This window comes from Brevundimonas sp., from assembly GCF_016463295.1.
Classification (GTDB): Bacteria; Pseudomonadota; Alphaproteobacteria; order Caulobacterales; family Caulobacteraceae; genus Brevundimonas.
On the sequence record NZ_JAEMRO010000001.1, the window covers coordinates 56,281 to 112,677 of the forward strand.

Annotated in this window: 57 protein-coding genes (2 of these 57 cut by a window edge); 22 read left to right on the forward strand and 35 right to left on the reverse strand. The window is 65.7% G+C overall.

The window, feature by feature from the left end:
- The 9 genes from rnc to JHC81_RS00325 form a co-directional block, all read left to right on the forward strand.
- Positions 1-576, forward strand: the 3' portion of a protein-coding gene (rnc, locus tag JHC81_RS00285) for a ribonuclease III (RefSeq protein WP_292169328.1). The gene continues 141 nt to the left of window position 1, outside the view; the window shows 576 of its 717 coding nt (coding positions 142-717); its start codon lies beyond the left edge, outside the window; its stop codon occupies positions 574-576.
- A complete protein-coding gene (gene era, locus JHC81_RS00290; RefSeq protein WP_292169330.1) occupies positions 573-1,532 on the forward strand; it encodes a GTPase Era in 960 nt (319 codons plus the stop codon). The genes rnc and era overlap by 4 nt, the downstream gene beginning before the upstream one ends.
- 4 nt (positions 1,533-1,536) lie before the next feature.
- Complete coding sequence (locus tag JHC81_RS00295; RefSeq protein WP_292169332.1) at positions 1,537-2,769, forward strand: serine hydrolase domain-containing protein; 1,233 nt, start codon at positions 1,537-1,539, stop codon at positions 2,767-2,769.
- A gap of 57 nt (positions 2,770-2,826) precedes the next feature.
- Positions 2,827-3,438 carry a flavodoxin family protein gene (locus JHC81_RS00300; RefSeq protein ID WP_292169334.1) on the forward strand — a complete coding sequence of 204 codons (612 nt, stop codon included), beginning with the start codon at positions 2,827-2,829 and terminating at the stop codon, positions 3,436-3,438.
- A 35-nt stretch (positions 3,439-3,473) separates the two neighbouring features.
- Positions 3,474-3,959, forward strand: a complete 486-nt coding sequence (locus JHC81_RS00305; RefSeq protein ID WP_292169335.1) for a nuclear transport factor 2 family protein — start codon at positions 3,474-3,476, stop codon at positions 3,957-3,959.
- Entirely contained in the window at positions 3,959-4,690 is a 732-nt protein-coding gene (gene recO, locus JHC81_RS00310) for a DNA repair protein RecO (RefSeq protein WP_292169337.1), read from the forward strand. Before JHC81_RS00305 ends, recO begins: the two co-directional genes overlap by 1 nt.
- Before the next feature lie 39 nt (positions 4,691-4,729).
- The gene (gene parC, locus JHC81_RS00315) at positions 4,730-6,934 is read left to right on the forward strand and encodes a DNA topoisomerase IV subunit A (RefSeq protein ID WP_292169339.1); all 2,205 of its coding nucleotides are present in this window, start codon (positions 4,730-4,732) and stop codon (positions 6,932-6,934) included.
- An 89-nt stretch (positions 6,935-7,023) separates the two neighbouring features.
- Positions 7,024-7,596: a LemA family protein gene (locus JHC81_RS00320; protein WP_292169341.1), complete on the forward strand. Its 573-nt coding sequence runs from the start codon at positions 7,024-7,026 to the stop codon at positions 7,594-7,596.
- A gap of 9 nt (positions 7,597-7,605) precedes the next feature.
- Positions 7,606-8,640 carry a M48 family metallopeptidase gene (locus JHC81_RS00325; protein ID WP_292169343.1) on the forward strand — a complete coding sequence of 345 codons (1,035 nt, stop codon included), beginning with the start codon at positions 7,606-7,608 and terminating at the stop codon, positions 8,638-8,640.
- Here the strand turns inward: JHC81_RS00325 and JHC81_RS00330 are convergent.
- Together JHC81_RS00330 and JHC81_RS00335 are read right to left on the reverse strand one after the other, a co-directional pair.
- Positions 8,610-9,371 carry an arginyltransferase gene (locus JHC81_RS00330; RefSeq protein ID WP_292169345.1) on the reverse strand — a complete coding sequence of 254 codons (762 nt, stop codon included), beginning with the start codon at positions 9,369-9,371 and terminating at the stop codon, positions 8,610-8,612. The genes JHC81_RS00325 and JHC81_RS00330 overlap by 31 nt on opposite strands.
- A gap of 100 nt (positions 9,372-9,471) precedes the next feature.
- On the reverse strand, positions 9,472-10,374 hold the full coding sequence (locus JHC81_RS00335) for a flagellar motor protein MotB (RefSeq protein WP_292169347.1): 903 nt from the start codon (positions 10,372-10,374) through the stop codon (positions 9,472-9,474).
- Positions 10,375-10,515: 141 nt separating this feature from the next.
- Between JHC81_RS00335 and JHC81_RS00340 the strand changes: the two genes are divergently transcribed.
- On the forward strand, positions 10,516-11,013 hold the full coding sequence (locus tag JHC81_RS00340) for a flavin reductase family protein (protein ID WP_292169349.1): 498 nt from the start codon (positions 10,516-10,518) through the stop codon (positions 11,011-11,013).
- Entirely contained in the window at positions 11,010-11,876 is an 867-nt protein-coding gene (locus tag JHC81_RS00345) for an NAD(P)-dependent oxidoreductase (protein WP_292169350.1), read from the forward strand. Before JHC81_RS00340 ends, JHC81_RS00345 begins: the two co-directional genes overlap by 4 nt.
- A gap of 125 nt (positions 11,877-12,001) precedes the next feature.
- On the opposite strand, the gene lpdA is transcribed toward JHC81_RS00345, so the two are convergent.
- The 16 genes from lpdA to lipA all read right to left on the reverse strand — a co-directional run bounded on the left by lpdA (position 12,002) and on the right by lipA (position 24,797).
- Entirely contained in the window at positions 12,002-13,408 is a 1,407-nt protein-coding gene (gene lpdA / locus JHC81_RS00350; protein WP_292169352.1) for a dihydrolipoyl dehydrogenase, read from the reverse strand.
- 2 nt (positions 13,409-13,410) lie between these two features.
- On the reverse strand, positions 13,411-13,890 hold the full coding sequence (locus JHC81_RS00355) for a glutathione peroxidase (RefSeq protein WP_292169354.1): 480 nt from the start codon (positions 13,888-13,890) through the stop codon (positions 13,411-13,413).
- Between the two features lie 11 nt (positions 13,891-13,901).
- A complete protein-coding gene (locus tag JHC81_RS00360) occupies positions 13,902-15,224 on the reverse strand; it encodes a pyruvate dehydrogenase complex dihydrolipoamide acetyltransferase (RefSeq protein WP_292169355.1) in 1,323 nt (440 codons plus the stop codon).
- Positions 15,221-15,535 carry a DUF5076 domain-containing protein gene (locus JHC81_RS00365; protein ID WP_292169357.1) on the reverse strand — a complete coding sequence of 105 codons (315 nt, stop codon included), beginning with the start codon at positions 15,533-15,535 and terminating at the stop codon, positions 15,221-15,223. Before JHC81_RS00365 ends, JHC81_RS00360 begins: the two co-directional genes overlap by 4 nt.
- Entirely contained in the window at positions 15,532-16,920 is a 1,389-nt protein-coding gene (locus JHC81_RS00370) for a pyruvate dehydrogenase complex E1 component subunit beta (RefSeq protein WP_292169359.1), read from the reverse strand. Before JHC81_RS00370 ends, JHC81_RS00365 begins: the two co-directional genes overlap by 4 nt.
- On the reverse strand, positions 16,917-17,942 hold the full coding sequence (gene pdhA / locus JHC81_RS00375; protein ID WP_292169360.1) for a pyruvate dehydrogenase (acetyl-transferring) E1 component subunit alpha: 1,026 nt from the start codon (positions 17,940-17,942) through the stop codon (positions 16,917-16,919). The genes JHC81_RS00370 and pdhA overlap by 4 nt, the downstream gene beginning before the upstream one ends.
- Before the next feature lie 124 nt (positions 17,943-18,066).
- On the reverse strand, positions 18,067-18,408 hold the full coding sequence (locus JHC81_RS00380) for a septum formation initiator family protein (RefSeq protein ID WP_292169362.1): 342 nt from the start codon (positions 18,406-18,408) through the stop codon (positions 18,067-18,069).
- Between the two features lie 88 nt (positions 18,409-18,496).
- Entirely contained in the window at positions 18,497-19,777 is a 1,281-nt protein-coding gene (gene eno, locus JHC81_RS00385) for a phosphopyruvate hydratase (RefSeq protein ID WP_292169364.1), read from the reverse strand.
- Between the two features lie 79 nt (positions 19,778-19,856).
- On the reverse strand, positions 19,857-20,471 hold the full coding sequence (locus JHC81_RS00390) for a hypothetical protein (RefSeq protein WP_292169366.1): 615 nt from the start codon (positions 20,469-20,471) through the stop codon (positions 19,857-19,859).
- A 122-nt stretch (positions 20,472-20,593) separates the two neighbouring features.
- Positions 20,594-20,776 carry a 50S ribosomal protein L32 gene (rpmF, locus tag JHC81_RS00395; protein ID WP_029416334.1) on the reverse strand — a complete coding sequence of 61 codons (183 nt, stop codon included), beginning with the start codon at positions 20,774-20,776 and terminating at the stop codon, positions 20,594-20,596.
- Positions 20,777-20,884: 108 nt separating this feature from the next.
- Positions 20,885-21,400, reverse strand: a complete 516-nt coding sequence (locus tag JHC81_RS00400) for a GNAT family N-acetyltransferase (RefSeq protein WP_292169368.1) — start codon at positions 21,398-21,400, stop codon at positions 20,885-20,887.
- A 31-nt stretch (positions 21,401-21,431) separates the two neighbouring features.
- Positions 21,432-21,971, reverse strand: a complete 540-nt coding sequence (locus tag JHC81_RS00405) for a GNAT family N-acetyltransferase (protein ID WP_292169369.1) — start codon at positions 21,969-21,971, stop codon at positions 21,432-21,434.
- Entirely contained in the window at positions 21,964-23,073 is a 1,110-nt protein-coding gene (locus tag JHC81_RS00410) for an NAD(P)/FAD-dependent oxidoreductase (RefSeq protein ID WP_292169372.1), read from the reverse strand. The genes JHC81_RS00405 and JHC81_RS00410 overlap by 8 nt, the downstream gene beginning before the upstream one ends.
- Complete coding sequence (locus tag JHC81_RS00415; protein ID WP_292169373.1) at positions 23,070-23,525, reverse strand: type II toxin-antitoxin system RatA family toxin; 456 nt, start codon at positions 23,523-23,525, stop codon at positions 23,070-23,072. Before JHC81_RS00415 ends, JHC81_RS00410 begins: the two co-directional genes overlap by 4 nt.
- Position 23,526: 1 nt before the next feature.
- Positions 23,527-23,838 carry a hypothetical protein gene (locus JHC81_RS00420; protein WP_292169375.1) on the reverse strand — a complete coding sequence of 104 codons (312 nt, stop codon included), beginning with the start codon at positions 23,836-23,838 and terminating at the stop codon, positions 23,527-23,529.
- Positions 23,835-24,797, reverse strand: a complete 963-nt coding sequence (gene lipA / locus JHC81_RS00425; protein WP_292169377.1) for a lipoyl synthase — start codon at positions 24,795-24,797, stop codon at positions 23,835-23,837. Before lipA ends, JHC81_RS00420 begins: the two co-directional genes overlap by 4 nt.
- Positions 24,798-24,975: 178 nt before the next feature.
- Between lipA and JHC81_RS00430 the strand changes: the two genes are divergently transcribed.
- Both JHC81_RS00430 and JHC81_RS00435 read left to right on the forward strand, forming a co-directional pair.
- Positions 24,976-26,529: an AMP-binding protein gene (locus JHC81_RS00430; RefSeq protein WP_292169379.1), complete on the forward strand. Its 1,554-nt coding sequence runs from the start codon at positions 24,976-24,978 to the stop codon at positions 26,527-26,529.
- Positions 26,530-26,591: 62 nt separating this feature from the next.
- Positions 26,592-26,996: a DoxX family protein gene (locus tag JHC81_RS00435; RefSeq protein WP_292169381.1), complete on the forward strand. Its 405-nt coding sequence runs from the start codon at positions 26,592-26,594 to the stop codon at positions 26,994-26,996.
- A 45-nt stretch (positions 26,997-27,041) separates the two neighbouring features.
- On the opposite strand, the gene wrbA is transcribed toward JHC81_RS00435, so the two are convergent.
- From wrbA to JHC81_RS00450, 3 genes are all read right to left on the reverse strand, one after another.
- Positions 27,042-27,644, reverse strand: coding sequence for an NAD(P)H:quinone oxidoreductase (gene wrbA, locus JHC81_RS00440; protein WP_292169383.1), 603 nt, complete (start codon positions 27,642-27,644; stop codon positions 27,042-27,044).
- Between the two features lie 73 nt (positions 27,645-27,717).
- Positions 27,718-28,149: a hypothetical protein gene (locus JHC81_RS00445; RefSeq protein ID WP_292169385.1), complete on the reverse strand. Its 432-nt coding sequence runs from the start codon at positions 28,147-28,149 to the stop codon at positions 27,718-27,720.
- Positions 28,150-28,178: 29 nt separating this feature from the next.
- Positions 28,179-29,069, reverse strand: coding sequence for a D-alanyl-D-alanine carboxypeptidase family protein (locus JHC81_RS00450; RefSeq protein ID WP_292169387.1), 891 nt, complete (start codon positions 29,067-29,069; stop codon positions 28,179-28,181).
- 149 nt (positions 29,070-29,218) lie between these two features.
- Here JHC81_RS00450 and JHC81_RS00455 point away from each other — a divergent pair, with 149 nt between their 5' ends.
- The 3 genes from JHC81_RS00455 to JHC81_RS00465 are packed head-to-tail and all read left to right on the forward strand — an operon-like array spanning position 29,219 to position 32,265.
- A complete protein-coding gene (locus JHC81_RS00455; protein ID WP_292169388.1) occupies positions 29,219-30,649 on the forward strand; it encodes an MFS transporter in 1,431 nt (476 codons plus the stop codon).
- On the forward strand, positions 30,646-31,437 hold the full coding sequence (mazG, locus tag JHC81_RS00460; RefSeq protein WP_292169390.1) for a nucleoside triphosphate pyrophosphohydrolase: 792 nt from the start codon (positions 30,646-30,648) through the stop codon (positions 31,435-31,437). Before JHC81_RS00455 ends, mazG begins: the two co-directional genes overlap by 4 nt.
- Before the next feature lie 45 nt (positions 31,438-31,482).
- On the forward strand, positions 31,483-32,265 hold the full coding sequence (locus JHC81_RS00465) for a thioredoxin family protein (RefSeq protein WP_292169392.1): 783 nt from the start codon (positions 31,483-31,485) through the stop codon (positions 32,263-32,265).
- 34 nt (positions 32,266-32,299) lie between these two features.
- On the opposite strand, the gene JHC81_RS00470 is transcribed toward JHC81_RS00465, so the two are convergent.
- Complete coding sequence (locus tag JHC81_RS00470) at positions 32,300-32,836, reverse strand: hypothetical protein (RefSeq protein WP_292169393.1); 537 nt, start codon at positions 32,834-32,836, stop codon at positions 32,300-32,302.
- A gap of 270 nt (positions 32,837-33,106) precedes the next feature.
- Here JHC81_RS00470 and JHC81_RS00475 point away from each other — a divergent pair, with 270 nt between their 5' ends.
- Positions 33,107-33,736, forward strand: a complete 630-nt coding sequence (locus JHC81_RS00475) for a hypothetical protein (RefSeq protein ID WP_292169395.1) — start codon at positions 33,107-33,109, stop codon at positions 33,734-33,736.
- A 169-nt stretch (positions 33,737-33,905) separates the two neighbouring features.
- Here the strand turns inward: JHC81_RS00475 and hflX are convergent, their stop codons facing one another.
- From hflX to dusB, 6 genes are all read right to left on the reverse strand, one after another.
- Positions 33,906-35,222 (reverse strand): GTPase HflX, encoded by a 1,317-nt coding sequence (hflX, locus tag JHC81_RS00480; protein ID WP_292169397.1) that lies wholly within the window; start codon positions 35,220-35,222, stop codon positions 33,906-33,908.
- Positions 35,223-35,468: an RNA chaperone Hfq gene (gene hfq, locus JHC81_RS00485; protein WP_168048505.1), complete on the reverse strand. Its 246-nt coding sequence runs from the start codon at positions 35,466-35,468 to the stop codon at positions 35,223-35,225.
- A 120-nt stretch (positions 35,469-35,588) separates the two neighbouring features.
- Complete coding sequence (locus JHC81_RS00490) at positions 35,589-36,452, reverse strand: D-amino-acid transaminase (RefSeq protein ID WP_292169399.1); 864 nt, start codon at positions 36,450-36,452, stop codon at positions 35,589-35,591.
- The gene (locus JHC81_RS00495) at positions 36,449-37,864 is read right to left on the reverse strand and encodes a sigma-54 dependent transcriptional regulator (RefSeq protein WP_292169401.1); all 1,416 of its coding nucleotides are present in this window, start codon (positions 37,862-37,864) and stop codon (positions 36,449-36,451) included. The genes JHC81_RS00490 and JHC81_RS00495 overlap by 4 nt, the downstream gene beginning before the upstream one ends.
- Before the next feature lie 9 nt (positions 37,865-37,873).
- On the reverse strand, positions 37,874-40,171 hold the full coding sequence (locus JHC81_RS00500) for a PAS domain-containing sensor histidine kinase (RefSeq protein ID WP_292169403.1): 2,298 nt from the start codon (positions 40,169-40,171) through the stop codon (positions 37,874-37,876).
- Entirely contained in the window at positions 40,168-41,220 is a 1,053-nt protein-coding gene (gene dusB / locus JHC81_RS00505; protein ID WP_292169404.1) for a tRNA dihydrouridine synthase DusB, read from the reverse strand. The genes JHC81_RS00500 and dusB overlap by 4 nt, the downstream gene beginning before the upstream one ends.
- A gap of 64 nt (positions 41,221-41,284) precedes the next feature.
- Between dusB and JHC81_RS00510 the strand changes: the two genes are divergently transcribed.
- Positions 41,285-42,442 (forward strand): bifunctional 2-C-methyl-D-erythritol 4-phosphate cytidylyltransferase/2-C-methyl-D-erythritol 2,4-cyclodiphosphate synthase, encoded by a 1,158-nt coding sequence (locus tag JHC81_RS00510; protein WP_292169406.1) that lies wholly within the window; start codon positions 41,285-41,287, stop codon positions 42,440-42,442.
- Here the strand turns inward: JHC81_RS00510 and JHC81_RS00515 are convergent.
- Entirely contained in the window at positions 42,439-44,748 is a 2,310-nt protein-coding gene (locus tag JHC81_RS00515; protein WP_292169408.1) for a fused MFS/spermidine synthase, read from the reverse strand. The two genes, JHC81_RS00510 and JHC81_RS00515, sit on opposite strands and share 4 nt — an antisense overlap.
- Positions 44,749-44,829: 81 nt before the next feature.
- Between JHC81_RS00515 and JHC81_RS00520 the strand changes: the two genes are divergently transcribed.
- Positions 44,830-45,321 carry a CinA family protein gene (locus tag JHC81_RS00520; RefSeq protein ID WP_292169411.1) on the forward strand — a complete coding sequence of 164 codons (492 nt, stop codon included), beginning with the start codon at positions 44,830-44,832 and terminating at the stop codon, positions 45,319-45,321.
- Positions 45,318-45,551: a sulfurtransferase TusA family protein gene (locus JHC81_RS00525; protein WP_292169412.1), complete on the forward strand. Its 234-nt coding sequence runs from the start codon at positions 45,318-45,320 to the stop codon at positions 45,549-45,551. The genes JHC81_RS00520 and JHC81_RS00525 overlap by 4 nt, the downstream gene beginning before the upstream one ends.
- On the opposite strand, the gene JHC81_RS00530 is transcribed toward JHC81_RS00525, so the two are convergent.
- Entirely contained in the window at positions 45,517-46,458 is a 942-nt protein-coding gene (locus JHC81_RS00530) for a YihY/virulence factor BrkB family protein (protein WP_292169414.1), read from the reverse strand. The genes JHC81_RS00525 and JHC81_RS00530 overlap by 35 nt on opposite strands.
- A gap of 156 nt (positions 46,459-46,614) precedes the next feature.
- On the opposite strand from JHC81_RS00530, the gene JHC81_RS00535 reads away from it, so the two are divergent.
- Entirely contained in the window at positions 46,615-47,928 is a 1,314-nt protein-coding gene (locus JHC81_RS00535; RefSeq protein WP_292169416.1) for a diguanylate cyclase, read from the forward strand.
- On the opposite strand, the gene mfd is transcribed toward JHC81_RS00535, so the two are convergent.
- Both mfd and JHC81_RS00545 read right to left on the reverse strand, forming a co-directional pair.
- Entirely contained in the window at positions 47,925-51,374 is a 3,450-nt protein-coding gene (gene mfd, locus JHC81_RS00540; RefSeq protein WP_292169418.1) for a transcription-repair coupling factor, read from the reverse strand. The two genes, JHC81_RS00535 and mfd, sit on opposite strands and share 4 nt — an antisense overlap.
- Positions 51,374-51,691, reverse strand: coding sequence for a succinate dehydrogenase assembly factor 2 (locus JHC81_RS00545; RefSeq protein ID WP_292169420.1), 318 nt, complete (start codon positions 51,689-51,691; stop codon positions 51,374-51,376). Before JHC81_RS00545 ends, mfd begins: the two co-directional genes overlap by 1 nt.
- 115 nt (positions 51,692-51,806) lie before the next feature.
- Here JHC81_RS00545 and recG point away from each other — a divergent pair, with 115 nt between their 5' ends.
- Positions 51,807-53,894 carry an ATP-dependent DNA helicase RecG gene (gene recG, locus JHC81_RS00550; RefSeq protein WP_292169422.1) on the forward strand — a complete coding sequence of 696 codons (2,088 nt, stop codon included), beginning with the start codon at positions 51,807-51,809 and terminating at the stop codon, positions 53,892-53,894.
- 22 nt (positions 53,895-53,916) lie between these two features.
- Here the strand turns inward: recG and JHC81_RS00555 are convergent, their stop codons facing one another.
- The 3 genes in view from JHC81_RS00555 to rfaE2 are tightly spaced (each overlapping or abutting the next) and all read right to left on the reverse strand, a layout consistent with a single transcriptional unit that may run on beyond the window.
- On the reverse strand, positions 53,917-55,023 hold the full coding sequence (locus JHC81_RS00555) for a DUF3089 domain-containing protein (RefSeq protein ID WP_292169424.1): 1,107 nt from the start codon (positions 55,021-55,023) through the stop codon (positions 53,917-53,919).
- Complete coding sequence (rfaD, locus tag JHC81_RS00560) at positions 55,020-56,021, reverse strand: ADP-glyceromanno-heptose 6-epimerase (RefSeq protein ID WP_292169426.1); 1,002 nt, start codon at positions 56,019-56,021, stop codon at positions 55,020-55,022. Before rfaD ends, JHC81_RS00555 begins: the two co-directional genes overlap by 4 nt.
- A protein-coding gene (gene rfaE2, locus JHC81_RS00565) for a D-glycero-beta-D-manno-heptose 1-phosphate adenylyltransferase (RefSeq protein WP_292169428.1) crosses the window boundary here: on the reverse strand, positions 56,018-56,397 show its 3' portion. It continues 1,075 nt past the right edge of the window; only the last 380 of its 1,455 coding nucleotides appear in the window; the start codon falls outside the window, past its right edge — the gene reads right to left on this strand; the stop codon is at positions 56,018-56,020. The genes rfaD and rfaE2 overlap by 4 nt, the downstream gene beginning before the upstream one ends.

Below are 56,397 nucleotides of genomic sequence, written 5' to 3' on the forward strand. Positions count from 1 at the left end.
TTCGCCGACAATCAGCGGCTGGAGTTTCTGGGAGACCGGGTCCTGGGCCTGCTGGTCGCCGACCGGCTGATGCGCGACTTCCCCAACGCAAACGAAGGCGACATGTCCTCGCGTCTGCATGCGCTTGTCGACAAGGCCGCCTGCGCCCGCGCCGCAGAGTCGCTCGGGGTCGGGCCCGCCATGCGATTGTCGCCCGGCGAGGCCAAACAGGGCGGGCGGCGTCGCGAAGGCGTTTTGGGCGATGCGATGGAGGCCCTTCTGGCGGCCGCCTGGCTGGACGGCGGCATGGAGGCCGCGCAGACCGTGTTCGATCGCGCCTGGGCTGCCGAACTGGCCGCGCCGCCCGTGCGCTCGGTCAGCAATCCCAAATCGGCGCTGCAAGAGTGGGCCCTGGGTCAGGCCAAGGCCCTGCCCACCTACCGCATTCTCGAACGGACGGGCTCCGACCACGCTCCGACCTTCACGGTCGAGGTGAACGTCGATGGCTATGCGCCCTTGACCGCACAGGGGCGTTCGCGTCAGGACGCAGAGAAGACGGCCGCCATCGGCCTGTTGCAACGTGAAGGCGTCATTTGACCGAGCCCCAGGACAGCAGCCTGACCACCCGTGCGGGCTTTGCCGCCATCATCGGCGCGCCCAATGCCGGCAAGTCCACGCTGGTCAATCGGCTGACGGGCACCAAGGTTTCGATCGTCACCCAGAAGGTCCAAACGACGCGCTTTCCCGTGCGCGGCATCGCCATCGAGGGCGACGCCCAGATCGTGCTGGTGGACACGCCGGGCATTTTCACACCCCGCCGCCGGCTGGACCGGGCCATGGTCGCCTCGGCCTGGGGCGGAGCGGACGATGCCGATGTGGTGATCCACCTGATCGACGCGGCCTCGCACATCGCCTCCGAGGGCAAGGAGGGTCAGGCGGCGGATCGGCGCTCGGCTGAAGACACCGAAACGATCATCGCCAATCTGAAGGCGGCCGGCAAACAGGTCATCCTGGCGCTGAACAAGATCGACGGCATGCGCCGCGACACCCTGCTGGCCCTGTCGCATCAGCTGTTCGAGACAGGTGTCTACTCCGAAGTTTATATGATTTCGGCCCTGAGCGGCGATGGCGTGGACGACCTGAAGCAGCGGCTGGCCCGCGCCATGCCTGTGGGGCCGTGGCTCTATCCGGAAGACCAATCCGCCGATGTGCCGATGCGCGTTCTGGCCGCCGAGATCACGCGCGAGAAGGTCTATCTGCGCGTTCACGAAGAACTGCCCTATTCGGCGGCGGTCGAGACGACGTCCTTCGAGGACAAGGCCGACGGTTCGGCCCGCATAGAGCAGACCATCTATGTCGAGCGCGAGAGCCAGCGGCCCATCGTCCTGGGCAAGGGCGGCCAGACCCTGAAATGGATAGGGCAGAAGTCGCGCGAGGAACTGACGGAGTTGCTGGATCGGCCCGTTCACCTGTTCCTGACCGTCAAGGTCGATCCGAAGTGGCAGGACAGCCGCGCCCTGTACGCCCAGTTCGGGCTGGATTTCGACGTCTGATCTCTTGTTCCACGTCCCCCGACATTCCGGTGGCCACCCGCGCCTGACCATTGCGGTCATCAGCGCCGTGCTGATCGCCTCGGCCGGCCTGATCGGCTGGTTCAGCGTGCGTCCCAACGCCGAGGCCTCGGCTGTGACGGGAACCTCCGCACCGTCACGCCCGCCTCTGGTCGTGGTCGAGAGCCTGCCGAACCTGAAGGCGCATCTGGACCGCTGGGGTGCCAACGATCAGTTCACGGGCGCGGTGCTGGTGGCGAAGGGCGACCAGATCCTGTTTCGCCAGACCTATGGCATGGCGGATCGCGCGACGGGTGAGCCGTTGAGGCTGGATTCCCGCTTCCGCCTGGCCTCGGTCAGCAAGCAGTTCACGGCCGCCGCCATCCTGCGCCTGCAGGACGAGGGCAAGCTGTCGGTGGACGATCCCCTCTGCCGATGGATCGAGGACTGCCCGCCCGCCTGGGCTCCGATCCGTCTGCATCATCTGTTGTCGCACACGTCCGGCATCCCGGACCTGATGGCGCGACCCGGCTGGGGCAATCGGCGGGTCACGCCAGCGACGCCGCAGGAATTGACAGAAGACTCAAAGCGTTTTGGGCTCAGCTTCACGCCAGGTACCAAGGTCGGTTACAACAATGCGGCCTATAATCTGCTCGGCATCGTGGTCGAGAAGGCCAGTGGTCAGCCTCTGCACGACTACCTCCGCACCGCCTTCTTCGAACCGCTGGGCATGAAGGATACGGGCTATGACGACGACCGGTCCGGTGTCGTCATGGGCTATGCCAATCTGGCAGGCGGGGTGACCCCGCAGCCGAATGCCAACCTGTCCATCATCTTCGCGGCAGGCGCGCTGTATTCCACGCTGGACGACCTTCTCATCTGGGAGCGGGCCCTGCATCAAGGCGATCTTCTGACCCCCGCCAGCTATGCCCAGATGATCGCCGACCATTCGCCAGCCGATACGCCGGACGAACGAGGGCGACCGCACCGGGCCTGGGGCTATGGGGTCTTCGCCAACAGTCTGGGTCGTCGTGTCAGCCCCGGCTTTAACGAGCGCCAGATCTACCACACCGGCAGCTGGTCCGGGTTCCGCAACATGATGACCCACCAGCCGGATCAGGATGTGACGGTGATCGTCCTGTCCAACAACTACCACCAGCGTGATGCGGTCTTCCTGATTTCCCAGCAGGCCATGGCCGAGGCGCTGGGGCATTCTTTTCCGACGACCATGTCGCGTTGAGCCTGGAACGCGCTGTCGTCGCAGGGGTTGGGTCTGGTGAAAACCGGAGCCCCCCCCATGAAAGCCGTCGTCCTCAACTGTACCCTCAAGCCGTCGCCCCAGACCTCCAGCACGGAGGCCCTGGCGAAGGTGGTGATCGCCGAGCTCGAGAAGGGTGGGGCCGAGGTCGAGATGATCCGTCTGGTCGATCTGGACATCAAACCCGGGGTCAGTGCCGACGAGGGCAAGGGTGACGAATGGCCGTCGGTGGACAAGAAGCTGAAGGCGGCGGACATCATCGTCTTCGCCACCCCGACCTGGCTGGGGCAGATGTCCAGCGTCTGTCTGCGCGCCCTCGAGCGAATGGATGCATGGTTCGGCGAAACCGACGACAGCGGCCGCCCAGTCGCCTTCGGCAAGGTGGGCGGGGTCGTCATTACGGGCAATGAGGATGGGGCGCACAACATCGTCGCCACCGTCTGTCAGGGCCTGATCGACATGGGTTTCACCATCCCGGGACAGAGCTGGACCTATTGGCACCTGGGGCCAGGGCCCGGGCCGGACTATGTTGAAACCGATCAAGGTCACGACTATTCCGACCGCGTCGGTCGCAACGCCGCCCGCAACCTGCTGGCCTTGGCCAAGGTTCTGAAGCCGACCACCTATCCGGTTCCGGAAAGCGGAGAGTAAGGCTAGGCTGACCGCTCGTTTTTGGAGCCATGCTAATGCTGAGCCTCTTCGCTGCTTTTGCCCTGCTCTCCGTATCGCCGGAGGCCGATGCTGAAGCGGTAATCGACCGCATGCATCAGGCGGCGTCTCGTGCTGACGGCCAAGAGTATTTCGCCCAGTTCACGCCCGACGCCCGCTTCATCGGCACCGACGCTAGCGAGCACTGGTCGCTGGCGGCCTTTCGCGCCTATGCCGAGCCCTATTTCGCGAGGAGCCAAGGCTGGACCTACACGCCCCGCGAACGAAGCCTGACCATTGCTCCCATCGATTGCCGCTGCATCGCCTGGTTCGACGAGACGCTGGACAACGCCAGCTATGGCCAGGTGCGTGGTTCAGGCGTGCTGCGATTGACGGACGAAGGCTGGAAGATCGAACAGTATGTACTCAGCTTCGCCATTCCTAACGACCTGGCTGGAGCCGTGGCCCATACGATCAAGGGCTACGAGACGGACCGGGCCATGACCGGGGCTGCGAGCGAGTAGTGGATTTCACCGACGACGCCTTCGTGCTGTCCGCGCGTGCGCATGGCGATACGGGTGTGGTGGTCGAGCTGCTGACCCTGGATCACGGCCGGCGCGCGGCCTATGTGGCTGGCGGGGCGTCGCGCAAGATGAAGCCGTTTCTGCAGGCGGGCGCGCGCGTGACCGCCGACTATCGCGCCCGCACCTCCGATCATCTGGGCTCGGCCCGGCTGGAGCCGCTGGGGGAGGGGCCCAGCGCCCTGTTCGACGACCCGATGGCTCTCACAGGGCTCGCCGCCGCTGCGGCGGTGGCGCAGGGCGCTATGCCGGAGCGGGAGCCTCATCCCGGAGCCTTCCTGGCGTTCGAGGCCCTGATGGGAGCCTTCGTCCTGCCCGACGTCTGGCCCGCCATCTTCGTGCGGTTCGAGGCCGGGCTGCTGGAGGACCTGGGTTTCGGTCTGGACCTGTCCCGCTGCGCCGTCACGGGAAATATGGACGAACTGATCTGGGTCAGCCCGCGGACGGGTCGCGCGGTCAGCCGCAATGCCGGCGCGCCCTATGCCGACAAGCTGCTCACCCTGCCGCCCTTCATGCTGGGGGCGCAGGCGGGGCTGGGCGAAGGTGATGTTGGTGCGGGCCTGGCCCTGACGGGACATTTCCTTGAGCAGTTCGTCTTTCACCCCCAGAACCGGCCCATACCGCCCGCACGGGTGTGGATGATCGACAAGCTGGGCGAGGCAGGACGACTTTAGGCGCTAGACTGCGGCGCTGGGATTATCGATTCGGACGCCATGACCATTCATACCCCGCCGCCGGAAGGTGGACGCATCATCGACGAACCGATGAGCGAGGCGCTGAGCCGTCGCTATCTGGCCTATGCGCTGTCGACCATCACCAACCGGGCCTTGCCGGACGTGCGCGACGGCTTCAAGCCCGTGCATAGGCGCATCATGTACGCCATGCAGCAGATGCGGCTAAACCCGCAGGCCGCGGCCCGCAAATGCGCCAAGGTGGTCGGCGAGGTCATGGGTGGCTATCACCCGCATGGCGACGCCTCGATCTATGACGCGCTTGTGCGTCTGGCCCAGGATTTCTCGCAGCGCTATCCGCTGGTCGACGGACAGGGAAACTTCGGCAACATCGATGGCGATAACGCCGCGGCCATGCGCTATACCGAGTGCAAGCTGACGCCTGCCGCCGTCCTGCTGATGGACGGGATCGACCAGGATGCCGTCGACTTCAAACCGACCTATGACGATCAGGACGAAGAGCCGGTCGTCCTGCCTGCCGGCTTCCCCAACCTTCTGGCCAACGGCTCGTCCGGTATCGCGGTCGGCATGGCGACATCCATTCCCCCGCACAATGTCGGTGAGTTGATCGACGCCTGCCAGCTGCTGCTGGAGCGGCCGGACGCGACGACCGAAGACCTGGTTGCCATCGTGCCGGGGCCGGATTTCCCGACGGGTGGCGTCGCTGTCGAGGGGCATGCTTCGATCCTGGAGGCCTATGAGACCGGTCGGGGCGGCGTGCGTCTGCGCGCGCGCTGGGAGCGGGTGCCGCTGGATCGCGGCGGTTATCAGATCGTCGTCACCGAGATGCCGTATCAGGTCGGGAAGTCCAAGCTGGTCGCCGATCTGGCCGATCTGATCGAGCACAAGAAGGCCCCGCTGCTGGGTGACGTGCGCGACGAGTCCGCCGAGGACATCCGACTGGTGCTGGAGCCCAAATCGCGCACGGTCGAGGCCGACGTCCTGATGGAGAGCCTGTTCAAACTGTCCGATCTGGAGGTGCGCTTTCCGATCAACATGAACGTCCTGGACGGCACAGGCACGCCCGGCGTGCTGGGTTTGAAGGCGTGCCTGCAGGCGTTTCTGGAGCACAGGCGCGAGGTTCTGGTGCGCCGGGCCCACTGGCGCATCGAACGGGTCGAGAAGCGGCTGCATCTGCTGGAAGGCCTGCGGATCGTCTTCCTGAACCTCGACGAGGTCATCCGCATTGTCCGCGAGGAAGAGCAACCCAAGGCCGTGCTCATCGCCCGTTTCGGCCTGACGGAGCTTCAGGCCGACTTCATCCTCGACACCCGGCTGCGTCAGCTGGCGCGGATCGAAGAGATGACGATCGAGAACGAATTCAAGGCCCTGATGGAAGAACTTTCGGGCCTGAGGTCGCTGTCCACCACCCCCGCCAAACAATGGAAACAGGTCGGCAAGGACCTGGAGGCGGTGCGCAAGGCCATGGTTTCGCCACGCCGCACCACCATCGCCGAAGCCGTCGACAGTTCGGCCTTCGCCGCCGCCGTCGAAGCCTTCATTCCGCGCGAGGCCATCACCGTCATCCTGTCCGAACGCGGCTGGATCCGGGCGGCCAAGGGCAAGGTCGAGGATCCTTCGGAGCTGAAGTTCAAGGAGGGCGACAGCCTGGCCTGGCTGGTGCCGGCCTATACGACCGACAAGCTGCTGGTCGCGGCCTCGGACGGGCGCATCTTCACCATCGGAGCAGACAAGCTGGCGTCCGGGCGCGGGCATGGCGAGCCGCTACGTCTGATGATTGATCTCGACGAAAAGGCCGAGATCGTGGCCCTGCTGTCCCATCAGCCGGGTGGAAAGCTGCTGGTCGCGTCACGTGCCGGGTATGGGTTCATCGCCCCGGAAGACGAGCTGCTGGCTCAGAAACGTGGCGGCAAACAGGTGCTGAACGGCGAGCTGAAGGCCGTACTGCGTGTCGCCGGCGACCACGTCGCGACCATCGGCGACAACATCAAGGCGCTGATCTTCCCCGTCGCCGAACTTCCGGAAATGGGCCGGGGCAAGGGCGTCAAGCTGCAGAACTACAAGCAGGGCGGGCTGGTGGATGTGACCGTCTTCGACGGCGCACATGGCCCCGAATGGGTTGATGGCGGCGCTCGGCGCCGGAACTGGCCGGACTGGAAGGACTGGCTGGGCAAGCGCGCGGGCGCGGGACGTCAGGGACCAAGAGGGCTCAGAAAGTTCCGGTGAGGACAGGTGACGCCGATTTCACTATCCGACACCTTATGGCCGCGCGATAATCCCTGAGTGGTCCATTCCGGGCCGGGTTGGAGATGTTCATGCTCATCACCCTGATCGTCATCGCCGTCATCGTGGCCGTGGTGCTGTTCGTCGTCGTCGGCGCCTACAACAAGCTGGTTGCCCTGGATCAGCGTGCGGATCAGTCGTTCGCCGATATCGATGTGCAGCTGAAGCAGCGGCAAGACCTGATCCCCAATCTGGTCGAGACGGTGAAGGGCTATGCCTCGCATGAGGCCGGGACCCTGGCCGCCGTGACCCAGGCCCGCGCGGCGGCTGCGGGCGCGACCACGGTCAATGACAAGGTCCAGGCCGAAAACATGCTGACCGGGGCTTTGGGCCGTCTGTTCGCCGTGTCAGAGGCCTATCCGGACCTGAAGGCCAACGCCAACTTCCAGCAGCTGCAGGCCGAGCTGTCGGACATCGAGAACAAACTGGCGGCCGCGCGTCGGTTCTTCAACAATGCCGTGGCCGAGTTCAACGCCGTGCGCCGCCAGTTCCCGACCGTCCTGTTCGCGGGCATGGTCGGCTATGGAGCGGACAAGCCCTTTTTCGACGTGGGCGAGGGGGATCGCGCCGCCATGACTGCCGCACCGCCTTCGGTGAAGTTCTAGGCCTCAGTCATGGCCGCTGTCGGTCTCCAGACCCACATCTGGGCGAACAACACGCGCTCGGTGATCCTGCTAGCAGGCTTTCCCGTGCTGATGGTCGGCATCCTGTATGGGTTGCAGCTGGTGCTGATGGGGTTCGGCATCCTGCCAAATTCTGGCGGCGCGCTCGGCGCGGACATGGCCCGGGCGGCGCGCTGGCTGACGACCACCATTCCGCTGGCGATCGTTTTCTCCGCCATCTGGTTCGCCATCGCCTGGTTCGCCAACCAGTCGATGATCGATGCCATGACCGGGGCGCGCAAGGTTGATAGGCGGTCTGAGCCAGAGCTCTACAACCTGCTGGAAAACCTGGCGATCTCGCGCGGGCTTCGAACCCCGACGCTCCGCATCATCGAGAGTGACAGCCTGAACGCTTATGCCAGCGGGCTCCATGAAGGCCGCTACAGCGTCACGGTCACGCGCGGGCTTATGCAGGCGCTCGATCGCGACGAGGTGGAGGCGGTGCTGGCCCACGAACTGACGCATGTCATCAACAAGGACGTGCGGACCATGGTGATCGCCTCGATCTTCGCCGGCATCATCAGCGTGGTCGCGGAGCTGGTCCTGCGCGGCCTGTTCTATTCCCGCGGTGGCGGACGGCGCGACAACAAGAACGCCATGCCGCTGATCCTGATCGGTCTGGTCATCGCGGCCGTCGGCTATGGTCTGGCCATCGTCATTCGCATGAGCCTGTCGCGCACGCGAGAGTATGTCGCGGATGCCGGGGCGGTCGAGCTGACCAAGAACCCGGATGCCATGATCGGGGCCTTGCGCAAGATCGAAGGCCGATCATCCTTGCCCGGCCCGGACGAGGTGCAGCAGATGTTTCTGGACAACCAGCCGAACGGCAAGGGTCTGGAGGGCCTGTTCGCCACCCATCCCCCGATCGCCAAGCGGATCGAGGCGCTGGTGAAGTTCGGGGGAGGGCGCGATCCCGGCCCATGGCTGGAGACGACGCCGATGGTACCGATGCCGCGCTACGAAACCTCGGTGCCTTCGACCGGCTGAACGACCCGCTCCCAGCCAAGGCGCGTCAGCTGCTCCATCGGCTGGAAATCGGACTTGTAGTCCATCTTGCGCGACCCCCGGACCCAATAGCCCAGATAGACATGCGGCAGGCCGACCAGAGCCGCCTGGCGGACATGATCCAGAATGGCGAAACGTCCCAGGCTGCGGGCGCTGAGCGCCGGATCGTAGAAGCTATAGACCATCGACAGGCCGTCGGTCAGAACGTCCGTAAGGCAGACGCCGACGAGCGTGCCCGGGCCGCCGTCCAACGAAGGCAGCCTATATTCGATCAGATGCGTCCGGACCGCCGTGTCCTCGATCATGGCGATGTAGTCCAGCCAGCCCATGGAGGCCATGCCGCCCTCGGGATGGCGATGGCCCAGATAGCGTTTCAGCAGATCGAACTGCTCAACCGTCGCCTCGGCCTCGACCAGATCGCGGGTGAGATCGTCGTTGCGCCTCAGGATGCGACGCTGCGAGCGACTGAAGGCGAACTCCCGCACCAGAAGCCGCACGGATATGCAGGCGTCACAGCTCTCGCAGGCAGGGCGATAGGCGATGTTCTGGCTGCGTCGAAACCCGGCCTGGGTCAGTTCGTCGTTGACGTAGACGCCATCGCTGAATGGCAGGTTGGCGAAGACCTTCCGCTCCGTCTTGCCCGGCAGATAGGGGCAGGGCGCGACCGAGGTCATGTAGAACCGAAGCTGCCGCTGGGGGACGAACTGGGTCAACGGCTCAGGTCCGGGGCTTTCGCGACGGGAAAGGAGGGCGACCACGCATCATGGTTGATATCTGGCCCCGCGTCTCTGCTTCGCGCAAGAGCCATGGCGGCTACAGGCTGGTATCGGAGGGCAAAACCGGCGCCTCGCGCAACAGAACGATGGCGATGCGGCGATTGCCGGCCAAGGACGGATCGTCGGGGTACAGCGGATCCGACCCGGCCTTGCCGGACACCTGATAGACGCGGTCCGCATCCACACCGGCGTTCTGGAGGATCAGGCGCGAGGCATTGGCGCGCTCCGACGACAGGCTCCAGTCGCCCGGCGCGCTGGCCCGATTAGAGCCGGCCTGGGCGGACGTATGGCCGGTCACCGAAATGCGGTTCGGCAACTGGTTGATAACCCGCGAAACGGCCCGCAGCAGCAGCTGGGCCCGCGCATTGGGTCGTGCCGAGTTGTTGTCGAACATCGAGCGGCCTTCCTGATCGACCAGCTGGATACGCAGCCCCTCGGGCGTCTGGTCGATGATCAGCTGTTTCGACAGCTCCGCCAGTTCCGGCATGGACTGCATGGCCTGGCGCAGCGATTCGGCGGCCGAGGCGAACTGGGCGGCCTCGCGACGAGCGATCTCCTCGCGCAAGGCTTCTTCGCTGGCGGCGGCGAGGTTTGAGCTCTGGCCCGCGTCCTGCGGCGCGTCAGGTGGAGCCTCTGGGGCCAGTTCGGTCAGGACAGAGTTGCTGCCCGAGCTCTTGGCCCCGTCATCGCCCAGCGCTGTGCCACCCAGGATGCCGCCGGACCCGGATGTGGTCTGGGACACGCTGGCCGGTGCAAAATATTCGGCGATGCCCTTCTTCTGCTCCGGATCGGTCGTGTTGATCAGCCACATCAGAAGAAAGAAGGCCATCATCGCCGTCACGAAGTCGGCATAGGCGACTTTCCACGCGCCGCCGTGATGACCGCCGCCGACGACCTTCTTGACCTTCTTGATCATGATGGGGCGGTCGTTCAGAGCCATCGAGTCCCATGCCTTAACGCTGTTTGTTAGCCACACCATCGCGGGCGCGCGTTAAGAACCGGTTTGCAAATCGACCGACCAAGCGTCCGTGCGGCACCAAAGCCATTGCCGACGCATAGAGTGTCGCCTAGTCGTCGAGGCGTGACCGACCTGATCTCCGACAACTTCGACGCCGCTGCCTATCGAAAGGCCTTGGGCGGCTTTGCGACTGGCGTGTGTGTGGTGACGGCGCATACGGGGGAGGGGGCGTTCGGCATCACGGTCAACTCCTTCACCTCCGTGTCCCTGGACCCGCCGCTGATCCTGTGGTGCCTGGACCGCAAGTCGGAACGTCATGATGCGTTTGCGGCGGCTGAACGGTTCGCTGTTCACGTTCTGCCGGTCGAGGATCGGGAGATGTCTGACCGTTTCGCCTGGGGCGTCTGCCGTCTGTCGGCCGAAGAGTTCGACAGTTCCAGCGATGAACCGCCGCGGCTGCGCAACGCCCTGACCCGACTGGATTGCGACGTCCACGACCGGATCGTCATGGGCGATCACCTGACGATCGTCGGCGCTGTGCGACGGTTCGAGACACGACCGGGCGATGCACTGACCTATTACCGTGGCCGTTACGGCGAAGCGCGGGAGCCCTTGTCATGAAGATTGGGTTCGCAGGGCTGGGCGTCATGGGCGCCCCGATGGCTCGTCATCTGCTTCATGCAGGACATGAAGTAACGGGCTTCAACCGCTCGAACCACAAGGCGTCGCACTGGGCAGTGCTTACGGGTGGCCGATCTGTGGAGACGGTTCAGGTTGCGGCCGAGGGTGCCGAGGTCTTCATCCTGTGCGTCGGCAATGACGACGACGTGCGCCAAGTCGTGTCGCAGGCCTTGCCGCAGATGCAGCCCGATGGCGTCATCGTCGATCACACTACGACGTCCGCCGTGGTCGCGCGCGAGATGGCGGAGATGGCTTCGGCGTCCGGTCGCTTCTTCATCGACGCGCCGGTGTCCGGCGGTCAGGCCGGGGCCGAGAACGGTCAGCTCAGCGTCATGGCGGGTGGCGATGGCGACGCTCTGGCGCGGGTCGAACCGGTTCTGAAAGTCTATTCCAAGGCCATCAAGCACATGGGCCCGTCAGGCTCGGGCCAGTTGGCCAAGATGGTCAATCAGATCGCCATCGCGGGCGTCGTCCAGGGTCTGGCCGAGGCCGTCCATTTCGCCCAGTCCGCAGGGCTGGATCTCGACGCGGTCTACGATGCGATTTCCAAGGGCGCGGCCCAGTCCTGGCAGATGGACAATCGCTGGAAAACCATGGCGCGTGGAGAGTTCGACTTTGGCTTCGCGGTCGACTGGATGCGCAAGGATCTGGGCCTGGTTCTGGACGAAGCCCGGGCCAACGGTGCGCGGCTGGACATGACAGCCTTGGTTGATGGCTACTATGCCGAGGTTCAAGCCATGGGCGGAGCACGTTGGGACACGTCCAGTTTGGCAGCACGTCTTCAGACGACCAGCGACGCCTGAAACAGCCCAAGCCCAACCCCTCATTTCGCATAATATATCTTAGACGATAAATGTAAGCAGTGGCGAAGTGATGTTTCACACGCCTCGCTGAGCTCGTCGTGCTTCGCCAATCACCTGGCGCGGCCCTAGATGTGGATCACGCGTCCATAGGCATCCAGCGCAGCCTCGTGCATGGCTTCCGACATCGTCGGGTGCGGATAGACGATGCCGTGGATGTCCTCCTCGGTCGCCTCCATGGCGATGGCCGTGACATAGCCTTGGATCATCTCCGTGACCTCGGCCCCGATCATGTGGGCCCCGATCAGTGCGCCTGTCCTGGCGTCGAAGATCGTCTTGACGAAGCCGTCTGTGTCGCCTGACGCGATCGCCTTGCCGTTAACCTTGAACGGGAAGCGGCCAATCTTGACCTCGCGTTTGGCTTCCCGCGCGCCCTGCTCGGTCACGCCGACGGAGGCGACCTGAGGCTGGGCATAGGTGCAGCCGGCAATGGGCGAGTTGACGTTGGGAGATTTGAAGCCCGCGATGTGTTCGGCGGCGTGGATGCCTTCGTGCGACGCCTTGTGCGCGAGCCAGGGTGCCCCGGCGCAGTCACCGATGGCGTACAGCCCCTTCACATTGGTCTGGCAGTGGCCGTCGATGGTGATGTGGCCGCGGTCCATGTTGACGCCCAGCGCCTCCAGACCGATGCCATCGGTGTTGGCCGTGATGCCGACGGCCGAGATGCAGACCTCGGCCTCCAGCGTTTCGGCCTTTCCGCCCGCCTCAATGGCGACCTGCACGCCCTTGCCTGTCTTCGAGACCTTGGTGACCTTGCAGCCGGTGCGGAACGTCATGCCGCGTTTCTCGAAGGACTTCTGCGCGGCCTTGGAGACCTCTTCGTCCTCGACGGGCATGATGCGGTCAACTGCTTCCACTACCGTAACTTCCGCACCCAAGGCTCTGTAAAAGCTGCCGAATTCGATGCCGATGGCTCCAGATCCGATGACCACGATCGACTTGGGCATGGACTTGGGAGCCATCGCCTCGCGATATGCCCAGATGCGGTCGCCGTCGGCTTCCAGCCCGATCTGCGGGATGGCCTTGGCCCGGGCCCCGACGGCCAGCATGACCGCCTTGGCCTCGACCGTGCGAGAGCCGCCGGCCTTCAGATCGATCACGACCTTGGGGGCCGATGTCCCCTTCTCCAGCTTTGCGGAGCCTTCGATGACCTCGATCTTGTTCTTCTTCATCAGGAAGCTGACGCCGGCGTTCAGCTGTTTGGCCACGCCGCGCGAACGGGCGATGATGGCGTCGAAGTCGAAGCCGACCCTGTCGGCCGACAGGCCGTAATCCTTCAGATGGCTCAGGCTCTCGTACTTTTCGCCCGACTTGAGCAGCGCCTTGGTGGGAATACAGCCCCAGTTCAGACAGATGCCACCCAGGTTCTCGCGCTCGACGATGGCGACCTTCTGGCCCAGCTGGCTGGCGCGGATGGCGGCGACATATCCGCCGGGGCCGGAACCGATGACGATGAGGTCGAACTCTTGAGCCATGATCAGATCAGCTTTTCGATGTCGGCCGCGATGGCCGAGGGTTCAGTCTGCGGGGCATAGCGGGCGACCACCCTGCCCTCGCGGTCGGTCAGGAATTTCGTGAAGTTCCACTTGATGGCCTTCGAGCCCAGGAAGCCCTTCTTCTGCTCGGTCAGCCAGGCGTAAAGCGGGTGGCGGTTGGGGCCATTGACCTCGACCTTGTCGAACAAGGGAAACGAGACGTCGAAGTTTGTGGAACAGAAGGTGGCAATCTCGTCGGCCATGCCGGGCTCCTGCCGACCGAATTGGTTGCAGGGGAAGCCCAGAACCTCGAACGGCTGGTCCGCGAACTGACGGTGAAGGTCTTCCAGCCCCTTGTACTGGCCGGTGAAGCCGCACTTCGACGCCGTATTGACGATCAGCAGGGCGTGACCGCGAAACGCCTCCAGCGATCGCTCCGTCCCGTCGATGGCTTTCGCAGAGAAGTCGTAGACCGAGGTCATGACCGGCTCCCCTAGGCCAGCATGGTGACGGGGTCTTCGATCATCGGCTTGAAGGCCTGCAGGAAGCGCGCGCCCGTCGCGCCATCCACCACGCGGTGATCGCATGTCAGGGTGACCGTCATGACGGTGGCGACAGCAAGCTGGCCATTCCTGACGACCGGACGCTGCTCCCCTGCCCCCACGCTCATGATCGCGCCCTGAGGCTCATTGATGATCGAGCTGAACGATTTGATGCCGAACATGCCCAGGTTGGAGACGCTGAAGGTACCGCCCTGGAACTCCTCGGGCTTCAGCTTGCGGTCACGGGCGCGCTTGGCCAGGTCCTTGGACTCGGTCGCGATCTGAGACAGAGATTTGGTTTCGGCCTTGCGGATGATGGGGGTGATCAGGCCGCCGTCGATCGCCACCGCCATCGCCACATCGGCGTTGTGGTGCATGGCGATACCTTCGGGCGAATAGCTGGCATTAGCTTCTGGCACAGCCTTCAAGGCCATGGCGGCGGCCTTGATGACGAAGTCGTTGACCGAAACCTTGATGCCCTGCGGTTCCAGCATGGCATTGACCTTGGCCCGCGCGGCCAGCAGCGCATCGATCTCGACGTCGATGAACAGCGGGAAATGGGGCACCTGCTGGATGCTGTCGACCATGCGCCGGGCAATGGCCTTACGCATGCCGTCCAGCGGGATCAGGTCGTAGCTGCCGTCCGGAATACCCATCTGGGCCAGCGACTGGACCTTGCGCGGTTCAGCGGAGGAAGACGTGGCCGCGCCGGCGGTAGCAGGCTTGGCCGTGCCCTTGCCGGCCGCTTCCACATCACGACGAACTATGCGGCCGTGTGGACCCGAACCCGAGATCGACGCCAGATCGATGCCGTTCTGAGCCGCGATCCTGCGGGCCAGCGGCGAAGCGAACAGACGTCCGCCGTCTGCGGCCTTGGCAGGGGCTGGAGCCGTCGCAGACGCCGCAGGTAAGACGGCTTCAGCGGCCTTGACGCCATCAGAAGTCGCCACGGCCTGGCCACTCTCATGCCCGGCGGGGGCAGGCTCGGCCTTCTCCTTGGCGGGCGCAGCCTTAGGGGCCGGAGCGGCCTCACCGCCCTCGTCTTTCAGCCGCGCGATCGGCGTATTGACCTTCACGCCCTCGGAGCCTTCGGCCACCAGGATGTCGGTTATCTCGCCCTCGTCGACAGCTTCGACCTCCATGGTCGCCTTGTCGGTCTCGATCTCGGCGATAACGTCACCGGCCCTGACTACGTCGCCGACCTTGACGTGCCATTTGGCCAGAACGCCCTCTTCCATGGTGGGCGACAGGGCGGGCATCAGGATGTCGGTCATTGCACGGATCCCTTGGCGACGGGTTCGGCGACGGTCTGGACGTTGTCGGCCTTCACCACATCGGTGATGCCCTGAAGGATCCGGTTGTAGGCTTCACGCTCGTTGTGGCCGTGACGGACGGCATAGCCATGGGCCATGTGTCGCGCCGCAATCGCCAGCATCTCGCCGAACTTGAGCGGATCGCTGAAGGCGGGCTTCACCGACATGACCGGCTCGTTCTTCGACCACCACATGCGAATGATCTCGATGGCCTCGGGATCATTGGCAACGCTCTCAGGCGTCGTCAGCAAAAACTCGGATGCCTCGCTCATGCCATCACCGCCTTGACCGCTGCGATGATCTTGTCGGTACCCGGCAGAGACAGAGCCTCAAGGTTGGCGGCGTAGGGCAGCGGAACGTCCTCCTGATGCACCCGCAGCGGCGGCGCATCCAGATAGTCGAAGGCGTGTTCGATGACACGGGCGACGACCTCAGCCCCGACGCCCATGGGGCCCCAGCCTTCCTCGGCCGAGACAAGGCGGCTGGTCTTCTTGACGCTCTCAACGATGGTTTCGTGGTCCAGGGGTCGCAGGGTGCGCAGGTCGACGACCTCGGCCTCGATCCCCTCCTCCGCCAGCTTCTCGGCCGCCTGGAGGGCAAAGCCGACCATGCGGGCATGGGCGGTGATCGTGACGTCCTTGCCTTCGCGGCGGACCTTGGCCTTGCCGATCGGCACGACATAGTCCTCGACATCCGGCACATCGAACTCGAGCCCGTACATCATCTCGTGTTCCAGGAAGACGACGGGGTTGGGATCGCGGATCGCAGCTTTCAACAGGCCCTTGGCATCGGCGGCGTCGTAAGGAGCGACGACCTTCAGGCCGGGGACATTGGCGTACCAGCTGGAATAATCCTGGCTGTGCTGGGCCGCTACGCGGCTGGCGGCACCGTTCGGGCCGCGGAACACGATAGGAGCCTTGATCTGGCCGCCTGACATGTAAAGCGTCTTGGCCGCCGAGTTGATGATGTGGTCGATAGCCTGCATGGCGAAGTTGAACGTCATGAACTCGACGATCGGCTTCAGACCCGCCATCGCCGCGCCGACGCCCAGACCGGCGAAGCCGTGCTCGGTGATGGGGGTATCGACGACGCGCTGGTCGCCGAACTCCTGCAGCAGTTCGCGGCTGACCTTATAGGCCCCTTGGTACTGGGCGACCTCCTCGCCGATCAGGAAGACCTTGTCGTCGCGGCGCATTTCCTCGGCCATGGCGTCGCGCAGGGCATCGCGCACGGTCGTCTTGACCAGCTTGGCTTCCTCCGGAATTTCCGGATCGCGCAGCTCGACCTTGGGGGTCGCCGTCTGCGGCGGTGCCTTCTCCGGGTCGCCGGACTTCGCCTCATCCGCCTCCGGCTTGGCGACCGGCGCCTGAGCCGCTGCCGCATCCTCGGCGGTCTTGGAGGCCGGGGCGGCTGCGCCGTCCTCACCAGCCAGGCGTGCGATCGGCGTATTGACCTTCACGTTTTCGGAGCCTTCGGCGACGAGGATTTCCAGAACCTCGCCCTCGTCGACAGCCTCGACCTCCATGGTCGCCTTGTCGGTCTCGATTTCGGCGATGACGTCACCGGCCTTGACCGTATCGCCTGCCTTAATGTGCCACTTGGTCAGCGTGCCCTCTTCCATCGTGGGCGACAGCGCCGGCATGAGAATGTCGGTCACTGGGCAGCCTCCAAATAGACGTCGGTATACAGCTCGCTCGGATCCGGTTCCGGGCTTTCCTGGGCGAACTGGACGGCCTCGGCGACGATGGCCTTGATCTCGGCGTCGATGGCCTTGATCTCGTCCTCGGTCGCCTTGGCGTCGGCCAGCAGCTTCTTGACGTGGTCGATCGGGTCGCGGGTCGTCTTGACCTCGTCCACCTCTTCCTTGGTGCGGTACTTCGCCGGATCGCTCATGGAGTGGCCGCGATAGCGATAGGTCTTCACTTCCAGGATGAAGGGGCCGCCGCCGTCACGCGCGCGCTTGACCGCACGGGCCACCGCGTCACGCACGGCCAGCACATCCATGCCATCGACCTGTTCGCCCGGGATGCCGAAGCTGGCGCCGCGCTCGCTGAGCTGTGTCGTGGACGACGAGCGTTCGATGCTGGTCCCCATGGCGTACTGGTTATTCTCGATGATGTAGATGGCCGGCAGCTTCCACAGCTGCGCCATGTTGAAGCTCTCATAGACCTGGCCCTGGTTGGCCGCGCCGTCGCCGAAATAGATGAAGGCGACCGAGTCATCGCCGCGGTACTTGCCCGCAAAGGCCAGGCCGGTGCCCAGCGCGACCTGCGCGCCGACGATGCCATGTCCGCCATAGAAGCCGGTCGGCACGTCGAACATGTGCATCGAGCCGCCCTTGCCCTTGGACGAGCCGCCGATGCGGCCGGTCAGCTCGGCCATGACCTCTTTCGGGTCCATGCCGGCGGCCAGCATGTGGCCGTGGTCACGATAGCCGGTGATGATCTTGTCGTGGCCCTGTTTGACGCTCTCCTGAACGCCCACCGCCACGGCTTCCTGACCGATGTACAGGTGGCAGAAGCCGCCGATCAGGCCCATGCCGTACAGCTGCCCTGCCCGCTCCTCGAACCGACGGATCAGAACCATCTCGCGATAGAACCGAAGCAGGTCCTCCTTGGAGGCCGTCGGCGTATTGGGCAGCTTTTTCGGCGCAGTCTTGGCCGCGGGGGCTTTCGCCATCCGATATCTCCCGGCTGGACCCCGCCCCACGGTGGGTGTGGAGGTCTCTTGTCGTTACGTTAAGGGGCTTTAGCAGCCTTCGTTCCCGTAACGCAAAGACGCCCGGCGACGCTGTAACAATAGTTCAAGTGGGCGTGACGGCGGCCTTGGCGGCGGTGGCTTCGGGCTGTGGCGCGGAGACGCGGATCACATAGTCGCGCGGGTCCGCAAAGCCCAGAACGGCCCTCGCCCGCTCTTCCAGAAGGTCGCGGGACAGAGTGTCGGTGCGCAGATACTGGACCCGCACCTCCAGGTCACGGCGCTGTTCCATGACCTCGGCCAGTTGGGCCTGACGCTGGCGTAACAGAGCGTCCCGCTCCTGCCCACTCAGCAGGCCGCGCGACCCGGTCAGGGCCTGAACACCCAGATAGGCGATCAGAAACAACAGGACGGCGGACGGCAGGTACGGCTTCATACGCTCTGGCATTCGGGCCGCTCCTTCTGAGCGTGGGCACACGGTTGATCGTGTGTGACCGAAAATGCCTAACGAACCGTAGCTTGGCCGTAACTTCTGCCTATCGGTTCAACAGCATGCCGTCGCCGAAATAGACGCCCTGGTCGCCCAGCATTTCCTCGATGCGAAGGAGCTGGTTGTACTTGGCCGTGCGGTCCGAGCGGGCCAGAGACCCCGTCTTGATCTGTCCGCAGTTCGTGGCGACGGCCAGGTCGGCGATGGTTGAATCCTCGGTCTCGCCCGAGCGGTGGCTCATGACCGCAGTATAGCCCGCACGATGCGCCATATCGACGGCGTCCAGCGTCTCGGACAGCGTGCCGATCTGGTTGACCTTGACCAGGATGGAGTTGGCCAGGCCTTCGCCGATGCCGGCGGCCAGACGGGCCGGGTTGGTCACGAACAGGTCGTCGCCTACGATCTGGACGCGGTCCCCCAGACGGTCGGTCAGCAACTTCCAGCCGTCGAAGTCGTCCTCGGCACAGCCGTCCTCGATCGAAACAATGGGGAAGCGCTGGCACAGGTCCGCCAGATAGCCGACCATGGCGTCGGCCTCGAAGGTCTTGCCCTCGCCCGCCATGACGTATTTGCCGTCCTTGAAGAACTCCGTCGCGGCCACATCCAGCGCCAGATGGAAGTCTTCGCCGGCCAGATAGCCCGCCGCCTGACCGGCACGGGTGATGAAGCTCAGCGCCTCCTCGGCCGAGGCCAGGTTGGGGGCGAAGCCGCCTTCATCGCCGACATTGGTATTGTGACCTGCGTCCTTCAGCTGCGCCTTCAGGGCGTGAAAGATTTCCGAGCCCATGCGCAGGGCCTCGGAAAAGCTGTCGGCTCCGGTCGGAAGGATCATGAACTCCTGGATGTCGATCGGATTGTCGGCATGAGCTCCGCCGTTGATGATGTTCATCATCGGCGTCGGCAGGACACGGGCCGAAACCCCGCCCAGATAGCGATACAGCGGCAGGCCCGACGAGATCGCGCTGGCCTTGGCGCAGGCCAGGGACACACCCAGGATGGCGTTGGCCCCAAGCCGGCCCTTGTTGTTCGTCCCATCCAGCGCGATCAGGGCCTCGTCGATGCGGCGCTGATCCTCGGCGTCCATGCCGGACAGGGCGTCGAAGATTTCGCCGTTGACGGCATCCACCGCCTTGCCGACGCCCTTGCCGCCCCAGAGCGACTTGTCGCCGTCACGCAGTTCGACGGCCTCATGCGCCCCGGTCGAGGCCCCCGAAGGCACGGCGGCGCGGCCGAAGCTGCCGTCATCCAGAATGACATCCACCTCGACTGTCGGATTACCGCGGCTGTCAAGAATCTGGCGGGCGACGATGTCGGCGATGTCGGTCATGGGTCAGGCTCTGCTGTCAGGAAGGTCGCCGGGGTTTAGCGCAAGCCCCGGCGATACGCCAACCTCGAGGGTTGAAGCGTCAGGCGCAGCCTTCGACGTACTGGATGCTGGGCCCGCCGGCAGCGACGTACTGAACCGTGCCCTCGGGGCCGATGTGATAGCTGATGCCGCGCGCCGCCGGGTCTTGGACATAGCCCGCACCGCCGCCGCTGGCCCAGGCCGTGATATACTCCGCCGGGGCTGAACTGTATTTGTGGGGCGTGATCGACGCCGCATCGCCATAGGCGGTCTTGATCGCCGCGGCCTGATCGCCCACGCCGAAGCCGCGATCGGTCTTTACCGTCGCGCCCCGGCTCAGCCAGACGCTGGTGACCATCCCATTCTCGACCATGACCATCAGGCCGGTCGGGGCCTGCTCGGGGCGGAACAGGTCGCAGGCGGCGGGATCGGCTCCGCCGACCGATTCGGGCGAAGCATCCGGCCCGACGGCCGTCTCGAGCTCGGCGCGGGTCATGCCGATCCGGATATTGCCCCAGCCTGCGGGCGTCAGGGCATTGGCATCTACAACAGCGGCAGGCGCGTCCGGCGTCGCCACGGGCGGAGGCACCGCCTCGGTGGCGGCCTTCTCCGGCTCCGGTGCATTGCAGGCGGCCAGGCCGAGGACAGAGGCGGTCAGCAGGATGGAGCGGATCATGGACGATCTCCTTGAAGGTTCAGGAGGAGATCAAAGCACGAAAACGGCGCGCGGATGACCGCGCGCCGTGAAATCCGTCTGTCGCTCCGCTGATTCGCCAGCGGAACTTTCAGCCGAAGACCTCAGTCTTCCTTGGGCGTCAGCACCTGACGGCCGCGATAGGTGCCGGTCTTCAGGTCGATGTGGTGCGAACGACGCAGCTCGCCCGTGTCCTTGTCCTCGGTGTACGGGTTGGTACCCAGGGCGTCGTGGGCGCGGCGCATGTTGCGACGCGAGGGCGATACTTTGCGCTTCGGAACAGCCATGTCCGTCTCAATCTTCCAGGTCGGCGCCAGACTAGGCGCGAAAACAACAGCGGCGGCCCGAAAGAGCCGCCAGCGAGGGCGGGCTTATGCCCGAACACGCCGGGGAGTTCAAGCCTTGCGTTGCGCATCCCAGGCCGACCGCGTCAGGCCATAGAACAGACTATCGACCCAGACGTCGCCCACCTGCATCGTGCGCTCTGCACTGCCTGTCTTGGTAAAGCCCATCCGCTCCAGCAAACGGATCGATGCGTCATTGGCCGGGTCGACATCGGCCGTGATCTGATCGAACGAATGATGGGCGAACAGATGGTTGATCGCAGCCGTCAGAGCCTCACTGGCGAGACCCCTGCCCCAATGCGATGGATGCAGGATGTAGCCGATCTCCGGCGGGGCCCAGAAGCCGACCTTGCCGATGACTTCTCCGGCGCAATCGATGATGAAGTCGGGATGATCCGGACCGTTGGCGATCATGGCCGTCAGCCAGGCTTCGCTTTCCTCCAGCGTCTGGTGCGGAGGCGTGGCCCACCAGCGCATGGCGGCAACGTCTGACAGTACGGCATGAATACCCTCCAGATCGCTGGGCTCAGCCGTTCTTAGCGTCAGTCTGGGAGTGGTGATCTCCATGCAGGCGCACTGCCTGCGCCGGGGGTCACGGTCAAGGCTGCGACGCCAGGCTCTTTACCAGCACGACGAAGGCCAGATCGCTGCGTCGGGGAATGCCGAAGCGCGGGTCCGTCGCCGGAAAGGGCCGGGTCTCGCCGGTCAGGACGTAGCCGCGCCGCTGATACCATTCGATCAGTTCGCCACGCTGCACGATGACCGTCATCTCCATGCGTGTCGCGGCATAACGTATGCGGGCAAGCGTCTCGGCCTCCGCGATCAGCCGACGCCCCAGGCCCTGATCCTGCAGATCGGCCTGAACCGTAAGCATCCCCAGATAGGCCAGACCATTGCCCTTGTCGGTGACCTGAACGCAGCCGATCAACTCGCCGTCGCGCTCGGCCAGCAGGATGGTCTGGGCGGGATCGGCGACAGCCTCGTGCAAGGCCGCTTCGTCGATTCGCGCGGCGTCCAGAAGATCGGCCTCGTGGCTCCAGCCCTGACGCGCGCGGTCGCCGCGATAGGCGTGATGAACCAGCGGCTGGATCGACGGCACGTCGGCCGCCTGCGCCTCGCGAAAGAAGACCTCAGGCATGCAGCATGTCCGCCACGGCCTCGCCAATGGCCAGCGAACTGGTCAGGCCTGGGCTTTCTATACCGAACAGGGCGACCAGCCCCTCCAGCCCGTGGTCATCTCGTCCGCGCAGCTGAAAGTCCGGTTGCGGCTCGCCCGGCCCATGCAGCTTGGGCCGGATGCCGGCGTAGTCGGGCGTCAGCGCGCCCTCGGCCAGGCCGGGCCAGAAGCGGCGGATGTAATGCGCGAACTCGTCTGCCTTGGCGGGATCGACCGAATAGTCCTCGGTCTCGACATAGACCAGATCCGGCCCGAACACCGCCTGTCCGCCCAGGTCCTTGCGGTAGTGGGTGCCCAGCGCACCGGGGATCGGCGGCGGATAGATCAGCCGTTCGAACGGTGCCTTGCCGGTCAGGCGGAAATAGACGCCCTTGCCGAAATGGCCCTCAGGGATGCGGTCGGCAGGAAACCCGTCGATCCGAGCGGCCACGCCTTGCGCCTGCAACCCCGGCGCGGTGACCAGCAGGCGCGTCGTCAGGGTCGCCCCGGCCTCGCCTCCAGCGGTGATCGCGAAGCCGCCATCGGGCAGCGCCTCCGCCCGCTCGAACGGAGTGTTGACGACGACCGAGCCGCCCGCATCCTCGATCTCACCGACCAGGGCCAGCATATAGTCATGGCTGGCGAACAGGCCGCTCTCGGGCGACAGGATGGCGGCGTGGGCATTCAGGCCCGGCTCCAACGCCCGCGCCTGGGCCCCGGTCAGATGCTGCAGGCCCTCGACGCCATTGGCCGTGGCCTGCTGAAAGATCGCCTCGATCCGCTCGACCTCGGCCTCTTCGGTCGCCACGACCAGCTTGCCGCATTTGCGATAGTCGATCTTGTGGCCGTCCAGATAGGCATAGAGGGCCCGCCTGCCCTCGACGCAGAACCGCGCCTTAAGCGTGCCGATAGGGTAGTAAAGCCCGCCGTGGATGACCTCGCTGTTGCGCGAAGACACGCCCTGGCCGATGTGGCCTTCCTTCTCCAGCACCAGCACCGTCAGGCCCCGCTTCGCCAGAGCCCGCCCGCAAGCGAGGCCGACGGCACCGGCTCCGACCACTGTGGCGTCGAAGTCGAAGCTCACGGCCTTGGCCTATAAAGCTGGGCGGCCCGCGCCTCGAAACAGCGCATCAGCGACCCGACCGCGCGGTCGAAGTTGGCGTGCAGCATGGCGTCCAGCAGCCGGGTCTTGAAGGCGAAGTCGATCATGAACTCGACCCGCGTCCCCGCCGGATCGGCATGAAAGCTCCAGCGGTTGTTCAGATGCCTGAACGGCCCGCGGATCAGCCCGACCTCGACCACATTCGCATTGCGGTCATGCCGGACCCAGGTCGAAAACCGCTCCCGCAGAAACGAGAACCCGACCGCTGCTTCGGCATCCACCAAGCCGACGCCAGGTGCCTCCTCGCGGGGATTCCAGACCCGCATGCTGTTCACCCAGGGCACGAAGTCGGGATAGGCGCGCACATCGGCGACCAGAGCGGCCAGCTGCTCGGGCGTATACGGCAGGATGCGGGTGACGCGGTGGACGGCCAAATCAGGACGCCAAAGCCAATGTGAGAAACAGCCAGATAACAGGAAGAAACTGCAAACTGATCATCAAGGCCGACATCCGCTGATACCCCGCGAGGCGCACTAACAGACTGGCGATCGACGCCGCGAAAACCACCATGCACCAGACCACGAAACGCGGATCTTCCACCGTACTGCTCGCCACGAGTCCTGCCAACCAGAGGGGGCCGATGATGTTAGCGGCCGTCATCAAAAGCCCCAACGAAAACAATGGTGCCCAGAACGGGTCTTGGTTCTTCTCAAAGACCCCGCCTAGCCAAGCCTCTATTTTGATCACCGACGGTTCTGGCTTTCACGCGCCGCTTTCAACCGCGCGAAATCGTCGCCAGCATGGTGCGAACTGCGGGTCAGTGGGCTCGACGACACCATCAGGAAGCCCTTGGCGCGGGCGATGGCCTCATAGGCCTTGAACTCTTCGGGCGTGACGAAGCGCTCGATGGCGGCGTGTTTGCGGGTGGGCTGGAGGTACTGGCCGATGGTGATGAAGTCGACGCCGGCGGAGCGCATGTCGTCCATCACCTGCATGACCTCCTCCTTGGTCTCGCCCAGGCCGACCATGATGCCGGACTTGGTGAACTGGTTGGGGTCGCGCTCCTTGACCATCTGCAGCAGGCGCAGGGAGTGGAAGTAGCGGGCGCCGGGCCGGATCGTCAGATACAGCCGCGGCACGGTCTCCAGGTTGTGGTTGAAGACGTCCGGGGTCGCGTCGATCATCACCTCGGCCGCGCCGTTCTTGCGCAGGAAATCGGGCGTCAGGATTTCGATGGTGGTCTGCGGGGCCTGTCGTCGGATTTCGCGCACCACCTCGGCGAAGTGAGCGGCACCGCCGTCGTGGACGTCGTCGCGGTCCACCGAGGTGATGACGACGTGGTTCAGACCGAGTTGCGCCACCGCCAGCCCGACCTTGGCGGGTTCTTCCGGATCGAGCGCCTCAGGCAGGCCCGTCTTGACGTTGCAGAAGGCGCAGGCGCGCGTGCAGGTGTCACCCATGATCATCAGGGTGGCGTGCTTCTGGCTCCAGCACTCGCCGATGTTGGGACAGGCCGCCTCCTCGCAGACGGTGACGAGGCCCTTGTCCTTAACGATGGCCTTGGTGGCATTGTACTGGCCCGAGCCGGGGGCCTTGACCCGCAGCCAGTCGGGCTTTTTCAGCACGGCCGTCTCCGGCCGGTTCTGCTTTTCCGGGTGACGCAGTTCGGACGGCGTTTTCCTGAGGGTGTCGATCAGGGTGACCAAGGGCGTCGCGGCTCCGTCGCTGGGCGAGACCGCTATGTCGTCGTTCCGGACACGGAAGGCAAGGCAAGTGCGGCGCTCACGCAAGGTAACATATCTTTTCAAGCGCGGCCCGCCCCTCTAGTTTGCGCCGCTCGATACGAAGGCTGCGGGCCAACCGCATCCGCACGGAGGTGAGTTCTTGCGCGTACCCCTGGACCCCAAGCTCAAGCAGCAGTCGCTGTTCGATGCCCTGATCGCCGCCCGCGAGACCTATGGCGACAAGGAGATTCTGGAGGATCAGGACCGCAATCCCCTGACCTATACCGGCCTGATCCGCGCCGCCTTCGTGCTGGGCCGCAAGATCGCCGCCATGACGGCACCGTCCGAGCGAGTGGCCATCATGCTGCCCTCCAGCGTGGGCGGCGCGGTCACCTTCTTCGGCCTGCACGCCTACGGCCGCCAGCCGGTCATGCTGAACTTCACGGCAGGCGAACTGAACCTGAAGGCGGCGCTGAAGGCCGCGGGCGTCAGGAAGATCCTGACCGCCAAACGCTTCATCGATCAGGCCAAGCTGGACGACCTGGTCGCGGACCTGGCCACGGTGGCCGAGATCGTCTGGCTGGACGACGTCCGCAAATCCATCGGGCTGCAGGACAAGCTCTTCGGCCTGATGGCCGGGCTGATGCCGCGCCGCTTTCTGGTCAAGACCGCGCCCTCGTCACCGGGCGTGGTGCTGTTCACCTCCGGCAGTTTCGGAGCGCCCAAGGGCGTGGTGCTGAGCCAGTGGAACCTGGTCGCCAACTGCCGCCAGGTGAACCAGCATATTCCGCTGGACCCGGACTGGGTGATGTTCAACCCCCTGCCGACCTTTCACTGTTTCGGCCTGACCGGCGGTGTGCTGCTGCCGCTGTTCCAGGGATTGAAGGCGTTTCAGTATCCGTCGCCCCTGCACGCCAAGCAGATCGTCGAACTGCTGCCACAGGTGAAGGCTTCGATCCTGTTCGCCACGGACACCTTCCTGAACCAGTATGCGCGGGTGGCAGGGCCGGACGATTTCTCCAGCCTGAAGTTCGTGGTCGCGGGGGCCGAGCGCGTGCGCGACGAGACGCATCATCTGTTCAACACCCGCTTTCACGGTCTGAAGTTGCTGGAAGGCTATGGCGCGACGGAGACCTCGCCGGTCGCCGCCGTCAACCATCCAGACCGCAACCGGCCTGGCACCGTGGGCCAGATCTTGCCGGGCATGAACTGGCGCCTGGACGACGTGCCCGGCATCACCGAGGGCGGGCGGCTGTATCTGCAGGGCCCCAATGTCATGAGCGGCTATCTGTCGGCCAGCGATCCAAAGGTGATCGAGCCTCTGGACGGGGGCTGGCATGACACGGGCGACATCGTCTCCCTGGATGACGAAGGCTATATCGCCATCCTGGGTCGGGTGAAGCGGTTCGCCAAGATCGGCGGGGAGATGGTGTCCCTGACGGCCGTCGAAGGTCTGGCCTCGGCCGTCTGGCCTGAAAACCGGCATGCGGTCGTGTCGATCCCGGACAGCCGCAAGGGCGAAAAGCTGGTTCTGATGACCGACCGGATGGATGCCGAGGTCGCGCGCCTGACCGAATGGGCCCGGGAACATGGGGCCCCTGAACTGGCCGTCCCCAAGAAGATCATGCGTGTCGCCGAGGTCCCTGTGCTGGGTACCGGCAAGACCGACTATGTCGCCATCCAGAAACTGGTGGAATTGGACAAAGCCGCCTGAAGCTTCGCCTTGCCAAGTCCGGGTCTGCGGCTAGTGTTCCCTGATCAACAGGGACGCCTCTCATGAACACGACCAGTCTGACATCCTGGGCACCGCGCGTGCTCAGTGTCTTCCGTATCGTCGCGGGTCTGCTGCTGCTGCAGCACGGGACGCAGAAAATCCTGCACTTCCCGCCCGGCGGTCAGGGCGGCGGCATCGACCTGTCGACCCTGGCCGGGTGGTCGGGACCGATCGAGCTGGTCGGGGGCATCCTGATCATCCTGGGCCTGTTCACGCGCGGCACGGCCTTCATCCTGTCCGGCTTCATGGCCGTGGCCTACTGGATGGTGCATGCGCCCCAGAGCCCCTATCCCATCGTCAATCAGGGCGAATTGGCGGCGCTGTACTGCTTTGTCTTCTTCTATCTGATCTTCGCCGGGCCGGGCGAATGGGCGATCGACAATCTGCGTGGCAAGCGTCGCCGCTGACCGGATAGCCGCCGCCAGTTCGCCTGGCGGCGGCATGCGGCGTCTTTAGCCGAACAGCTTCTTGGCCACCTCGGCGATGTGGCGGCCCTGGTAGCGGGCGCCGTCCAGTTCGTTCTCACTGGGCATGCGCGAGCCGTCGCCATTGGTGATGGTCGTGGCCCCATAGGGCGAGCCGCCCGTGATCTCGTCGTTCCGCATCTGGCCCTGGAAGGAATAGGGCAGACCGGCCACCAGAATGCCGTGGTGCATCAGGGTCTGGATCATGCCGATCAGAGTGGTTTCCTGGCCGCCGTGCTGGGTCGCCGTGGCGGTGAAGACACCGCCGACCTTGCCCACCAGCTTGCCCTGGAACCACAGGCCTCCGGACTGATCCCAGAAGTTGCGCATCTGCGAGGCGACGGTGCCGAAGCGCGTGCCGGCCCCGACGATGATGGCGTCGTAATCGGCCAGATCCTCGACCTTGGCGATGGGCGCCGATTGATCCAGCTTGTAGCCGCTCGATTTGGCCAATTCGTCCGGCACGGTCTCGGCAACGCGCTTGATGTCGACCGTGGCCCCTTCAACCGAGCGTGCGCCCTCGGCGACCGCTTCGGCCATGGTTTCCAGATGGCCATAGGTGGAATGATAAAGGACCAGAACCTTGGGCATTTCGCTCTCCGCTTGGACGGCGCGCCAATCCGCAACCGCATCGGTAGCGGATATAACCCTGCCCTTCTGGATTTCAAGCCACGCCGTGCGGCAACGGGCAGACGCGCTGATAGAATGCCAAATCCGCCGGCGTCCGTTCCCCGCGCAATAGCCGAAAGCGATGCTCGACGACCATGGCCTGCTGTTCGATGTTCAAGGCATCCCAGCGGCAGTCGTTACCGACTGCGTATCGATACGAGTCCGCACGGTCCCCCGCCCTCAGCTTGGCTGTCAGCAGGTTGACCCCGGTCTGGGCCTGCCAGACGTGGACGAGTTCATGGACCAGTACGCCCTGAAGTCTCAGGGGGGCTGTAGCAAAGTCCCGGGGCAGTTGCCGCGCCGGCCAGGCGATCCAGTCGCGGCCAAACCATCGACCGGGCACGAAGGCGCGGTCGAAAGGCCACGGGGTGGGGAAGAACCGGACCGTGTCGAGCCGAACCGCGTCACCCAGCGCCTCTCGCGCCAACCTCCGCTCCCCCGGGGTCAGGCACCGTATCACGGCGCGCCGCTCTCGCCGGTGGGGCCGATCCATTCCCAGTGCCAGGGCTCGAAGGCGTAAGGCACGAAGCCGAAGCGCCGGGCATTGCGGACCAGCCACATGTAGGTCTGGGTCTGGCTCATGGCCGCACGGCTGGCCGGGCTGGTGTTGTCGACACCCAGACCGGGGGCTTGGCCGACATAGAGGTCAACGGCGGTGCCTGTGCGATGGGCGGAACAGACCGCGCGCCTCAGGCCGTCGCAATTGCCCTGGGCCGCGCAGCGGGCGGCGTCGGCTTCGGGGTCGCGGAAGCCGGAGAAGATCTGCAGCAGTTCGGGATTGGCCGCGACCTCGGGCACCTCGCGCCGGGCGGCCTGGACCATCCGGCGATAGGCGACCAGCACGTCGCGGCGCAGCAGGCGGGTCAGGCGGTCGGCATGTTCCTCTTCCTCGACCAGATAGCCCAGATCGGACAGGGGCGGCGGAGCCGGGCAAGGCTCTCCCCTCACCCGCGCCATGATGAAGGGGCGGCGCTCCTGCCAGAGGCCCTTGAAGACCTGAAAGGCCGCGTCGTCGAAGATGCCGTTGGCGATGAGTCCCCGCTGCGACTGGAACTGCGCCAGGGCCTGGGCGAAGCGGACCGTGCCGACGTCGCAACGGGTACCGATCTCCTGCTGGATCAGGGGCACATAGGTCTGCCAGCCCCACTCCATCTGGTTGAAAGGCGTCCATTCCAGCGAGTTGACCGAGATGAAGTTGGCGAAGGCCGCGCCGTCCCAGTCCGGAGAGGTCGCCTCGCAGGCCTCGGCCAGATCGCGCAGCTGATCGCGGGTCTGGGCCGCGACCGGCTGGGCCGCAAAGATCAGACACAGGGCGGCCAGCAGGCCGGGCACGAGGCGAGTCCACATGGCAGGCATGCTGACCCTAGGCCTGTGGCGGCGGCAAGGCCATTTCCGCGCTGCCGATGACGAAAGCGTCACCGCCCGTCTCGCGCCCTGCCCGCAAAGACGGCATGGTGCGACAGGCCGATTCACCGGCTTTCCAGATGGACCCGTCCATGACCGACGCCCCCGTCGCCTCCCCTGCCGCCACAGCCGCTGCGCCCCGTCGCAGCAATGGCGTGCTGGCCGCCTTCTCCGCCGCCTGCCTGCCCTATGCGGCGCTGGGCCTGCCGGTCTATGTGACCCTGCCGGAGTTCTATGCCAGCCATGTGGGCGTCGACCTGGCCGTGGTCGGGCTGATCTTTCTGATCATCCGGATGGCCGACATCGTCGTCGATCCGGCGCTGGGGATGGTCATCGATCGGACCCACAGCCGGTTCGGCCGCTATCGCCTGTGGATGGGGCTGGCGGCACCGGTGCTGATGCTGGCGGTCGGCACGCTGTTCATGGCGCGGCCCGGCGCGGGACCGGCCTATCTGACCATCTGGCTGGTGGTGCTGTCGCTCGGCTTCTCGGTCAGCCTGCTGTCGCAGGTCAGCTGGGCCTCCGCGCTGTCATCGGACTACAACCAGCGCTCGCGCATCTATGGCTGGTGGCAGACGGCAAATATTATTGGCGTGCTGGCAGTCCTGCTGGTGCCCGTGCTGGTTCAGAACATGGGCTGGGGCGACTATGCGCGGGCGGTGCAGTGGCAGGGGTGGTTCATCATCATCGCCCTGCCCGTCTCGCTGGCCATCACCTTTGCCTTCACGCCCGAGCCGCCGCCCGGACCGGCCACCGCCGCCGAGACGCGGTTCGGCTATCTGGCCCTGTTCAAGCGGCCCGTGATCCAGCGGCTGCTGGGGGCGGACCTGGCGCTGGGCATCGCCCGGGGCGTGGTCGGGGCGCTGTTCTTCTACTTCTTCGAGGCGGCGCGGGGGTTCGAGCGGGCGGAGACCTCGATCCTGCTGCTGGTCTATTTCGTCTTCGGCCTGTTCGGCGCCCCGGCCTGGAGCTGGTTGGCGGTGCGGCTGGGCAAGCACAAGGCGCTGATCTGGGCCTGCGTCTATTTCGCCGTGACCCTGATGTTCGCCGCCTTCCTGGCCCCCGTGCTGGTCGAGCCGGCACGATCGGCGCTGGAGGCCATGAGTGGCAATCCGGCCCCCTATGCGGACCTGCTGATGGCCGGGGCGATGGTGGCGCTGGTGGGGTTGGCCTTCGCCTCGGGCGACCTGCTGCTGCGGGCGATGATGGCGGACGTCAGCGATCAGGTGCGGCTGGATGACGGGGCGGACCGGACCGGCCTGCTGTTTTCCATCCTGACGGCGACGTCGAAGCTGGGCTATGCGGTCTCGGTCCTGACGTTCGCGGGCCTGCAGATGGCCGGGTTCGATCCGGGCCTGGGCGGGCAGAATTCTGGCCCGGCCCTGATGTGGCTGCAGATCATGTTCGCCGGCCTGCCCGCGCTGTGCCTGCTGCTGGCGGCGGTGGCCCTGCATCGCTATCCGCTGGATCAGGCGCGCCATGCCGAGATCCGGGCGGCGCTGGACGCGAAGGCGCAGGGATGAGCACTCCAATCGACCGCCTGAACGCCATCATGGCCCGGCTGCGGGCCCCCGTGGGCGGCTGTCCGTGGGACGTGGAGCAGACGTTTGCCACCATCGCCCCCTATACGATCGAGGAGGCTTATGAGGTCGCCGACGCGATCGAGCGCGGGGACCATGACGACCTGAGGAGCGAGCTGGGCGACCTGCTGTTCCAGGTCGTCTTCCACGCCCGCATGGCCGAGGAACAGGGACTGTTCGTCTTCGACGATGTCGCCAACGCCATGGCCGACAAGCTGGAGCGGCGCCATCCGCATGTGTTCGGGGACGAGGCGGCCAAGGCGGACGGGGTGGCCCAGAAGGCGCGGTGGGAGGACATCAAGGCAGCCGAGCGGGTGGCGAAGGCGCAAGTTGGCGTGCTGGATGATGTCCCCGTCGGCTTGCCCGCCCTGGCCCGCGCGGCCAAGCTGACCAAGCGGGCGGCCCGCGTCGGCTTCGACTGGCCCAGCACCTCCGAGGTCTTCGACAAACTGGACGAGGAGGTCGCCGAACTGCGGGTCGAGATCGCCGCCGGCGACCTGGACAAGGCGCGCGAGGAGATGGGCGACCTGCTGTTCGTCGTCGCCAACCTGGCGCGCAAGCTGGGGGTCGAGCCCGAGGACGCCCTGCGCGGGGCCAATGCCAAGTTCGTGCGCCGCTTCGGCTTCATCGAGGCGGAGCTGGCAAAGGATGGGCGCACGCCGGAGCAGAGCGACCTGGCCGAGATGGACGCCCTGTGGGACGCGGCCAAGGCGGCGGAGCGGGCGCTCTGAAGGTCGTCCTGTAACCTGACCGGCGGTAGCGCCGAATAGCCGGGTATGAGCCAGCCGACTGATCCGATCCCAACCGCATCAGTGCGCCGTCGACGGTTCCCGTCGCTGCGCCTGCTCGGATTGGGCGCAGCCGTCGCGGTGGCGACAACGGTCGGGGCTGTATCTGTGGCTCCAGCGAGGCCGGAGGCGTCGCCGCCCCCTCCGACCGAACTGACCGTCGTGGAACTGTTCACCAGTCAGGGCTGCTCATCCTGCCCGCCGGCCAATGCCAATCTGTTGCGGCTATCCGGCCGCCCGGACATTCTGGCGCTCAGTTTCGGCGTGACCTACTGGGACCAGCTGGGGTGGCGCGACACCTTTGCCCAGCCGGCCTTCACCGCCCGCCAGCGCGACTATCAGCGAGGCCTGGGCAACGGCAACGTCTGGACGCCGCAGATCGTCGTCGATGGCCGCGAAGACGTCGTGGGCGGGCGCATGAGCGAGATCGAGCGGGAGATCGCGCGGCACCGCGCCTTCACCGGGCCCACTATCCGCTTTCAGGGCCGAGGAGTCGGCCTGGCGGGCGGCGAGGCACCACGTCAACCGGCCGATGTCTGGCTGGTCCGCTATGAGCCCCGACCGATCGAGGTGCCGGTGGCGCGGGGCGAGAATACCGGCCGCACCCTGCCCCACGCCAATGTCGTGCGCGAACTGGTGAAACTGGGCCAATGGCGGGGCCAGACGGTCGGCTTTGCCACGCCCGTGTCGGGCCGACCCGGCATGCGCACGGCCATATTGGTTCAGGCTACGTCGGGCGGCCCGATCCTGGCAGCGGCCCGGCAGGGATAGCGGTCGACGATCGGAGGCCGCCCCTAAGCCTGAGCTATGATTTGGACTCCGGAAAAACCGGGTGCAAGGAGTCCAATCCGTGAGGTTCCACCTCTGAACCTTCGGCCATCGCATTCAGATCGTTGGTGTTTTCGTCTTCTACCGCGAACAGGGTCAGCGGGTCGCGACTGGACTCGATCTGCGGGGTCACGATGTCGGGCAGCTCGGCCATGACGTGGGCGCGGGCCTTGTCGGCGAGGCGGTCGTAGACGCGCAGCCAGGTCGAGGCCTCGGACGCGCGGCCCGTGCCCAGGGCGCGGCGGATGTTCAGAAAGGCCTCCTGGGCCAGGTCGGCGAAGCTGACGGCGTCGTCGGGATGGTATTCGCCGGGCTCGGGCGGGGCGTCACAGGTAGGCTGATCCATCCGCCGCCAGCCCCCGACCCGCGCATGCAGCCGGAACGAACTGAGCGACATGCCGTACCGCTGACAGATATGCGTCGCCTTCACGCCCGCCAGATACTCCCGCCGCGCATGATCCCAGACATTGCCGCCGTCCTCATCGTAGTCGGCGGGATTGATTTGCGTGCTCATCGACATGGAGAGCAGTCTGGCATGCGGGTACGTCAGAAACGGTCGTGGCTGTGGCAGGACCGCTCTTCAGTTCGCTAGTGCGGCTAACAGCGGAGGCAGCCAATGTCCGCTATGGGTGGGAACTGACGTAGGCTCCGGCTTGGAGAGCAGACCCATATTGAAGGCAGCGCGGTCGATCGTTCGCTGGACGCGCGTCGTGGCCGCAGGCTAGTCTGCCCACTCTCGACGACGCTAGGCATTCACGGCAGTGCACAGACAGGCAGGGGGTCAATGAGCAGGCTAATCGCAGTGGTGGTAGCCATGTGTGCCTCCTTGTTTCTGGCCTCGGCCCCTCAAGCTCAGCAACCGGCTACGGCGGCCGATGAGGGCGTGCTGGTCTATTCGGTGAGCACAATCCGGATCGCGATGAACTTCTCGTTCCATTACCGCCAGACGGCTTCCTTCACTGGAGCGCCGGTCCCGGAACGGGTGCGATCGATTGAATGTCGATGCGTCGGCATTTTCAGGTCCCAGATGGCAAACCCAGATTTTGCGGGCCGGGAGACCGGGAAGGTCTTTGTGGTCCGGTTGCCGGCTGGCCAATATGAGGTTTTCGACTTCGGGTTCGGGGGAACGATGGCAGGGATGGGCACGTCCTGGTCATCCGGCACTCGCTTCTCAATGCCGTTCACCATTCACCCTGGGCAAGCCACCTACATCGGAAACTTCGCTCGCGCACCATCGCTGGGCACGCCGCTGGAAGGTCAACTGGGTGCCGCGGGCTTTTTCGTTGTCTCAGACAAGTCCGAGCGAGACCTGGCTATAGCTCGGTCGCGGGACTCGACGCTGTCGGATATCGACGAGCAGGTAACCGATGTTGAGCGGTTTTCTCACGCCGCGCTGCGCTCAGCCGAGCCATAACCGAAATCCACGAAGGTAGAGCAGATCGCGGCGGGTCGTTGAAACTCGTCGCTAAAGTACCCCTCTTACAAGCCGCACCGCTAGAGGCTGCCTGCTAAGGTTCGCTTTGGGTGGAAAGTGGTCACCACGTTGTTTCCGAAAAGCAGTCATCCAATCCTGCTAAGAGCGCTCACTCCGCCTGAAACTGCCGCTCGAACCGCCCCATCGCCTGCGGGTCGAGCCTCACCGTCAGATGGGTCCGCCCTTCCGCATCCGTATCCCGCGCCGTGACCCGGCCGTGCTCGTAGAGCCAGGCCAGGGCCTCGCCCTGGGTGGGTTGCAGGACCAGGTCCATTTCAGGGTCGTCGTCGATCAGTTCGGTGATGGCGTGGCGCAAGGCCTCAATCCCCTGCCCTGTCCAGGCGGAGACGGCGACGGCGGTGTTGCCGGAGCGGGCGGCCTGACCCTCGATGGCTTCGCGCGCCTCGGGGTCCAGCAGGTCGGTCTTGTTCCAGACCTCCAGGATGCGGCGCGGCTTGACCGTGCCGTCGGCGGCAGTCGGTTGTTCGATCTGTTTCAGGACCGTCTCGACGTCCCGGGCCTGGGCCACCGTGTCGGTCGAGGCGATGTCGCGGACGTGCAGGATCAGGTCGGCCTCGCCCACCTCTTCCAGCGTGGCGCGGAAGCTTTCGACCAGTTCGTGCGGCAGGTCGGAGATGAAGCCGACGGTGTCGGCGATGATGGCGGGGCGCCCCTGTGGCAGGCGGATGGTGCGCTGGGTCGTGTCCAGGGTGGCGAATAGCAGGTCCTTGGCCATGACCTCTGACCCCGTCAGACGGTTGAAAAGGGTCGACTTACCGGCATTGGTGTAGCCGACCAGGGCGATGGTCGGGAACGGCACCTTCTGGCGCTGTTTGCGGTGCAGGCCGCGCGTGCGGCGGACCTCGTCCAGCTCGACCTTCAGCTTAACGATGCGGTCGGCGATCAGGCGGCGGTCCAGCTCGATCTGGGTCTCGCCGGGGCCGCCGGTCGAGCCGGTGCCGCCGCGTTGCCGCTCCAGGTGGGTCCAGGTCCGGACCAGGCGGGATTTCTCGTAGTCCAGCCGGGCCAGCTCGACCTGCAGCCGACCCTCCTTGGTGCGGGCGCGGCGACCGAAGATTTCGAGGATCAGCCCGGTGCGGTCGATGACCTTGCAGTCCCAGGCCTTTTCCAGATTGCGCTGCTGGACCGGGCTCAGGTCGTCGTCGATGACCACGGCCTCGGCCTCTGCGGCGGTGACCAGGGCGGCCAGCTCCTCGACCTTGCCGGTGCCGAACAGGGTGGCGGGCGTGACCTTGCGCAGGCGCACGATCTCTTCGGCGCGCACGTCGAGGTCCAGCGCGCGGGCCAGGCCCACCGCCTCTTCAAGCCGCTCCTCCGCCGCGCGACTGCTCTCGGAGCGTCCATCGGGGTGGATGACGATCGCCCGGATCAGCGGGACGGCGTGGTCGATGAGTTTTTGGGTCAATCAGTCTTCGTCGGCGTCAGGCTCGTACAGCTGCACGGGTGCTGACGGCATGATGGTGGAGATGGCGTGCTTGTAGACCAGTTGCGACTGGCCATCGCGGCGCAGCAGCACACAGAAGTTGTCGAACCAGGTCACGATGCCCTGCAGCTTGACGCCGTTGACCAGGAAGATGGTCAGCGGCGTCTTGGTCTTGCGGACCGAGTTGAGGAAGGTGTCCTGAAGGTTCTTGGATTTGTCTTGCGACATGGCAGGTTTGCCCCTGTTCTTACTTGTTTCGCCGCGCGGGTGACCACGCGGGACCGGATCGAATGCCCGGCCCGCCACATTACGCACCGCCAGGGCGGCATCGCAACAGGGCGCGAGGCCCTAAATGGCGTCGCGTTTGGCCTGTTCAAGATACAGGGTGCGAAGGCGGGTCGCGATGGGGCCGGGCTTGCCGTCGCCGATGGTCGTGCCGTCGATGGACACCGCCGGCATGACGAAGGCCCCGGCGGCGGTGAAGAAGGCCTCCCTGGCGCGCTTGGCCTCGTCCACGCTGAAGGGGCGCTCGTCCAGCTCCAGCTTCTCCTGCTCGATCAGGGCCATCAGGGCGGTGCGGGTGATGCCCTTCAGGATGTTGGCCTGGGTGTCGCGGGTCCGCAGCTTGCCGTGCTCGTCCACGATCCAGGCATTGGTCGAGGAGCCCTCGGTGACCAGGCCCATCTCGTCGACCATCCAGGCCTCATAGGCCCCGGCCTCGCGCGCCGCCTGTTTGGCCAGAACGTTGGCCAGGAGGCCGACGGTCTTGATGTCGCAACGGCCCCAGCGGATGTCGGGCTGGGTCAGGACAGCGACGCCCTTCTGCGCTTGCGCCTCCGCCTTGCTGGCGCTGATGGAGCGGGAGGTGACGATGACGCTGGGCGGGGTGCCCTCGGCCGGGAACGGGTGGTCGCGCCGGGCGGTGCCGCGCGTGACCTGCAGATAGACGATGCCGTTGGTCACGCGATTGCGCCGGATGGTCTCGTGCAGCACCCGCGTCAGGGCCTCGCGGCTCATGGGGATGTCGATGCGCAGTTCGTTCAGGCTGCGGTGCAGGCGGGTCATGTGACCGTCGAAATCGGCCATCCGCCCGTCGAATATGGACCAGACCTCATAGACGCCGTCGGCGAACTGGAAGCCGCGATCCTCGACATGGACCATGGCCTGGCCGTGCGGGTGGTACTGGCCGTTGACATAGGCGACGCGGCTCATGCTTCGGCCACCGGCTCGTCCTCGTCGTCGCCACCGCGCGAGGGGGAGACGCCCAGCGACTTCAGCTTCCGGTGCAGGGCCGAGCGCTCCATGCCGATAAAGGCGGCGGTGCGGCTGATATTGCCGCCGAAGCGCATGATCTGGGCCGCCAGATACTCGCGTTCGAACACCTCGCGCGCCTCCCGCAGCGGCAGGGCGATGATGCGCTCGGCCCCCAGGGTGCCAGTGGAGTTGGCATTGGTCGCCTCGGACGGCAGCATGTCGGCACTGATCGGCTGGGACGGGTCGCCCGTCGCCAGAATCAGCAGCCGCTCGACGTTGTTGCGCAGCTGACGGACATTGCCCGGCCAGGGATGGACCTGCAGCACGGCGATGGCGTCGTCTCCGAGCCGCCGCTTGGGCAGGCCCTGCGAAGCCGACAAGGTGTCTATGAAATAGTCGATCAGCTCGCCGATATCCTCGCGCCGCTCCGACAGGGCGGGCACGCGGATGGGCACGACGTTCAGGCGGTGGAACAGGTCCTCGCGGAACCGGCCCTCGGCGATTTCGATCTTCAGGTCGCGCGAGGTCGAGGTGATCACGCGAATATCGACCTGAACGTCCTGCTCGCCGCCGACGCGACGGAAGCGCTGTTCGACCAAGACGCGCAGGACGCGGCTCTGGCTTTCGCGCGGCATGTCGGCGACGTCGTCCAGATAGAGGGTGCCGTTGTGGGCGCGTTCGAAGACACCGATCTTGCGCGGACGGCCGTCGTGACCCTCCTCGCCGAACAGCTCCAGATCCAGTCGCTCGGGCGTCATGCCGGCTGCGGCGATGGCCACGAACTCGCCGCGCGAGCGGGCGCTGGCCTCATGGATCTGGCGGGCGACGAGTTCCTTGCCCGAGCCGGGAGGGCCGCTGATCAGGACGCGGCTGTTAGCCGGGGCGACCTTGGCGATGGTGCTGCGCAGGGCCTGAGCCGCCGCGGACTTGCCGATGAAGCCTGCGGGTTCATTGACCTGGGCTTTCAGGCGGCGATTCTCGCGCCGCAGGGAGCTGGTCTCCAGGGCGCGCTGGACGACGACGACCAGACGATCGGACTTGAACGGTTTTTCGATGAAGTCATAGGCCCCGCGTTGCAGGGCCGTGACCGCCGTCTCGATATTGCCGTGGCCCGAGATCATGACCACGGGCAGGTCGGGGTCCAGCTCCTTGATGACGTCCAGCAGTTCCAGCCCGTCCAGGCCGCCGCCCTTCATCCAGATGTCGAGCAGGGCCAGCGAAGGCTTGCGAGCCCGGATGGCGGCCAGCGCTTCTTCGGAATTGGAGGCCACACGAACGGCATGGCCCTCGTCCTCAAGCAGGCCGGACACCAGTTCGCGGATGTCGGCCTCGTCGTCGACGACCAGAATATCGGCTCCCGTGGATCGCATATCGCCTCGCTATTCGTTGGCCGGAACGGTCAGGGGTCTAGACGCGGGTGCGTCCTTCGCCGTGGCCGAAGCGGTCGATGGCTGTTGGGATTTCAGAGGAAAGATCAGGCAGATTTTAGCCCCGCCCAGCGTCTCGGCATCGGCCAGTTTGAGCTCGCCGCCATGCTCCTCGCAGATGCGTTTGACGATGGCGAGGCCGAGGCCGGTGCCCTTCTCGCGCGTCGTCACATAGGGTTCGGTCAGGCGGTCGCGATCCTTGGCAGGCAGGCCGGGGCCGTCGTCCTCGATGACGAAGGTGGCCATGTCGTCCTCGACCAGCAGGCGGGCGAGGATGCCCGGGTTGGCGCTGTCGGCAGACTTGGAATCTGTCTCGCGACGCGAGGCCACGGCCTCACCCGCATTCTTGAGGATATTGGCCAGGGCCTGACCGATCATGGGCCGATCGGCATGGATCGTGACCTTGGGCAGGGGCTCGGCCATCTGGATATCGATGTCGGCCACGGCCACGCGCTGGGCGAAGACCGCCTCGCGCAACAGCTCCGCCGGATCAGCAGACGTGAAGCGAGGCGCGGGCATGCGGGCGAAGGCGGAGAATTCGTCCACCATCCGGCCGATGTCGCCGACCTGACGGATGATGGTCTCGGTGCAGCGGTCGAAGACCTCGACGTCGTCCTCGACCTGTTTGCGATAGCGGCGACGCAACCGTTCGGCCGACAGCTGGATCGGCGTGAGCGGGTTCTTGATCTCATGCGCGATCCGGCGGGCCACGTCGCGCCAGGCGGCGTTGCGCTGGGCCGTGACCAGGCGCGTGATGTCATCAAAGGTCAGGACCATCTCGCCGCCCAGACCGCCCTCGATGCGGACACGCAGGCGCCGGGTCTCGCCTTCCAGCGTCACATCGATCTCTTCCTCGATATGGGCCTCGGCCCGGGCGGCCAGTTCGCTGAGCTCCGGCGATACCTCTCCCAGCGGGCGTCCGATGATATCTGCCTCCCGGATGGCCAGAAGTTCGATGGCGCTGTCGTTGATGGCCGAGACCCGGCGCAGGCGGTCCAGGCCGATGACGCCCGCCGAGACGCCGGACAGGACGGTTTCGATGAATCGGCTGCGGCCCGTCGCCTCCTCGCTGGCGGCGCGCAGGGCCGATTGCTGTGCGGCCAGGTCGTCCGTCATGCGATTGAAGGAGGCCGAAAGGGTGCGGATTTCGCCGGGTCCGTCGTTGCCGTCCACACGTGCCGTCAGATCGCCGCCCGCCACCTTGTCCGCCGCCTCGACCAATCGTCCGATCGGGCCGGAGATCGAACTGGCCGCCGACATGCCCAGCCAGACGGCCCCGACGAGAACCAGCAGTGCGGTTTCGATATAGCTGAGTGCGAACGAGGCCTGGATGCGTTCGCGGCTGGCCTGGGCCTCGCGATAGGCCTGGATAGAGTCCAGACCATTGCGCATTTGAGCAAGCACGCCCGGCTTGAGCGGACGGACCATATACAGATACGCATCGCCATAGGCCGGCAGGGCCATCACCGAGCGCACCGCGTCAGGCCCTTCGGTGACCTCTTGTGCTGGAGCCGCGCCTTCCAGAGACGCCTCTTCCAAAGCCTCCATCGACGGCGCGACATAGGGGGGCGCACCCGGCGACTCGCCACTGGCCAACACCTGACCATCGGCTCCGAGAATATAGACGGCGGGATAGCCGAAAATCTGGCCAACCTGCATCAGGGCGTTGGAGAACTGAACCCGATTGTCGAACAAGGGCCGGACATCGCTGAGCTGCTCGGCTACCACCAGGATGTCGCCATCCATCTGGGTCGATACGTCGTCACGATAGGCCTCGCCGATCGTCGCGCCGTTTCTGACGGCTGATTGGACGTTTTCGCTGAACCACTGATCGACACCCCGGTTGACCAAGACGCCAAAGACCAGGGCGATCAGGATCGAAGGCACCAATGCGACCAGAGCAAACAGGGTCACAAAACGCAGGTGCAGGCGGGCACCTGCATCGCCGCGACGCTGGAAAAGACCGATCGCGCGTCGCCCGACTACGGCTGCAAGCACCAGGATCAGGACCAGATTGACCGACAGGATCCACAGCACCGCCCGGCTCGCCAGATCGCGAGCGCCGTCACCACTGGTGCCCGGGGCCTCGGCGACAAGCCAGATGGCAGCCGCCGTTATCAGGAACGACAAACCGAAGGTGATTAGAAACAGATTGCGACGGCGCTCTTCGGACCAGCCGGAAAACCAGCCCCCCGCACCGCTGGGCGAGGACGTCTGATCGGCATGGGTCGCTGTGGGCGTATCCGTCATAGGCCTCCAGCGTCTACCAACTGTGGCGCTAGATCAACAGCTGAGTGACTGGAAAGCGTCACCGGGGACCACAGCTGGGTGATTGCCTGTTCGACCTCGCCCGGGCTCTCCAACCGGCACAGCCGGGCCTTGGCCGCGCGGCGCTCCAGAGGATCGGCGGGCCATGGGGCCTGTTCGACATACCAGCCCAGATGTTTGCGGAACATCTTGAGACCGAGCGGCAGGCCGTAGAAGGCCACCGACGCGTGTAGATGCTCGATCACGATGGCGGAGCGTTCCGCGCGATCCGGCTCGGTCAGAACCGTGCCATCCGCCAGCGCCCGCTCCAGATGCGCAGCCAGCCACGGCCGCCCATAGACGCCGCGACCCAGCATCAGGGCATCCGCACCCGACTGGTGCAGGGCCTCACGCGCATCGTCCGCCGTCAGGATGTCGCCATTGACGATGACCGGCAGGCCCACCGCCGCCTTGACCTGGCCCACCGCCCGCCAATCGGCACGGCCGGTGTAAAATTGCTGGCGGGTGCGTCCGTGAACCGTGATGGCCTTGATGCCCAGGTCTTCGGCCCGGCGTGCGATGTCCGGCGCATTGCGGCTGGCGTCGTCCCAGCCCAGGCGCATCTTGACCGTGACGGGCCGGGAGGTCGCCTGCACCGCCGCCTGCATCAGCTCTGCGGCCAGATCGGGCGTGCACATCAGAGCCGAGCCGCAGGCCGAACCGGTCACCTCTTTGGCCGGACAGCCGAAGTTCAGGTCGATGATGTCGGCCCCGGCCTGTTCGGCCATGCGCGCGCCCTGGGCCATCGCCTCCGGATCGCGTCCGACCAGCTGGATCACGGTGAGGGGCAGGCCGTCGCCGACCGCCGCCCGCCGCACCACATCGGGGCGGGCCCGCGCCAGTTCGGCCGCTGCCACCATTTCGGTCGCCACATAGGCGGCGCCCAGCCGTGAGGCCAGGACGCGGAACGGCAGGTCCGTGATCCCGGTCATGGGCGCGGTCAACACCCGTCCGGGCACCCAAACGTCGCCAATCTGTATGCCTGTGGCCATGAGGCCCCTTACTGCGCGGTCAGCCCCCCTCGTCAAGCACGAGCGCGGCGATTAGAAGGCCGGGATGACATCTCCCCTCCCCGCCTTTGCCGCCATCGTCGTGGCCGCCGGTTCCGGCAGCCGCGCCGGCGGGGCCAAGCAGTGGCGCGACCTGGGGGGTCAGCCGGTCATCCGCTGGTCGGTCGCAGCCCTGCTCGAGGCCGGGGTGGAGGACGTGGTCGTGGTCGTGGCACGCGATGCCGAGGCTGAAGCGCATGCGGCTCTCGCCGGCTTGACCGGCTGGCGTCTCGCAACCGGCGGCGCGACGCGGGCTGAGTCCGTGCAGAACGGGCTGACGGCACTGGGCGGTCCGGCCGAACGCCCCGTGCTGATCCACGATGCCGCCCGCCCCCTGCTGGATCGCGAGGTCATCGCGCGGGTGCTGGCGGCTCTCGAACATGCCGATGGGGCCCTGCCCGCCCTGCCCGTCGCCGACAGCCTGCGTCGCGGGGCCGAAGATCTGGTCGCCGGCGAGGTCGCACGGGACGATCTGTGGCGTGCCCAGACCCCGCAGGCCTTTCGCTACGACATGCTTACCGCCGCCTACGCCGCCTGGCCTGCCGAAGAGGTCGCGACCGACGAAGCCACAGTCGTACAACGCAAAGGTGGTCGGGTCCGAATCGTTGCGGGCGATACCCGCCTGATGAAGCTCACCTATCCAGAGGATTTCGCCATGGCCGAGGCCTACATCCCCCGTCAGATCCGTGTCGGTCAGGGTTTCGACGCCCATCGGTGGGGTCCTGGCGACGCCGTCTGGCTGTGCGGCGTCGAAATCCCTCACGACCAGACCCTGATCGGGCATTCGGATGCCGATGCAGGGCTGCACGCCCTGACCGACGCCATTCTGGGGGCCATGGGCGACGGCGACATCGGCGACCATTTCCCGCCGACGGACCCACAGTGGAAGGGCGCGTCGTCCGAGCTGTTCCTGATCCATGCGGTCCAGCGCCTGACCGCGCGGGGCGGGCGACTGGTCAATGTGGATGTCACCCTGATCTGCGAGCGGCCCAAGGTGAAGCCGCATCGTCAGGCCATGCGCGAACGCCTCGCCGAACTGCTGGTGCTTCCGCTGGATGCCGTCAGCGTCAAGGCAACCACGACCGAGGCCATGGGCTTTACCGGGCGCGGCGAAGGCCTGGCGGCTCAGGCCCTGGCGACCATCGAACTGCCTGCCCGCGTCTAGGTGGCAGGCTCCGGCGGGAAGTACCGCCGCTGCATCGCCCCGAACAGATTGACGTAGTCGTCCGTCCAGGCCGTGACATCGGTCTCGGTCGGATCGATCCAGCGTGGATCACGGCGGAAATCGGCCAGGCCCTGCTCTGTCGGGGACAGGATCAGCGCTTCCGTCGAGGCCTCGGCAAGATCGGGCGTGTCGGGGCCCTGAAGCGTCATCTGATGCAGGCGCGGCACGCCCAGAGCCTGGGCGGCCGCGACGGCCGGCAAGGTGATGTCCAGATTGCGGTTGGACAGGTGAAGAATGACCACGCCGGTCGGCTTGAGCTGCTTCAGATAGCCCTCGATCGCCTCGACGGTCAGCAGATGCGTCGGCACCGCGTCCGAGGAAAAGGCGTCGATGACCAGCAGGTCGTAGCTGCCGGCGGGCTCCTTCGCCAGTGTCAGGCGCGCATCACCCAGAACCGTGCGTATCGGCCCCTGGGCGCAGTTCGAGATATAGGTGAACCAGTTCGGGTCCCGCGCCAGGCGATCGACCATCGGATCGATCTCGAAGAAAGTCATGCGATCTTCGGTGCGCTTGTAGGCCGCCATGGCCCCCGTACCCAGGCCGACAACACCGATATTGGCCGGCCCGCGCCGCCCGACCATCAGGGCCGACTGACCTATAGGCGTGACACGAGCATAGTACATGCGGGGTTCGCAGGCGAAGAGCGGGTTCCGCGCCTGTGCACCGTGATAGGTGGTTCCGTGGGTCAGCACATGGACGTCGCCACCCAGCCGGTCGTCCGGCACATTGGCGATCCGCACGACGCCGAAGAAGCTGCGGTCCGAAAAGCTGGTGTCGTGGCCCCGCCCGACCCATTGGGCCGACAGGGTCATCGCCAGCAGAATGCCCGTGAACACCAACGCCCGGTCCCTGAGCACAAAGGCACACAGGACGGCCGGGAGAAGCACGAGGATGGTCAGTTGCGGCATCATCAGCGGCGACTTGGCGTAGAAGATGGTCCGGGCGTAGTCGTCTGCGTTCAACGCGATCGAGATCAGCACCGGCACAGCGGCCGCCACGATGGCGAGGATTACCGCGCCCCACTGACGCGGCGACAGCTCGCCCTTGCCCCATGGCCGGAACAATCCGACCAGCAACAGGACCAGCGGATATTCCCACACCATGTTGAATAGCAGCGGCGCGATCAGGGCGGTGAAAGCCCCGCCGACTACCCCACCCAGCGACATCAGAAGATAGAATTCGGTCAGCCTGTCCGGCGCGGGCCGTCGGGCGGCCAAGAGCTGGTGACACATCAGGGTCAGGAAGAAGAAGGCCAGGATATTGACGGTGAACGCCATGGGCCACTCAATCGAGCGGAAAGCCACCATCACCACGCTGAGCGCCGCAACGGCAGCGGACACGACCATCGTCACCGGCAGGGGGATAACCGGCTTCGACTGGAAGGCGATGACGAACGTCAGCAGATAAAGCGCCAGCGGTATGACCCACAGGAAGGGGGCCGATGCCACATCCGTCGACAGATGCGCTGTCACCCCCAGCATCAGGCTGGACGGGGCCGCGGCCAGCAGCACGAACCTGATCTTTTCACTCCACGGGATCGGCGCGCTTCTGGCCAGGGGCGCTGGCTCATGCGAGCGATCCAGTCGGCGGCTCCAGACCACGGCCGCCAAGGCCAGGATCATCAGGACGAACAGGCCGTAGCCCATGCTCCAGCCCAGCCGTTGACCCGACAGCGTGGCCAGCGGCTCGATGAGGACGGGATAGGACAAAAGGGCCAGAAAACTGCCGAGGTTCGATGCGGCGTAGAGGACATAGGGATTCTGGCCGTCCGCATGCCCCGCCCGGACCCGCGCATACCAGGCCTGCAAAAGGGGTGCGGTGGCGGACAGAACCGCGAATGGCGCGCCCACCGACGCCGCCAGCGTCAACAGCAGCCAGCCGATAGGGGCCGCCGGATCGGGATCGCCGAGCCAGCCATTGATCCTGAGGGGCAGAAACAGCGCCGCCAGCACCAGCAGCAGCATGTGCAGGCCCACCTGAACCTTGATCGAGCCGATCCGCTGCAACAGATGCGCATAGGCATAGCCGGCCAGCAAAGCCGTCTGGAAGAACACCATCGCCGTGTTCCACACCGAAGCCGAGCCGCCCAGCATCGGCAGGACCAGCTTGGTCACCATAGGCTGGACCACGAAGACCAGGGCCGCCGAGGTGAAAATCGCCAAGGCGAACAGCAGCGGTGGCAGACGATCTGCGGCCAGCACGGCGGCCGGTGTCCCGGCATCAGGCATCAAGGTAGCGTCGCTCATTATCGCCCCATAAGATTTCGCCTGGACAGGCACCGTGTCACGCTAGACTGACTCGCGCCGCATTCGGAACCAGACTGATCAATGTTTCCCGACGACATCCAGACCCTTGCCCGCGACGTCGTACGGCTTGCCGTCGCAAAGGGTCTTGTGATCACCACCGCCGAAAGCTGCACGGGCGGTCTGGTGGCGGGCGCTCTGACGGCCGTTCCGGGGTCTTCCGCTGTCGTGGACCGAGGGTTCGTGACCTACAGCAATGCAGCCAAGGTCGGCATGCTGGGTGTGCCGGCTGATCTCATCGCAAGCCAGGGCGCGGTGTCCGAGGCCGTGGCCCGTGCCATGGCCCTTGGTGCCATCGCGCATTCAGATGCGACGGTGTCTGTCTCGGTCACGGGTATTGCGGGTCCGGGAGGCGGCTCGGCGAACAAGCCGGTCGGGCTGGTGCATTTCGCCGCAGATGGGCCCGGCGGCGTGGTTCACGCGGAGCACCGTTTCGGCGACCGGGGGCGTGAAGCCGTGCGCCTGGTCAGTGTTCGGGTGGCGCTGCAGATGCTGCTCGACCGGATCGGCGTATGACCGTTGTCGATGCCCGCGGCCACCGCTGCCCGGTGCCCAGTCTGAAGTTGCAGAAGGCGCTGCAGACGGCATTGCCCGGTGCGCAGGTGACCTTGTTGGCCACCGACCCCATGGCCCGGATCGACGTGCCCTTCCTGATGGATCAACTGCGCGGTCAGGTCCTTGGCGTGGAGGAAAACGACGGCGTCCTGTCGATCACCGTCGTTGCGCCCGACGATCCGCCAGCTTGACCACGGTCTCCGGCAGGGGCTCGACAGGTTCCAGTTCGGGTGCCCCTTTCGACCGGGCGGCCAGTTCCATTTCGGTGGTGAAGGCCCCACCGTAGAAGATGGCGTTCACATTCCACGACAGCCAGATCAGCAGAACCACAACGGCACCGACCGAGCCATAGGTCGCCCCCAGCGGCGCGATCTGCTCCACATAGATGGCGCAGAGCCAGGACGAGATGGTCGACATGATCGTCGCCACCACGCCCCCGACCAGGGACGGGATCCAGGCCACGGGCGCCCGGTGCGACATGGCATAGCGGTAGAGCAGCGTCAGTCCGATCGCCAAACCAAGAGCCGGCCAGAGGGCATCCCAGCTCCAGTTGGATACCAGCCGCCCCGGCTCATCCGCACTGGCCCGCTCGATGATGCGGGACGTCACGACCGCCCCCGACACGACGGTGAACAGCAGGAAGGCGAACAGGGCCACAAAGAAAGCGAGCAGGTTGAACTTGAAGAAACCGTGCGGCTCCGTCTCGTCATGAATGAGATTAAGTCCGGCCAGCAAGGCCTTGAATCCTCGATGCGCCGCATAGCCGCCGATGATCAGGGCGAAGGCCGACTGGGCCGACACCGTCCGCGCGGACGCATTGGCCAGCCGGTCGATCTCGGCCATGAAGATGGCGCGGGCGGCATAGGGCATGACATCGGCAAGAGCGGCCGCCTGCTCACTGACTTGGCCGATGGTCAGGACCGCCTTGTAGAAGCCGATCAGGATGGCGATAGCCGGAAACACGGCCAGCAGGGCGAAGAAGGACACCCCGCCGGTGTACAGCATGACGTCGCGGCCCCAGCTACGCGCGAAGGCCTTGATCGCCAGACGACCCCAGAGCGCAGGCGTGGCCCATCGCGTCGCCGGATGCGTATTCATTTCAGCTGACAATCCGGTCCCCACAACCGCCCTACAGCCCACCACCATAGCCCATCTGAAGGTGGGGGAAAGCCTCTCGTCGCTGTTGCTCCGCTTGGGGTGCGGTCGCTATGGTCGGTTTACGTCGAATCCGGTCGGCGCTGGAGATGTCAGCCCTTGAGTTCCGATCCTCGCATTCTGGTCGTCGCCCATGACGACGCGGTGGTCGGCCCGCTGTGCCAAGGTCTGGATGCCTTGGGCTGGCGGACGGTCACGGCGCGTTCGCTGGCTGCGGCACTGACCGTGCTGATGGACTGGCCGCTGGAGGCCGTGATTCTGGACGCCCGCATCGCCGACACAGAAGCCAGCGTCGAGGCACTGAGGCTCGCCGTCGCCCCCCGTCGACTGCCGATTCTGGCCATCGGACCCGAGGCGACCGAATGGGTCGGCACCGAGGCCGATCTGGTCATGTCGGTCGCTCCGCACCCGGCACAGGCGGCCCTGCGGCTCGAGGCGCTGGTCCGCTCGGCCATTGCCGAGGAAGAGGTCGCCCTGCGCGAGACGACCTTCACCGCGCGCGGCGAGCCGTTGAAGCCGGTTGATATCGATGAGGCCCCGTTACGGGTTCTGGCGGCCGGCAAGGCCGACCGGCATTTCCTGGCCCTGTCCAATGCGCTGGAGGCCCACGGTTGCGAGGTCGTGGCCGCGCCGACGCCCTACACCGCCTTCGACTATCTGCACGAGAAAGCGTTCGATGCGGCAGTCTTGTGGGGGGCGGAGGATCACGCCCCGGCCCTGTCCATCGCCTCGGGGATGAAGCGGAACACACGCCTGTATCATATCCCGGCGGTGCTCTATCTGCGCGGTTCGGCCGAGATCAATCTGGCGGAACTGTACAATCGCGGCTTTGCCGACGTCGCAGCCGCCGATACGCCAGAAGACGAGACCGCCGACCGGATCGTCGCCCTGGCCCGCGCCCATCGTCGCCATGTCGCCATCCGCAAGTCGCTGGAAAGCGCGCGTGGCTCGGGCCTGACCGATCCCAACACCGGCCTGTTCACGCCTGAACTGTTCGCCAGCCATCTGGCCCGCGTCGCCGAGGGGGCGCGCTTGCGTCGTCGCCCCCTTTCAGTGGCGGTGTTGCGCGTGAGTGAAACCGAGCCCGTGCGCGAGGCGCGTCAGGGGGGATGGCTGGATCGCGCCCTGCCACAGATCGGCACCATGGTGTCGCGCCTGATCCGGACCGAAGATACCGCCGCGCGTCTGGCTCCCGACGTTTTCGCCCTGGCCCTGCCCGCCACGCGCGGTCCGGCTGGCCGGATCGCCGCTGATCGTATCGCCGCCGTCATCGGCTGCACCGCCTTCGAGGCCGGGCCGGACAAGACGCCCTTCGTCGTCGAGTTCGAATGCGGCGTCGCCGAGGTTCAGCCGGGTGAAAGCCCGGCCGCCGTGCTGGAGCGGGCGTCGCGCGATATCAACGCCGCGCGCTAGGCTCCCGCCACCCGCGCCAGATCGCTGGTGATCCGCTCGGCCACTTTCAGCCGCTCTTCCGGCGTATCCCAGTCGCCCTTGACCACGATCTTCTGATCCGGACGGATCTTCCAGAAGGCATGGTTCTTCTGGATCAGGCCGACCAGACCCATGGGATTGGGGAAGGCGTTGTTGCGCAGGGTCAGAACCGCGCCCTTGGGGCCGATGTCGATGCGTTCGATACAGGCCGTCTTGCAGCTCGCCTTGATGCCCACGATGCGCAGCAGCTGTTTCGCCTCGTCCGGCAGCGGCCCGAACCGGTCGATCAGTTCGGCGGCCAGGGCTTCGCGCTCCTCCGTCTTCTCCGCGTCCGAAAGTCGCCGATAAAGGCTGAGACGCACATTGAGGTCCGGCACATAAGCCTCTGGAATCAGGACGGCTGCCCCCACATTGATGGCGGGCGACCAGCCGCGATCGATCTCACCGCCCTCGCCGTTGGACTTCAGCTCCGCGACAGCGTCCTCTAGCATCTGCTGGTATAGTTCGACGCCGACCTCGCGGATGTGGCCCGACTGTTCGTCGCCCAGCAGATTGCCGCCGCCACGCTGATCCAGGTCATGGCTGGCCAGCTGGAAGCCCGCCCCCAGATTGTCGAGCGACTGCAGCACCTGCAGCCGCCGCTCTGACGACAGCGACAGCGGCCGCTTGGGATCGGTGGTCAGATAGGCGAAGGCCCGCGCCTTGGCCCGTCCGATGCGCCCCCGGATCTGATGCAGTTGGGCCAGGCCGAACATGTCGGCGCGGTGCACGATCAGGGTATTGGCCGTCGGCACGTCCAGGCCGCTCTCGACGATGGTGGTCGATAGCAGCACGTCATAGGTGCCGTCGTAGAAGGCGCTCATGACCTCTTCCAGCTGAGTGGGGCTCATCTGGCCGTGCCCCACGACGAACTTCACCTCGGGCACCTGCTCGCGCAGGAACTGCTCGATGTCAGGCAGGTCCTTCAGGCGCGGCGCGACATAGTAGGCCTGACCGCCACGGTACTTTTCGCGCAGCAGGGCCTCGCGGACCAGTACCGGATCCCACGGCGTGACATAGGTGCGAACCGCCAGGCGGTCGACCGGCGGGGTGGCGATGATCGACATTTCGCGGATGCCCGACAGCGCCATCTGGAGCGTGCGCGGGATCGGCGTGGCGGTCAGGGTCAGCAGGTGAACGTCGGCCCGCAGGGACTTCAGCTTCTCCTTATGCTTGACCCCGAAATGCTGCTCTTCATCAACGATAACAAGGCCCAGGTCCTTGAACCCGACCTGCTCGCTCAAGACGGCGTGAGTCCCGACCACGATCTCGAACGCGCCATCCTTCAGGCCTGCGCGGGTCTCGGCCGCGTCCTTGGCTGTCACCATGCGCGACAGATGCCGCACGGTGATGGGCCAGCCCGCGAACCGCTCGCTGAAAGTCTTGAAATGCTGTCGGGCCAGCAGGGTCGTGGGACAGACGATAGCCACCTGCTGACCGGTCATGGCGACCACAAAGGCGGCCCGCAGCGCCACCTCGGTCTTGCCGAAGCCGACATCACCACAGATCAGGCGATCCATGGGCGTGCCCTTGCCCAGATCTTCCAGCACATCGCCGATGGCGTTCAGCTGGTCGTCCGTCTCTTCATAAGGGAAGCGGGCACAGAACTCGTCGAACAGGCCGTGCGGCGGGGTGATGGCGTCGGATGTCCGCAAGGCCCGCTTGGCGGCCAGGGCGATCAACCCTTCGGCCATGTCGCGCAGCCGCTGCTTGGCCTTGGCCTTGCGGGCCTGCCAGCCGGCCCCGCCCAGCCGGTCGAGCTGCGCGCCGTCGGCATCGCTGCCGTAACGGGTCAGAAGATCAATGTTTTCAACCGGTAGGTAGAGTTTGCTCTCACCGGCGTACATCAGCTCCAGACAGTCATGCGGGGCCTCCTGGATCTCGAGCGTCTTGAGGCCTTCATAGCGCCCGATGCCGTGGTCGAGATGGACCACCAGATCGCCCGTGGTCAGGGCAGACGCCTCGGCCAGGAAGTTGGAGGCGCGGCGCTTCTTGCGCGGACGCGCCAGCCGGTCGCCCAGCATGTCGGTCTCGGAGATGACGGCAATCTCATCCGTCTCGAACCCATGCTCGACCGGCAGGATGCCGCGTAGATAGACGTCTTTCGGCGCGGCCTGGACATCGGCCCAGTCACGCACGGCGATGACATGCTCCAGCCCGTGGTCGGCCATCATGGAGGCCAACCGCTCCGAAGAGCCCTCTGTCCAGGAGGCGAACAGCACCCGCTTGCCAGCGGCCTTCAGTGCCTGGGCGTGCCGGGCGACCGCCTCGAACAGATTGACGCTGTCCTGGGCCCGTTCGGCGGCAAAGCTGCGGCCCAGACGTCCGCCCGCGTCCTCGCCCGGGACCGCCAAAGGCGAAAACCTGCGCACCCAGCGTCCGGCCAGGGCGCTGTTCCAGTCGCCGGCGTCCAGATACAGCCGCTGTGGCGGCAGGGCGCGGTTTGCGGCCCCGGCCTTGGTCATCGAGGCATCGCGACGGGCCTCATAGGCATCGGCCGTCAGGGTCCAGCGCTCGGCCCGCGCCGCCTCCACCTGATTGTCTAGGAACAGTCGCGCGTCGTCCGGCAGATAGTCGAACAGCGTCTCCAGCCGATCGTAGAACAGGGGCAGCCAGTGCTCCATGCCCTGACGCCGCGCGCCCTCACTGATGGCCGAATAGAGCGGATCGTCGCCCGGCGCGCCGAACAGGTTCAGATAGCCTGTTCGGAACCGCGAGATACTGTCGGTGTCCAGCAGGGCTTCGGAGACGGGTGCTAAGGCCACGGAGGTCTTCTGGCCCGTCGATCGTTGGGTCGCTGGATCGAAGGTGCGGATCGATTCCAGTTCGGAACCGAACATGTCCAGCCGCACAGGCTCCTCGAAACCGGGGGGATAGACGTCGATCACGCCGCCCCGAACGGCGAACTCGCCCTTCTCGGACACGGTCGAGGCCCGCATATAGCCGTTGGCCGCGAAATAGCGTTCGAGCTGGCTCGTATCGAGCTCGGTCCCGGTCACAGCCTCGAAGCCCGCGCCTTCGGTGATCTCGCTCGGCGGCGTGCGCTGCATGGCGGCCCCTACGGTGGTGACGACCAGCAAAGGCCGTCGATCCGACGGGTCGCGCCGCGCGAGCCGTGTCAGGGCGGCCATCCGCTCGGCGGACACCGACGACGTGGGGCTCAAACGGTCGTAGGGCAGGCAGTCCCAGGCCGGAAACTCCACGACTTCAATGACATTGGAGAAGAATCCGAATGCCTGGACGAACTCGCCCATCCGGCCATAGTCGCGGGCGATGAACACACCGACGCCGCCGTCGGCCTTCAGCCGCTCTGCAACGGTCAGGGCATCCAGCCCTTCGGGCGCGCCGCCCAGGTCGCGGTCGTCGCGCCGCATCGTCTCGCCGTCCATCAACCCGCCCCCTCGGCCACGGCAGCCGCCACGTGGTCCCGCATGAAGGCCCTGATCTTGCCCATCAACGCCGTTTCGTAATCTTCGGGGGTCGGACGGCTTTCGATGATCCAGGCGTAGAGCTCATGGTCGTCGTCCTGGGCCAGCAAGGCCTCGAAATCATCCAGCTCGGCGTCCGTCAGCGTCGGCCCGACCTGATCGGTGAAGGGCCCAAGCACCAGATCAGCCTCGCGGAACCCGCGCCGCCACGCCCGGAAGGCGATCCGACCCAGCCGGTTGCGTTTGTCTTCTGTTAGACGTACGTCGATATCGGTCACAAGGTTCCTTGCCCGGTCGTTCCGTTGGATGTGGTCGGTCGCGTCGGTCGCCCGTGCGCAACAGGAGGATCCAGATAACGTTCCAAGCCGGCTTTCGCCAGCTATGCTGCAGGTCATGAGGCCGCAGATTCTCTTTCCCCTGTTCGCGGAGGTGTCCAGCCTGAAGGGCGTGGGGCCGAAAATCCTGCCCCTGGTCCAGAAATTGGCCGGGCCGCTGGTGCGCGATGTGGCCTTTCTGTCGCCGTCCGGCTTGATCATCCGCCGCCCCATGACGGCCGTCGACGCGGTCGAGGGGCAGGTCGGTCTGTTCGAGATCGTCATCGACCGCCTGATCGTGCCGGCCAAGCCGGGTGCACCGATCAAGGTCCGCGCGACGGACGAAACCGGCTTCGTCCACCTGATCTGGTTTGGCGGCTCGGCCCAGCATATCGACCGGCTGCTGCCCAAGGGCCAGAAGCGGTGGGTCTCCGGCAAGGTCGAACGCTTCAACAATGAGGTCCAGATTGTTCATCCGGACGTTTTCACCCCCGAGCAGGCCGTCGACATCCCGGCCGTCGAGCCCGTCTATCCGGCGACACAAGGCCTGACCTCGCGGGTGGTGCGCAAACTGGCCCAGGCGGCGCTGGCCCACGCCCCCGAGCTCCCGGAGTGGCAGGATGCGGCCTGGCTGGCAAAGATGCGCTGGCCGAGCTGGCATGAGGCGCTGAACCGGCTGCATGCGCCGTCTGCCGAGGTGGATCTGCTGCCAGAGGCGCCGGCGCGCCAGAGACTGGCCTATGACGAGCTGCTAGCGCACCAAATGGCGCTGGCGCGTCGTCGGCGCGCACGAAAGATCACTCCTGCGCCACGCATCATGCCGGGAGACGCCTCAGCCCGGTTGCTGGACGCCCTGCCCTTCCGCCTGACCGGTGCGCAGGGCCAAGCCATCGAAGACATTCGCCGCGACCTGGCTTCGGGTGAGCAGATGGGACGGCTGCTGCAAGGCGATGTCGGCTCCGGCAAGACGGCGGTCGCCGCCCTCGCCCTGGCGGATACGGCGTCTTCAGGCTTTCAGGCTGCCTTGATGGCCCCGACGGAAATCCTGGCCCGTCAGCATTATCAACGTCTTGCGCCATTGCTCGAAAGTGCTGGCATAACCAGCCTTCTGCTGACCGGGCGCGACACACCGACTGAACGGCGCGAACGGCTCGCGGCCCTGGCTTCCGGTCAGGCCCAGGTCGCTATCGGCACCCATGCCCTGTTCCAGGATGCTGTTCGCTTTGACCGCCTGGCCCTGGCCGTCATCGACGAGCAGCACCGTTTCGGGGTCAACGAGCGCCAGCGGCTTCAGGCCAAGGGCGATCCGCGCACTGGCGGTGTCCACCTGCTGACCATGTCGGCCACGCCCATCCCGCGCACGCTGGAACTGACCCAGTATGGCGAGCTGGAGGTGTCCCGTCTGATGGAAAAACCGCCGGGTCGCACCCCCGTCACGACCGCCGTCCTGCCTCAGGCGCGGATCGGCGAGGTCGCCAAGCGGCTGAAGGCCGCGCTGGATAGTGGTGCCCAAGCCTACTGGATCTGCCCTCTGGTCGCCGAGAGCGAAAGCATTGACCTGGCGGCCGCAGAGGCGCGCGCCGCCGACCTGCGGCGCATTCTGAATGTCGAGGTCGGCCTGGCCCATGGTCAGATGCCGGGTGCCGAAAGGGAGGCCGTCATGGCCGATTTTGCAGATGGCCGACTGCCTCTGCTGGTGGCGACGACAGTCGTGGAAGTCGGCGTCGATGTGCCGAATGCGACGATCATGGTCATCGAGCACGCCGACCGCTTCGGCCTGGCGCAACTTCATCAACTACGCGGTCGCGTCGGTCGGGGGGCCAAGGCCAGCGCCTGCATCCTGCTGTACGGCGGTGGCGATGACGGGCTGGGAGAAACGGCGCGGCTCCGGCTAGAGACCCTGCGTCGAACCGAGGACGGCTTCGAGATCGCCGAGGAAGACTTCCGGCTACGCGGCGGTGGCGACCCGCTGGGTCTGAAACAAAGTGGATTTCCGGCCTATCGGTTCGCTGATCCGATTCGTCATCGCAGCCTGCTGCTGGCCGCGTCCGACGATGCCAGGCTGGTGATGGGCCGCGACCCTGATCTGACGTCGCCGCGTGGCGAAGCCGTCCGCGTGCTGGAATCGCTGTTCGACTGGCGAAACGATCGACCATCCGCAGATTGACGGCCAGCCACCTAGACCGACCCTACCCCGCCGGTGCGTCAGCAAACATCATCAGCCTGGCCTGAACATCGCGTTCAAGATCGCCGTAGAATAGATTGTAGGGCCTGGACTTTCGCCGATCCGACCAACTGCCGGAAGGCTTGAAGGACTCCGACGTCGGCGGCGTATGTCGCAGGAGTCCTTCTTCGCATCGCGTCGCGATTTCGCGGGCCAGCAGAGCTGGACGAGCCCCCCATTCAAGACCGGTTGCATTGGTCGCGCCTGCATGAAGCCTTGCCGATACCGCAGCGTCGCCGGTTGCTCCCGTGACAGGGTTGACGCACAGCGCCGCGCGGCCATCCAGATTGACCAGCTGACCCCGCGCGTCCCAGACCAGAGCCCGCCTTAGACGACGGGACGCGGCCCCATCGTTGTCGTCGCTGACGGGCGACCAGCCGACGATGCAGCCTGCCTGGGCGCGCGACCGGCACGCGGGCAGTTGCGGCTGCAACCCCTGCGCGGGGGTCACCACATCGATCAGATAGACGGCGACGATCCGCCGCCGGACCGCTGGATTGTCCGCGACCTTTTCCCGAACCAGACGCTCCAGCAGTTCTCCACCCTGTTCGACGCCTGCGAGGACCAGGGGGCCCGTCGGATGGCGCGCCAGCCAGACATCGAAGGCCGCGGCCACATCGCGATAGGCGAAGGCGCGGGCCTCCCGCGCATCCTCGCGCGCGGTCAGGCGCGTATAGAGACTGGCCTGGCGATACCGCGGCGCGCTGATGGCCCCGACCATGACGAAGGGTCCGGCATAGTTCGGCAGGACGACCCGCTTCAAATAGCGATCCGCCTCGGCGTCATCGATGGGACTGTTCCAGTCGCGCCCGCCGTCGAAGGTTGTCGAGTGGAGGAAGAAGACTGCAGCGTCTCCGGCCTGCGGCACCCGAGCTTCGTTCAGGGCCCAGCTGTCGGCCCGGGCATAGTCAGGCGCGGGCGGCGGCGTGTAGGTCTGGAACGGCACGCCGGGGTCCAGCCAGGCCTGAAGGATGTCGCCGCGCCAGATCGCCACCGCCAGCGTAAGGACGGCGACCAGGGCAAAGCCGGTCCAGCCGACCCACTGTCGCAAGGTCAGCCGCGCCCGCGTCACCGATAAGCGTCCGGCTGTGACAGGAAGTCCTGGACGTAGCGGCGGACCCCCTCTTCCAGCGGTGTGGACTGGCCCGGATATCCGGCGGCGCGTACCCGCTCCATCCGCGCCTCGGTGAAGTACTGATATTTGTCGCGGATGCTTTCGGGCGTATCGACATAGTCGACCCGGGCAGCCTTACCCGCTGCTGCGAACGTCGCATGCGCCAGGTCGAGAAACGACCTCGCCTGGCCCGATCCGGCATTGAACACACCCGACACGGACGGCGTATCCAGCAGCCAGGCGATGATGTCGACCACATCGTCCACGAAGACGAAGTCCCGCATCTGTCCGCCATCGGCATAGGCGGGGTTGTGCGAGCGGAACAGGGTCACGGCCTCGTCGGCCTGAACCTTGGGCCAGATTTGGGCCACGACCGACTTCATCGCGCCCTTGTGATACTCATTGGGGCCGTAAACGTTGAAAAACTTCAACCCGGCCCACTGGCGGGGCGATTGCCCGCGATCCGCCTGTCGCACGGCGTACTGATCGAACAGCATTTTCGAGTAGCCGTAGGCGTTTAGCGGTCTCAACGCACTCAGCGCCTCAAGACTGTCGTCATCCGCAAAGCCCGCCTCACCATCGCCGTAGGTGGCCGCTGAGGACGCATAGATCATCCGGGCATCGCGCAGGGCACACCAGTCCCAGAGGTCACGCGACAGGCTGAAGTTGGTGCGCAGGATCAGGTCGGCATCCGCCTCGGTCGTCGAGGAAATGGCCCCCATATGCACGATGGCTTCGACCGCCTCGGCATGCCGCTCCAGCTTTTCGAACAGTTCCTCCGGCTGCCAGAAGTCGGCGATCGGATGTTTGGCGATGTTCTTCCACTTGCCGAGGGCCGCATTGTCCAGCCGGTCGCAGACCACGACGTCGTGACGATCCTCCTCGCCCAGACGGGCGACGATGTTGGAGCCGATGAAGCCCGCGCCACCGGTCACCACGATCATGCGACGGCTCATGCCTCATCCCTCATCTTTTCGATGGTGCGTGTGGTGGAATAGCCGTCTTCGAAGGTGGCCAACCGCACGACGCCGCCCCAGCTCTCGACCAGATCGCCGCCGACGACGCCCTCTCGCGTATAGTCAGCCCCCTTGATCAACACATCAGGCCGCAGCCGCTCGATCAGCGCCAAGGGCGTCGGATCGTCGAAGGCCGTCACCCGGTCCACGGACTGAAGGCCGCCGATGACGACGGCGCGGCTGTCCAGATCGTTGATCGGCCGCCCCTCGCCCTTCAGCAGCCGCACGGACGCATCGGTGTTCAAGGCCACAACCAGTCGGTCGCACCAGCTCCGCGCCTGGGCCAGATAGGCGACGTGGCCCCGATGCAGGATGT

Excerpts from the sequence above, each read along its gene's own strand:
- pdhA (WP_292169360.1), bottom strand. The coding sequence starts at position 17,942 with ATGGCGAAAGCCCCCGCGGCCAAGACTGCGCCGAAAAAGCTGCCCAAT.
- JHC81_RS00320 (WP_292169341.1), top strand. The coding sequence starts at position 7,024 with ATGCTCATCACCCTGATCGTCATCGCCGTCATCGTGGCCGTGGTGCTG.
- eno (WP_292169364.1), bottom strand. The coding sequence starts at position 19,777 with ATGACCGACATCGCCGACATCGTCGCCCGCCAGATTCTTGACAGCCGC.
- JHC81_RS00525 (WP_292169412.1), top strand. The coding sequence starts at position 45,318 with ATGACCGTTGTCGATGCCCGCGGCCACCGCTGCCCGGTGCCCAGTCTG.
- hfq (WP_168048505.1), bottom strand. The coding sequence starts at position 35,468 with ATGTCGCAAGACAAATCCAAGAACCTTCAGGACACCTTCCTCAACTCG.
- parC (WP_292169339.1), top strand. The coding sequence starts at position 4,730 with ATGACCATTCATACCCCGCCGCCGGAAGGTGGACGCATCATCGACGAA.
- JHC81_RS00335 (WP_292169347.1), bottom strand. The coding sequence starts at position 10,374 with ATGGCTCTGAACGACCGCCCCATCATGATCAAGAAGGTCAAGAAGGTC.
- JHC81_RS00520 (WP_292169411.1), top strand. The coding sequence starts at position 44,830 with ATGTTTCCCGACGACATCCAGACCCTTGCCCGCGACGTCGTACGGCTT.
- JHC81_RS00455 (WP_292169388.1), top strand. The coding sequence starts at position 29,219 with ATGACCGACGCCCCCGTCGCCTCCCCTGCCGCCACAGCCGCTGCGCCC.
- recG (WP_292169422.1), top strand. The coding sequence starts at position 51,807 with ATGAGGCCGCAGATTCTCTTTCCCCTGTTCGCGGAGGTGTCCAGCCTG.
- JHC81_RS00510 (WP_292169406.1), top strand. The coding sequence starts at position 41,285 with ATGACATCTCCCCTCCCCGCCTTTGCCGCCATCGTCGTGGCCGCCGGT.
- rfaD (WP_292169426.1), bottom strand. The coding sequence starts at position 56,021 with ATGAGCCGTCGCATGATCGTGGTGACCGGTGGCGCGGGCTTCATCGGC.
- rpmF (WP_029416334.1), bottom strand. The coding sequence starts at position 20,776 with ATGGCTGTTCCGAAGCGCAAAGTATCGCCCTCGCGTCGCAACATGCGC.
- JHC81_RS00490 (WP_292169399.1), bottom strand. The coding sequence starts at position 36,452 with ATGAGCCGCGTCGCCTATGTCAACGGCCAGTACCACCCGCACGGCCAG.
- JHC81_RS00390 (WP_292169366.1), bottom strand. The coding sequence starts at position 20,471 with ATGATCCGCTCCATCCTGCTGACCGCCTCTGTCCTCGGCCTGGCCGCC.
- JHC81_RS00360 (WP_292169355.1), bottom strand. The coding sequence starts at position 15,224 with ATGACCGACATCCTGATGCCCGCCCTGTCGCCCACCATGGAAGAGGGC.
- dusB (WP_292169404.1), bottom strand. The coding sequence starts at position 41,220 with ATGGCCACAGGCATACAGATTGGCGACGTTTGGGTGCCCGGACGGGTG.
- mazG (WP_292169390.1), top strand. The coding sequence starts at position 30,646 with ATGAGCACTCCAATCGACCGCCTGAACGCCATCATGGCCCGGCTGCGG.
- lpdA (WP_292169352.1), bottom strand. The coding sequence starts at position 13,408 with ATGGCTCAAGAGTTCGACCTCATCGTCATCGGTTCCGGCCCCGGCGGA.
- mfd (WP_292169418.1), bottom strand. The coding sequence starts at position 51,374 with ATGGACGGCGAGACGATGCGGCGCGACGACCGCGACCTGGGCGGCGCG.
- JHC81_RS00470 (WP_292169393.1), bottom strand. The coding sequence starts at position 32,836 with ATGAGCACGCAAATCAATCCCGCCGACTACGATGAGGACGGCGGCAAT.
- JHC81_RS00325 (WP_292169343.1), top strand. The coding sequence starts at position 7,606 with ATGGCCGCTGTCGGTCTCCAGACCCACATCTGGGCGAACAACACGCGC.
- JHC81_RS00380 (WP_292169362.1), bottom strand. The coding sequence starts at position 18,408 with ATGCCAGAGCGTATGAAGCCGTACCTGCCGTCCGCCGTCCTGTTGTTT.
- JHC81_RS00300 (WP_292169334.1), top strand. The coding sequence starts at position 2,827 with ATGAAAGCCGTCGTCCTCAACTGTACCCTCAAGCCGTCGCCCCAGACC.
- JHC81_RS00305 (WP_292169335.1), top strand. The coding sequence starts at position 3,474 with ATGCTGAGCCTCTTCGCTGCTTTTGCCCTGCTCTCCGTATCGCCGGAG.
- JHC81_RS00495 (WP_292169401.1), bottom strand. The coding sequence starts at position 37,864 with ATGCGATCCACGGGAGCCGATATTCTGGTCGTCGACGACGAGGCCGAC.
- JHC81_RS00500 (WP_292169403.1), bottom strand. The coding sequence starts at position 40,171 with ATGACGGATACGCCCACAGCGACCCATGCCGATCAGACGTCCTCGCCC.
- JHC81_RS00465 (WP_292169392.1), top strand. The coding sequence starts at position 31,483 with ATGAGCCAGCCGACTGATCCGATCCCAACCGCATCAGTGCGCCGTCGA.
- wrbA (WP_292169383.1), bottom strand. The coding sequence starts at position 27,644 with ATGCCCAAGGTTCTGGTCCTTTATCATTCCACCTATGGCCATCTGGAA.
- JHC81_RS00365 (WP_292169357.1), bottom strand. The coding sequence starts at position 15,535 with ATGAGCGAGGCATCCGAGTTTTTGCTGACGACGCCTGAGAGCGTTGCC.
- JHC81_RS00530 (WP_292169414.1), bottom strand. The coding sequence starts at position 46,458 with ATGAATACGCATCCGGCGACGCGATGGGCCACGCCTGCGCTCTGGGGT.
- JHC81_RS00435 (WP_292169381.1), top strand. The coding sequence starts at position 26,592 with ATGAACACGACCAGTCTGACATCCTGGGCACCGCGCGTGCTCAGTGTC.
- JHC81_RS00515 (WP_292169408.1), bottom strand. The coding sequence starts at position 44,748 with ATGAGCGACGCTACCTTGATGCCTGATGCCGGGACACCGGCCGCCGTG.
- JHC81_RS00475 (WP_292169395.1), top strand. The coding sequence starts at position 33,107 with ATGAGCAGGCTAATCGCAGTGGTGGTAGCCATGTGTGCCTCCTTGTTT.
- JHC81_RS00450 (WP_292169387.1), bottom strand. The coding sequence starts at position 29,069 with ATGTGGACTCGCCTCGTGCCCGGCCTGCTGGCCGCCCTGTGTCTGATC.
- JHC81_RS00355 (WP_292169354.1), bottom strand. The coding sequence starts at position 13,890 with ATGACCTCGGTCTACGACTTCTCTGCGAAAGCCATCGACGGGACGGAG.
- JHC81_RS00405 (WP_292169369.1), bottom strand. The coding sequence starts at position 21,971 with ATGCCTGAGGTCTTCTTTCGCGAGGCGCAGGCGGCCGACGTGCCGTCG.
- JHC81_RS00345 (WP_292169350.1), top strand. The coding sequence starts at position 11,010 with ATGAAGATTGGGTTCGCAGGGCTGGGCGTCATGGGCGCCCCGATGGCT.
- JHC81_RS00400 (WP_292169368.1), bottom strand. The coding sequence starts at position 21,400 with ATGGAGATCACCACTCCCAGACTGACGCTAAGAACGGCTGAGCCCAGC.